Genomic DNA, 57,671 nt, shown 5'->3' with positions numbered 1-57,671 from the left:
CAAGGCCGCCCGCAAGAAGGACTCCGGCCAGCGCAACGACGTCGAGGCCGGCATGGCCAAGATGCTCGCCAGCGAGTACTGCAACGAGGTCGTCGAGGACTCCTTCCGGATCCACGGCGGCTACGGCTACTCCAAGGAGTACGAGATCGAGCGTCTCTACCGCGAGGCGGCGTTCATGCTGATCGGCGAGGGCACCTCGGACATCCAGAAGATGATCATCGGTCGGAGCATGCTCAAGGAGTACAAGCAGCGCTGACGACCTAGGATCGTTGACATGCCGGGCCGTCTCGTCCTCCACGTCGGAGCCATGAAGTCCGGCACGACCTTCATCCAGTCGCGCCTCTTCGCCAACAAGGCGATGCTGCGCAGCCGGGGAGTGCTCGTGCCGGGCCGTGAGTGGCTCAGCCAGGTCTACGCCGCCAAGCACCTCCTGGAGGGGCAGGGGCGGATGTGGGAGAAGCACGCCGCGCGGGTCTCCGAGCACGACGGCACCTCGGTCATCTCCATGGAGTACCTGGGCCCGGCCCGGCCGGCGGCCGCGGCCCGGGTCCGGGAGACCGTCGCCGGGGAGATCGAGGTGGTGATCACCGCGCGCGACCTCAACCGGTCGATCGCGGCGATGTGGCAGGAGACCCTGCAGAACGGGCGCACCTGGACCTGGCAGGAGTACCTCGACGGGATCGTCGCGTACCGCCCCGGGCACCGCGAGGCCGGGCAGCCCGGTCCGGAGACGGGGCGGACGTTCTGGCGCCAGCAGAACCTGGTGCGGATGGCCCAGACCTGGGGGCAGGCGGTCGGTCCGGAGAACGTCACGGTGCTCACGGTGCCGCACCCGGGCGCACCCCGGGACCTGCTCTGGGAGCGGTTCGCCTCGGTGCTGGGCACCGACCCCGAGGGGTTCGCGCCCGCGCCCACCCAGAACGAGTCCCTGGGGGCGGCCTCGGCGCTGGTGATGCGGCGTCTCAACGAGCTGCTCGAGGAGGCCGGCCTGCCGTTCCCGGCCGGCACCCCGTTCCGCAAGGGGCTGCTCTCCAAGACGATCCTGGCCGGACGCAAGAGCTCCGAGCCCTCGATCGGCCTGCCGGTCGCCCCGTGGGTGCGCGACCACGCCCGGGAGATGGTCGAGGGGTTGCAGCGCCTCGGCGTCCGGCTGGTCGGCGACTGGGCCGAGCTGGAGCCCGTGGAGGTCCCGGGGATCGACCCGGCCACGGTGCCCGAGGGCGAGGTGACCGAGGCGGCCGTCGCCGGCCTGTCCGGCCTGCTGGCCGACGTGATCCGTCGCGACGAGGAGGAGCGCGCCGCCGCGCGCGAGGCGGAGAAAACGGGCTGACGGCGGCTGCGCGGGCGTGACACAGTGGCAGGACCGCACGTCACCACGCCGTGCCCGACGGAACGGAGTCGCAGATGCCGAACGACGACCTCAAGGCGAAGATGCGCGAGGCGCTGGAGCGCAAGGGCTCGGCCGAGAAGGGCGTGCACCAGGACGGACCGGTGCACGAGAAGGCGCACGGGCCCGAGGTGTCCGGCGGTGCCGCGCCGAAGATGCACCGGCGCAAGGCCGGCGGCGGGGGCGCCTGAGCCTCGGCCGAAGGATGGGCGGCCGCCGAACAGGTGGGGCGGATGCGGCAGGATACGCCCCATGAGCCACAGCAAGACCAACCCCGGCAACTTCTTCGAGGACTTCACCCTCGGTCAGGTGATCGAGCACGCCACCCCGCGCACGATCACCGAGGGTGACCGCGCGCTCTACGGGGCGATCTACCCCAGCCGGTTCGCGCTGCCGTCCTCGGCCGAGTTCGCCGCCTCGGTCGGGCTGTCGGCGCACCCGGTGGAGGAGCTGATCGGCTTCCACGTGGCGTTCGGCAAGACCGTGCCGGACGTCTCGCTCAACGCGGTGGCCAACCTGGGCTACGCCGAGTGCCGGTTCCACCTGCCGGTGGTGCCGGGCGACACGCTGCGGACGCGCTCGGAGGTGATCGGGCTGAAGGAGAACTCCAACGGCCGCACCGGGGTGGTCTGGGTGCGCTCGACCGCCACCAACCAGCGCGGCGAGACCGCGCTCGACTGGGCGCGCTGGGTGATGGTGCACAAGCGAGACGCCGAGGCGCCGGCCCCGGAGACCGTCGTGCCCGAGCTGGCCGCCGTGGTCGAGCCCGGCGCCCTGGTGGTGCCCGCCGGCCTGGACTTCACGCAGTACGACGCCGCCGCGGCGGGCGAGCCGCACCGCCTGGGCGACTACGAGGTGGGCGAGAAGATCGACCACGTCGACGGGGTCACCCTGACCGACGCCGAGCACATGATGGCGACCCGGCTGTGGCAGAACACCGCCAAGGTGCACTTCAACACCCAGGCCCGCCCCGACGGCAAGCGGCTGGTCTACGGCGGGCACATCATCTCGCTGGCGCGGGCCCTGTCCTTCAACGGCCTCGCGAACGCCCAGCTGATCGCCGCGATCAACGCGGGCTCGCACGTGGCGCCGGCGTTCGCCGGGGACACGGTGCACGCGTGGTCCGAGGTGCTGGACAAGGCCGACGACCTGGCGCCGGGGGTGGGCGCGCTGCGCCTGCGGCTGGTCGCCACGCGCGGACGTGACGAGTCGATGACGCTGCGCCGCGAGGACAAGAAGTACGCCGAGGGCGTCCTGCTCGACCTGGACTACTGGGCGCTCGTCCCGCGCTGATCCGACCCGCCGAGCCCGGGCCCAGTCTCAGGCGCAGCCTCAGCGGCGGCCCAGCGCCTGCAGGGGCTGGAGGAGCCGGAGCGGCACGAACCGGCTGACCGCGGCGACCGCCTTGTACTGCACGCCGGGGATGGAGAGCACCTTGCCGCGGGCGTGGTCCTCCAGCGCCTGCCGGACCAGGGCGTCGGCGTCGAGCCACAGGAACTCGGGCGCGGAGTCGCGACCCACGTCCATCCGCTCGTGGAACTCGGTCCTGGTGAAGCCGGGGCACAGGGTCGTTACCACCACCCCCTGCGGGCGGTACTCCGCGGCGGCCCACTCACCGAACTGGTTGACCCATCCCTTGGCCGCCGAGTAGGTGCCGCGGGGCAGGAACGCCGCCACGCTGGAGACGTTGACCAGGCCGCCGTGCCCGCGCTCGGCCATCGCGCCCAGCGCGGCGTGGCTGAGCCGCATCACCGCGGTCACCAGCACGTCGAGCATCGCCTGCTCGGCCTCGACCGGGTTGTCGAGGAAGCGGCCCTTGAGGCCGAAGCCGGCGTTGTTGACCAGCAGGTCGACCGGGCGGCCGCGGTCCGCGACCCGGGCCTCCACGGTCGCGAGCTGCTCGCGGTCGGCCAGGTCGGCGGGCAGCACCTCGACGGCGACGCCGTACCGGTCGTGCAGCTCGGCGGCCTCGTGCTCGAGACGGACCCGGTCGCGGGCGACCAGGACGAGGTCGTGGCCGGAGGCGGCCAGCTGGTGGGCGAAGGAGCGGCCGATGCCGGCGGTGGCGCCGGTGACCAGCGCGGTCGAGGAGGTCATGTGCCCAGCATTGAGGTGTCGCGCCCCCACGGGCAAGCACAGTCGGTCATGATCGGTCCATGACCACGACACTTGCCGTCGCGAACCAGAAGGGCGGGGTGGCCAAGACCACCTCCGTCGCCTCGATCGGCGCCGCGCTCGTCGAGGAGGGCCAGTCGGTCCTCCTGGTCGACCTGGACCCGCAGGCCTGCCTGACCTTCTCCCTGGGGCTCGACCCCGAGGACCTGGACCTGTCGGTCCATCACGTGCTCACGAAGGGGATCGACGCGCGCGAGGTGATCGTGACGACCTCGGACGGACCCGACCTGCTGCCGGCCACCATCGAGCTGGCCCGCGCCGAGGCCGACCTGCTGACCCGGACGGGCCGCGAGCACGTCATCCGCTCGATGCTGGAGGACCTCGCCGAGCAGGGCACGGTCTACGACTGGGTGCTGCTGGACTGCCCGCCCTCGCTGGGGGTGCTGACCGTGGCCGCGCTGACCGCCGCCGACGGCGTGGTGGTGCCCCTGCAGTGCGAGACGCTCTCGCACCGCGGGGTGGGCCAGCTCCTGGACACCGTGCACGACGTGCGCCGGTTCACCAACCGGTCGCTCACGGTCTGGGGGGTGCTGCCCACCATGTACGACGGCCGCACCACGCACGCGCGGACGGTGCTGGAGACGATCTCGGAGACCTACGACCTGGACGTGATCGAGCCGCCGATCCCGAAGACGATCAAGTTCGCCGAGGCCCCGGCCGCGGGACGCTCGATCCTGTCGACCTCACGCACCAGCAAGGGCGCACGGGCCTACCGCGAGGTGGCGAAGAACCTGGTGACGCGCGCAGGCCGGTGACCCCCGCGGGGATCACCGGCCTGGAAGGCGTCGACGCGGCCTGAGTCAGGCGGTCGTCACTCGGCGCTGCTGGCCGCGGGAGCGGAGCCCGCGGCGTCGCCGCCCTGGGCGCCCTCGCCCGAGCCACCGCTGCGCCGGCGGCGTCGGCGGGTGCGGCTGGGACGGTTCTCGTCGCCCTCGCCCGGGCGGTCGGTGGTGGACCGCTCGGCCGACGCCGGAGCCTGGGCCGCCGACTCGGCGGAGTCGCCCTCGACCGGGCGCCCGTTGCGGGTCCGGCTGCGGCTGCGGTCGCGGCGCGGCGCGCGCTCGCGGTCCTTGTCGCGGCTCCGGCCGCCGTCGCGCCCGCCCTCGCGGGGCTTGCGCTCGACCGGCGCCGGGTCGACGATGCGACCCTTGGTGCCGGGCGCGATGCCCTGGTCGGTGAACAGGTGCTCCGAGGTGGAGTAGGTCTCCTGCGGGTTGTCGAACGGCAGGTCCAGTGCCTTGTTGATCATCTTCCACCGGTGCAGGTCCGCCCAGTCCACGAACGTGATCGCGGTGCCCGTGGCGCCGGCCCGGCCGGTGCGGCCGATCCGGTGCACGTAGGTCTTGTCGTCCTCGGGGCAGGTGTAGTTGATGACGTGGGAGACGCCGGCGACGTCGATGCCGCGGGCCGCGACGTCGGTGGCGACCAGGACCCGGATCTTGTTCTCGCGGAACTTGGCCAGCGCCTTCTCGCGGGCGACCTGGGCCATGTCGCCGTGCAGCGGGCTGGCGGCGAAGCCGCGCTCGGCCAGGTCGTCGGCAACCCGCTGGGCCTGTCGCTTGGTGCGGGTGAAGACGATGATCTTGTCGGCGTCCTCGGCCTGCAGGACCCGCCCGATGATCTCGGGCTTGTCCAGGTCGTGCGCCTGGTAGATGAACTGCGCGGTCGCCGGCACCATCGTGGTGTCGTAGGAGGACTCGGCGCGGATGTTCATCGGGTGGCGCATGTGGGTGCGGGCCAGGGAGACGATGGCCGACGGCATGGTCGCCGAGAAGAGCATGGTCTGCCGGGTCTCCGGCGTCATCGCCAGCAGGCGCTCGACGTCGGGCAGGAAGCCCAGGTCGAGCATCTCGTCGGCCTCGTCGAGGACCAGGGCGTGCACGTGCGAGAGGTCCAGCGCCCGGCGGTTGGCCAGGTCGATCAGGCGGCCCGGCGTACCGACGACGATGTCGACGCCGGACTCCAGCGCCTCCAGCTGGGTGTCGTAGCCGACCCCGCCGTAGACCGTCAGGACCCGCAGGCCGACGTCCTTGCTGGCCAGGTGCAGGTCGTTGGAGACCTGGAGCGCGAGCTCGCGGGTCGGCGCCACGATCAGCGCCTGCGGCTTGCCCTGGGGGAGCTCGGCGTAGGCGGGGTCGCTGGGCGCGACGCTGCGCTGCAGCACCGGGATGCCGAAGGCGAGGGTCTTGCCGGTGCCCGTGCGGGCCTGGCCGATCAGGTCGGTGCCCATCAGGGCGACCGAGAGGGTCATCTCCTGGATGGCGAAGGGGGTGGTGATGCCGGCGCGCTCGAGCGCGTCGCAGATCTCGGGCAGGACCCCGAGCTCACGGAAGGTGGTCACGTATTTCGCTTTCGTCGCAGTTCGTTGCACCAGCGGCGGACTCGACGTAGCGGTCTGCCGCGCACATGCTGGGCTGCGGCACTGGACCGCGCCCACGCGTACTCGGGCGTACGCAGTTGTGCTCGAGTGTATCGGTAGGGTGACGGCATGACTGAATCGTTGGCGGGACGCCCGGACCAGGGGTCCGTCGGCCCGGAGGTCGACGCCTTCGCCGACACCGAGTACCGCGAGGCCGTGGTCGACCTGCTCGGGGCGATCGCGTACGGCGAGCTCTCCGCCTTCGAGCGCCTGGCCGAGGACGCCAAGCTCGCCCCCTCGATGGCCGACAAGGTCGCCCTCTCGGCCATGGCGGCCGCCGAGTTCGCCCACCTGACGCCGTTGCGCGAGCGGCTGGTCGAGCTGGGTGCCGACCCGTTCGAGGCGATGGCCCCGTTCCGCCGGGCCATCGACGAGTTCCACGCCCACACCGCGCCGTCGGACTGGTACGAGGGACTGATCAAGGCCTACGTGGGCGACGGGCTGGCCGCCGACTTCTACCGCGAGATCGCTGTCTACCTGGACAGCTCGACCCGGGACCTGATCAACGACGCGCTGGCCGACACCGGTCACTCCGAGTTCGTGGTCGAGCGGGTGCGCACGGGCATCGCCGAGGACCCGCGCCTCGGCGGGCGGCTGGCCCTGTGGGGACGCAGGCTGATGGGGGAGGCGTTGATCCAGGGGCAGCGGGTCGCCGCCGAGCGGGACGCGATGACGGCCCTGCTCGCGGGCGGGATCGACCGTCCCGGCCTCGACCTGGCGGCCATCGGCCGGATGTTCAGCCGGCTGACCGAGCGGCACGCGGCTCGGATGGAGGAGCTCGGGCTCGACTCCTGAGGTCCGGCCGCTGGTCCCAACGGGCGGCGGGGTGCCCCGGAGACGAGCCCGGCCGCCCGGGCGCGAGGCGCCGGACGGCCGGTCAGTCGGTCGGGGTCGTTCCCGAACGGGTCGGTCCCAGGGTCAGCGGAAGCCGACGGTCCCGGTGACCCCGCCACCCAGCTCGACGTAGGCGATGTGGTCGCCGGGGACCAGCACGCGCCGGCCCTTGGCGTCGGTGAGGGCGAGCGAGGAGTTGTTGCCCAGCGCGTCGTTCACCAGCTTCTCCACCTCGTCCTGGCTCAGGTCCACGTCGATGACGATCTCGCGGGGGGCGTGCTGGATGCCGATCTTGACCTCCATCGAGGCCTCCTTCTGTCGTATGTCGGTGGGTGCGCGGCCGCGCAGCCTCACTGTTCCTTGGGGTAGCCGCCGATGCCGCGCCAGCCGAGCGCAGCCACGAGGGCGGCGGCGTCCTTCTGGCTGATGGCGTCACCGGACCCGCCGTTGGCCGTGTCCGAGAGCCAGAACCGTGCGCTGACCTGTCCCATTCCGACCAGGGCGACGGCGAGCAGCATGCACGCCCGCATCGGCAGCCCGGTGTCCTGCTGGATCACCACGGCGATGCTGGCCGCGGCGTCCTCGGTGACCCGCTCGACCCGTTCCCGGACCGCGGCGTCGTTGGTCAGGTCGGACTCGAAGACCAGCCGGAACGCCCCGGTCTCCTGGGCCACGTAGGAGTAGAAGGCGGCGATCGCGTCCGCGACCCGCTGCTTGTTGTCCTGCGTGGAGGCCAGGGCTGCGCGGATGCTCTCGGTGATGGCGTTGCAGGAGTCGTCCAGCAGCGCCATGTAGAGCTCGAGCTTGCCGGGGAAGTGCTGGTACAGCACCGGCTTGGAGACGCCGGCGCGCTCCGCGATGTCGTCCATCGCCGCGGCGTGGTACCCGTGGGCGACGAAGACCTCCAGGGCCGAGTCGAGGAGCTGCGCGCGGCGCTCGCGCCGCGGCATCCTCGCACCCCGAGGCCGTCCCTCCAGGTCGTGGTTCTCTGTGCTCACCAGGCTCCTCCGTCTCTTGCGGCGCAGCCTATCCCGCTCCGGAGCGTGCCGGGCGTCGGCGGGTCCCGAGTTGTCGCCGTCCGCTTTCTTAGGTACTACCGGCAGGTAGGGCTCCCACTGTAGTGCCGTCCGGATGTCGGGACCGGGATCGGACGGCCCGGCCGGGCGACGGACCATGGGAACAGAGCAGCAGGCCTCGGCGTTGTGCCCGGTGCCCCCAGATCCGTAGACCCCGCAGGAGATGTCGTGTCCTTCCCCGCGCTCGTGGAGCCCGCCGCCGAGCTGACCACCGAGGAGGTGCGGCGCTACAGCCGGCACCTGATCATCCCGGACGTCGGCATGACCGGCCAGAAGCGGCTCAAGAACGCGAAGGTGCTGGTCATCGGCGCCGGCGGCCTCGGCTCCCCGGCGCTGCTCTACCTGGCCGCCGCCGGCGTCGGCACCCTGGGCATCGCCGAGTTCGACGAGGTCGACGAGTCGAACCTCCAGCGCCAGGTCATCCACGGCCAGTCCGACGTGGGCAGGTCCAAGGCCGTCTCGGCCAAGGAGTCGATCCTCGAGGTCAACCCGCTGGTCAACGTCGTGCTGCACGAGGAGCGGCTCGACAACGACAACGTCTTCTCCGTCTTCGAGGGCTACGACCTGATCGTCGACGGCACCGACAACTTCGCGACCCGCTACATGGTCAACGACGCGGCGTACTTTCTGAAGATCCCCTACGTCTGGGGCTCCATCTACCGCTTCGACGGCCAGGCCTCGGTCTTCGCGCCGACGCTCGCCGACGACGCCCCCTGCTACCGCTGCCTCTACCCCGAGCCGCCGCCGCCGGGCATGGTCCCCTCCTGCGCCGAGGGCGGCGTGCTGGGCGTGCTCTGCGCCTCGATCGGCTCGATCCAGGTCAACGAGGCGATCAAGCTGCTCACCGGCATCGGCGACCCGCTGGTCGGCAAGCTGATGATCTACGACGCCCTGGAGATGGAGTACCGCAAGCTGAAGGTCCGCAAGGACCCGAACTGCGCGCTCTGCGGGGAGAACCCGACGGTCTCCGGCCTGATCGACTACGACGCCTTCTGCGGCGCGGTCTCCGAGGAGGCCGCCGACGCGGCCGCCGGCTCGACCATCTCGGTCAGCACCCTCGAGGGCATGCTCAAGGAGCGCGAGGAAGGCGCCCGGGACTTCGTGCTGATCGACGTCCGCGAGCCCAACGAGTTCGAGATCAACAAGATCCCGGGCTCGGTGCTGATCCCCAAGGGCGAGTTCCTCAACGGCAAGGCGCTCGAGCAGCTGCCCGAGCTGACCGGTGGGGACAAGCAGGTCGTGCTGCACTGCAAGTCGGGAGTGCGCTCGGCCGAGGTGCTGGCCGTGGTCAAGGGCGCCGGTTACGGCGACGCGGTCCACGTCGGTGGCGGCGTGGTCGCCTGGGTCAACCAGATCGACCCGAGCCAGCCGTCGTACTGAGCACCGAGCAACAGCAGCCGAGCAGAAGCTGATCGACATCGTGGCGCCGGGCGCAGGCCCGGCGCCACGATCCGTTCGTGGCGCGCGGCACAATGCGCCCATGCTCTACTCCGCCCTGCATCGTGTCGTGCCACCGGTCGCCCGGGCGCTGTGGCGGCCGGAGGTCTCCGGTCTGGAGCACGTGCCGGCCAGCGGGGGAGTGATCCTGGCCAGCAACCACCTCAGCTTCGTCGACAGCGTGGTCATCCCGTGCGTCGTGCCGCGCCGGGTGGTCTTCCTGGCCAAGTCGGACTACTTCGAGGGCACCGGGCTCAAGGGCGCGGTCAGCCGGGCCTGGTTCGAGGCGCTCGGCATGCTCCCGGTCGACCGCGACGACTCCCGCGCCGCGATCGACAGCCTGGACACCGCGCTGGCGGTCCTGCGCCGCGGGGAGGCCTTCGGCATCTACCCCGAGGGCACCCGCAGCCGCGACGGACGCCTCTACCGCGGCCGCACCGGGGTCGCCCACCTCGCGCTCACCGCGGGGGTGCCGGTGGTGCCGGTCGGGCTCCGCGGCACCGAGCAGATCCAGCCCGTCGGCTCCCGGGTGCCCCGGCTGGCCCGGATCTCGGTGCGGTTCGGGCCGCCGATGGACTTCCGCGGCGCCGACGAGGGGGTGCCCGTGGGCCGGGCCCGCCGGCAGGTCACGGACGCGGTGATGGCCGAGGTCGCTCGGCTCAGCGGCCAGCCGGAGGCGGGCGTCTACAACGACCGGGCGCCGGACGCCTGATCCTCCGCCGACCCCGTGGCGTCGGCGCGGCGGTGTCGGCGGACGATGGTTGAGTGGTTCCCATGAGCAGCGCGCCACCCCGTACGACGTACACCCTGGGGCGTCCCGAGGGTGCTCCCGCGGTGCCCGTGCTCGACGAGCACCAGCAGCGCGTGGTCGACCACCCCGGCGGCCCCCTGCTGGTGCTGGCGGGCCCCGGCACCGGGAAGACGACCACGATGGTCGAGGCGATCGCCGACCGGATCGAGGTGCGCGGGGCCGACCCCTCGTCGGTGCTGGCGCTCACCTTCTCCCGCAAGGCCGCCGAGCAGCTGCGCGACCGGGTGACCGCGCGGGTCGCCCGGACCACCTCGGCGGCGCTCTGCTCGACGTTCCACTCCTTCGCGCTCTCCCTGATCCGCACCTACAGCCCCCAGGAGCTGTACGACGCCCCGCTGCGCCTGCTCTCCGCGCCCGAGTCCGACGTGGTGCTCCGCGAGCTGCTGGCCGACAACCCCGAGTCGGTGGCGTGGCCGCGCTCTCTGCAGCACGCGCTCGGGACCCGCGGGTTCGCCCGCGAGGTGCACGGGGTGCTCTCCCGAGCCCGGGAGAAGGGGCTCGACGGGCCGGCCCTGCGCGCGCTCGGGGAGGAGCACCGGCTGCCCGAGCTCGTGGCCTCCGGGCTCTTCCTGGACCAGTACCTGACCATCCTGGACAACCTGGGGGCCACCGACCACGCCGACCTGATCCGGCGCGCGGTGATCGAGGTCGAGGCCCACCGCGACGAGCTGCGGGCCCGGTTCTCCCACGTCTTCGTCGACGAGTACCAGGACACCGATCCGGGCCAGGTCGCGCTGCTGCGCGCGCTGGCCGGCGACGGTCGCGACCTGGTGGCGGTGGGAGACCCGCACCAGTCGATCTACGGCTTCCGCGGCGCGGACGTGCGCGGCATCCTCGACTTCCCCGCGCAGTTCCCCACCCGGACGGGGGAGCGGGCGCCGGTGGTGGTGCTGCGCCGCACCCGCCGGTTCGGGCCGCGGCTGCTGCGGGCCTCCCGCCGGGTCGCCGAGCGGCTCCCCCTCGCGGGCAGCATCGACGCCCGCGCCCGGGAGGAGTTCCTGCACCCCGAGGCGGTGGCAGGGCCGCACGGCGACGGCAAGGTGGAGGTGCTCACCTTCGACAGCGAGCGTGCCGAGGCCGAGCACCTGGCCGACCTGCTGCGCCGCGCGCACCTGGAGGACGGAGTCCCGTGGGACGACATGGCGGTGCTCGTCCGCTCCGGCCGCGCCTCGATCCCGTCGCTGCGGCGCTCGCTCGGGGCCGCGGGCGTCCCCGTCGAGGTCGCCGCCGACGAGCTCCCCCTGGTGCGCGACCCGGCGATCCGCCCGGTGCTCGACGCGCTCCGGGCCGTGCTCAACCTGGACAACGACGACCCCCAGTCGTCCGGGTACCTGGACCCGGGGCGGGTGGAGTCCCTGCTGCTCTCGCCACTGGCCGGGCTGGACGCCGGCGACCTGCGCGTCCTGGTCCGGCTGCTGCGCGCCCGGGACAAGACCGGCGACGCGCAGCCTCGCACCTCCCGGGAGCTGCTCCGGCTGAGCCTGGTCCAGGACGGGTTCCTCGACGGGCTCGAGGGGCCCGAGGCACAGCGGGCCCGGGCGCTCTCGGGGCTCCTGCACGCGGGCGCCGCGCTGGTCGCGGCGCGGGCCAGCGCCGAGCAGGTGCTGTGGCACCTGTGGTCCGGAACCTCGTGGCCCGAGCGGCTGCGACGCGCGGTCGACGCCGGCGGGCCGGGAGCCCGCCGGGCCCATCGTGACCTCGACTCGGTCTGCGCGCTCTTCGAGCTGGCCGCGCGGGCCGAGGAGCAGCGCGACCACACCGGGATCGCCGACTTCCTCGCGGCCCTGGTCGCCCAGGAGATCCCGGCCGACACCCTGGCCGACCGGGGTGTGCGGGGGGCCGCCGTGCGGCTGCTGACCGCGCACCGGTCCAAGGGCCTGGAGTGGGAGCTGGTCGTCGTCGCCCACCTGCAGGAGGACGGCTGGCCGGACCTGCGCCGCCGCTCCACCCTGCTCGGCGCCGACCGGATCGGGTCCTCGTCACCCGGGGTGGGCGAGCTCGTCCCGCCGCTCACCTCCCGCGCGCTGCTGATGGAGGAGCGACGCCTCTTCTACGTCGCCTGCACCCGGGCGCGACGCCGGCTGGTGGTCACCGCGGTCCGCTCCTCCGACGAGGAGGGCGAGCAGCCCTCGCGCTTCCTGACCGAGCTCGGCCCGGAACCCCGGCACTCCGAGGGACGCCCGGCCCGCCCGCTCTCGCTGGGCGGGCTCGTCGCCGAGCTGCGCCGGGTCGCCGCCGATCCCGACCAGTCCCTCCCGCTGCGTGAAGCCGCGGCCCGCCGGCTCGCACGTCTCGCAGCGGAGTCCGCCGGCGACCGTCCCCTGGTGCCTGCCGCGGACCCCTCGACCTGGTGGGGCACCCGCGCGGCCTCGCGCTCGGTGCGTCCCGTGCGAGACCCCCAGGGGCCGGTGCCGATCTCGGCGAGCATGCTGGAGAGCATGCAGGTCTGCCCTGCGCGCTGGTTCTTCGAGCGCGAGGCCGGCGGATCCTCGGTCTCCCACCAGTCGGCCAACCTCGGCCAGATCGTGCACGCCCTGGCCGAGCGGGTGGCGCGCGACGAGCTGCCGCCCGACGTCGACAAGCTGATGGCCGAGGTCGACGCGGTCTGGGAGCGGCTCTCCTTCCGTACGCCGTGGTCGCGCAAGCGGGAGTGGGACCGCGTGCGGGCCGCCCTGGAGCGGTTCGTCGCCTGGCACGGGTCCAACGACCGCAAGCTGCTCGGCACCGAGGTGCCCTTCCGTGCCGACGTGGAGGTCGAGGGTGACCGGGTCACCCTGACCGGCTTCGCCGACCGGATCGAGCTCGACTCCGAGGGCGGGGTCGTCGTGGTCGACCTCAAGACCGGGCGCAACGCGCCGAGCGGCCGCTCGGTGGAGGGCAACCTGCAGCTCGCCCTCTACCAGTACGCCGTCGACGCCGGCGCGGTCTCGGAGCTGGCCGGCGACGAGGTGCGCTCGGCCGGCGCCGAGCTGGTGCAGCTGGGGCTGGTCGACGGCGGTCCCCGGGCCAAGGTGCAGCCGCAGCCGGCGCACCCGGACGACGGCCCCCACCGGGCGGCCCTGCGCCAGAGCCTGGCCGCGGCCGCCTCGCACGTGCGGGCCGAGTCCTTCCCGGCGACCCCGGGCGAGCACTGCCGGACCTGCCCCTTCGTGTCCATCTGTCCCACCCGCAGCGCAGGATCGGTGATCCTCCAGTGACCACGACCACCACGACCACGACCAGCACGACCGGGTCCGGCAGGTCGGCCGCCCCCCGGGAGCCGGTCCGGCTGGACAGTCCCGAGGACCTGCAGGCCCTGATGGGCGGGCACCCGCCCAGCAGCGAGCAGTGGGCCGCCATCACCGCCCCGCTGCGCCCCGCGGTGGTCGTGGCCGGTGCGGGCAGCGGGAAGACGACGTTGATGGCCCAGCGCGTCGTCTACCTGGTGGCCACCGGGCAGGTGCGTCCCGAGGAGGTGCTCGGGCTGACCTTCACCACCAAGGCGGCCGCCGAGCTGCGCCAGCGGGTGCGGAGCGCGCTGACCGCGGCGGGCCTGCTCGACGACAGCGTGCCCACGGGCCGGGACCCCGAGGACGACGAGGAGGTGCTGGAGCCGACCATCGCGACGTACAACGCCTACGCCTCCACCCTGCTCGACGACCACGGGCTGCGCATCGGGCACGAGCCCGACACCCGGATCGTCAACGACGCCGCCCGCTACCAGCTCGGCGCCCGCGTGGTCGAGCGGTTCACCGGCGCGGTCGAGCACCTGACCGACCACCCGCCGACCGCCATCCAGAACCTGCTCGCCCTGGACGGGGCGATGAGCGAGCACCTGGTCGACGCGGAGACCGTCCGCCGGTTCGACGCCGAGGCGCGGGTGGGCTTCGAGCGGGCACAGGCCGCCGAGGCGGCCGGCAAGAACCGCAAGACCTACCTGGAGGGCCCGGGCAAGGCGATCTACGCGATCGACCGGCGCCAGGAGCTGTTGGCGCTGGTCGAGGGCTACCGGCGGCTCAAGCGCGACCTGGGTCTGATGGACTTCGGCGACCAGATCGCCTGGGCGGCGCGGCTGGTGCAGGAGCAGCCCGAGGTGGGGGAGGTCGAGCGCGCCCGGTTCAAGGTGGTGCTCCTCGACGAGTACCAGGACACCTCCGTGGCGCAGGCCACGATGCTCTCCCGGCTCTTCTCCGGGCCCACGCCGGAGGCCGGCCTGGGACACCCGGTGATGGCGGTCGGCGACCCCAACCAGGCCATCTACGGCTGGCGGGGCGCCTCGGTCTCCAACATCCTCAACTTCGACGAGACCTTCCCCTCCGCCGACGGGCAGCCGATGCGGCTGCAGCTCACCATCAACCGGCGCTCGGACTCCGAGATCCTCGGCGTGGCCAATCGGCTGGCGGCGCCGCTCCTGGAGCAGTACGGCGACAAGGTCGCCAAGCTCCGCCCGGCCGAGAGCTCGGGGCCGGGGCGCGTGGAGACCCATGTCTTCGACCGTGCCGTCGACGAGCTCGCGTGGCTGGTCGAGGCGGTCCAGGAGGTGCACGAGGGGGGCACCCCGTGGTCGGAGGTCGGTGTCCTGAGCCGGGACAACAGCACCGCCGAGCAGGTCTACGACGCCCTGACCGGCGCCGGCGTCCCGGTCGAGATCGTCGGCCTCGCCGGACTGCTCCGGCTGCCCGAGGTGGCCGAGATCGTCGCCACCCTGACCCTGCTCCACGACGTGACGGCCAACCCGGCGCTCCTGACGCTGCTCACCGGCCCGCGGTGGGCGATCGGTCCACGGGACCTGCGGCTGCTGGCCGAGCGCGCCGGGGAGCTCTCGGGGGCCCGCGGGCGGCGCGAGGTGTCGACGATCGCCGACCAGCTGCTCGGCATCGCGGACGGGGTGGACCCCTCTGAGCTGCCGGCGCTGGGCGACGCGCTGCTCTCGCCGGGGGAGGCCGCCTACTCCCCGGAGGCCCTCGAGCGGTTCGGCCTGCTCTCCGCGGAGCTGCGGCGGCTGCGCGCCTACGTGGGCGACCCGTTGCTCGACGTGGTCCGCCGGATCATCGACGTGACGGGTGTCGACGTCGAGCTCGCCTCGGCCGTCTCGGAGTCCGCCACCGCCCGGCGCGACAACGTCGACCTCTTCGTCAAGGCGGTCGCGGACTTCCAGTCCGTCGACGGCGACGTGACCCTGCCGGCGCTATTGGCCTACCTCACCGCCGAGGACGAGCAGGGCAACGGCCTGGACATCGCCACCCCCACCGCGGCGGACTCGGTCAAGCTGCTGACCGTGCACCGCTCCAAGGGCCTCGAGTGGTCCTCGGTCTTCTGCGTGGGTGTCTGCGAGACCCGGTTCCCCTCCAACCGGTCGCGGACCTTGTGGACCTCCTCCCCGGCCGTGCTCCCCGCACCGCTGCGCGGGGACGCGCCCGACCAACCGCAGCTGGAGGGTTGGGACAAGGCCGCCCTGGACGACTTCCGGGCGCGGACCAAGGCGCACGACGCGGAGGAGGAGCTGCGCCTGGGGTACGTCGCGTTCACCCGTGCCGCCCACCACCTGGCCGTCACCTCGCACTGCTGGGGCCAGCGCGCCACCCCGTTCGGGCCCTCGGACTACCAGCGCTCCGTCCGCGAGCACCTGGAGGCAGCGTCCGTGCCGGTCGAGCGCTGGCTGGAGAAGCCCGAGCGTGGGACGCCCAACCCCAACGACCAGGTCGACTCGGTCCGCGCCTGGCCCTCCACCGGTCTGGGCCGCGAGACGGAACGACGTCTCGTCGCCGCCGAGCTCGTCCGCAGCGTCGACCCGACCGCTCCGGACGAGGGGCTGGACATGATCGAGGCGGCGCGGGTCGCCGACTGGGACGCCGACCTGGGCCAGCTGCTCGCCGAGGCCCGGGCGGAGCGGGCCACCGGCGTGGAGGTGCCGATGCCGCGCAGCCTCTCCGCGACCGCGGTGGCCAGGCTGCGCGACGACCCGCGGGGGTTCGCCCGCGAGCTCGCCCGCCCGATGCCCCGCCCGCCGGCTCCCCAGGCACGGTTCGGCACCGCCTTCCACGCCTGGGTCGAGGCCCGGTTCGGCCAGCAGCAGCTGCTCGACTTCGACGACCTGCCCGGTCGCGCAGACGCCGGCATCGACGACCGGGACGACCTGCGCGAGGTGATCGAGCGGTTCGAGGCGGGGCCGTTCGCGGAGCGGGCTCCCTACGTGGTGGAGGAGCCGTTCGCGCTGGTCCTGGCGGGCCAGGTGGTGCGCGGCCGGATCGACGCGGTCTACCGGGAGCCGGACGGCGGCTACCTCGTGGTCGACTGGAAGACGAACCGGGCCGAGACCGCGGACCCCCTCCAGCTGGCGATCTACCGGCTCGCGTGGGCCGAGGTGCGCGGGGTCCCGGTGGAGTCGGTGCGGGCGATCTTCCACTACGTACGCACGGGCAGGACGGTGGAGCCCGAGGGCCTTCCGGGTCGTGCGGAGCTGGAGCGCCTGGTCCTGCCGTCCTGACGGGTCGGTGGCCTCGGTACACCGGCTGCCCGGCGGTCGCGCACTATCCTCGGCGGATGGCACCTCGTGAGCTTCCGCACGTCGCCCTCTCCGCCCGCGCGCACAACCGGGAGGCGCTGCACCGGACCGACGAGGCCTGGCTGGAGCGCGAGTGGGGCTCATCCGAGACTCGGGTGCTGGTGCTCGCCGGCGCCCGGGTCCGCGCCGCGGAGGACGGACTGGCCTGGGTCGCCCCCGACGAGGCCCCCGACGGGGTGCGGGTCCTGCTCGGCCGCCGTGACGGAGTGACCCGGTTCGCCGTCCTCGGGGAGCCGCGTCGCGACGAGGACGGCTGGCTGGGGGCGCGAGAGCTGGTCGCCGGACTGGCGGCCGGGGACCGGGGACCGGGCGAGGTGCCGTGGCTCTTCCACGCCGTGGGGCTGGCGGAGTGGCACCGTTCGACCCGCTTCTGCCCTCGGTGCGGCGGGACCCTGGAGGTCCGCTCGGCGGGCCACGAGCTGCGGTGCACGGCGTGCGGACGAGCGCAGTTCCCGCGCACCGACCCGGCGGTGATCATGGCGGTCAGCCACGGAGAGCCCGGCAGCGACCAGGAGCGCCTGCTGCTGGGCCGTCAGGCGTCGTGGCCGCAGGGGCGCTGGTCGACGCTCGCGGGCTTCTGCGAGCCGGGGGAGACCCTGGAGGACGCCGTACGGCGCGAGGTCGCCGAGGAGGTCGGCGTCGAGGTGGGTGAGGTCTCCTACGTCGGGAGCCAGCCCTGGCCGTTGCCCGCCAGCCTGATGGTGGGGTTTCTGGCCCGCGCCCTGACCACCAAGATCGACGTGGACGGCGCCGAGATCGAGGACGCCCGCTGGTTCACCCGCGAGGAGCTGCGCGAGGGGATGGCGTCCGGGGAGGTGCGGGTCCCCGGCTCGGTCTCCATCTCGTCCTCGCTGCTGGAGCTCTGGTACGGCGAGCCGCTGCCGTCCGGCTGGTGACGGCCGGCCCGACGCGGGGCCAGCCCGCTCGGCGAGGGGTCAGCCGAGCTCGGCGAGCTTTGCCTTCACCTGGGCCAGCGACGGGTTGGTCTGCGCCGAGCCGTCGGCGTACACGAGCGTGGGCACGGTCTGGTTGCCGCCGTTGACCTGTTCCACGATCGCGGCGGCCTCGGGCACCTGCTCGATGTCGACCACCTCGTAGCCGATCCCCTCGCGGTCGAGCTGGCTGCGCAGGCGGTGGCAGTAGCCGCACCAGGGGGTGCTGTACATGGTCAACGTGGCGGTCGCTGCGCTCATGGCTGGTCTGCTCCTGTTCGTCGACGTCACGTGACGTCGTGGGTTCTTCCGTCTTCTCCACAGGCCCGGACGGGCCCTCCGAGGCTGTCCCCGGGGGCGTCTAGGCTCGTGCCAGTCCCAACCCTCCCACTCCAGGAGATGTTCCCGCGTGCCGACTCCCGAGGACCTGCTCGCCGCCCTCGATCCCGAGCAGCGACGGGTGGCAGAGGCGCTGCGTGGTCCCGTCCGGGTGCTGGCCGGTGCGGGCACGGGCAAGACGCGTGCGGTCACCCACCGGATCGCCTACGGCGTGGCCACCGGCATCTACGTGCCGACGGAGGTCCTCGCGGTCACCTTCACCACCCGGGCGGCCGGCGAGATGCGCGGCCGGCTGCGGCTGCTGGGGGCTGGAGGCGTCCAGGCGCGGACCTTCCACTCCGCGGCGCTGCGGCAGCTGCGGTTCTTCTGGCCGCGGGTGCACGGACGCGAGCTGCCGACCCTGGTGGAGTCCAAGCTGGGCCTGATGGCCACCGCCGCGCGGCGGCAGCGGCTCGCGCCGGACCAGGCGCTGCTGCGCGACCTCGCCTCGGAGGTCGAGTGGGCCAAGGTCAGCAACGTCTCGGCCGAGGACTACCCCCGCGTCGCCCCGCGTCGGGGCCGGGCGGTCGGTGACCTGCCCCCGGAGACCGTGGCCCACGTCTACGAGGCCTACGAGGAGGTCAAGCGCGGCCAGGGCCGGATGGACATGGAGGACGTCCTGCTGCTCAACGCCGGGATGCTCGCCGAGGACGAACGGGTCGCCGCCGAGGTCCGCCGCCAGTACAAGTGGTTCGTGGTCGACGAGTTCCAGGACGTCAGCCCCCTGCAGTACGCCCTGCTCGAGCTGTGGCTCGGTGGTCGCGAGGAGATCTGCGTGGTGGGCGACCCCGCGCAGACCATCTACTCCTTCGCGGGCGCCGACGCGCGCTACCTGCGCGACTTCGGCACCCGGTTCCCGCAGGCGACCTCGGTCGACCTGGTGCGCAACTACCGCTCAAGCCCCCAGGTCGTGGGCGCGGCCAACGCCCTGCTGGCCGGGACGGTCAGCAGCGGGGTCCAGCTGGTGCCCCAGCGACCGGCCGGCCCGGCGGTGCGGGTCACCAGCCACCCCGACGAGGTGGCCGAGGCCGCCGCCGCGGCCGAGGAGGTGGTGCGGGTGATGGCCGAGGGCACGCCGGCGCGGGAGATCGCCGTCCTCATGCGGATCAACGCCCAGTCCGAGGCGTTCGAGGACGCGCTGGCAGCGCGGGGCGTGCCCTACGTCGTCCGCGGCGCGGCCCGCTTCTTCGACCGCGCCGAGGTGCGCCAGGCGGTCACCCTCCTGCGTGGCACAGCCCGCGCGGGCGAGTCGGCGGGCGCGGGCGAGGACCTGGTCGAGGTGGTCAAGGCGACACTGGCCGGGATGGGCTGGTCGGCGCAGGCGCCCAGCTCCCGGGGACAGACCCGCGACCGCTGGGAGTCGCTGCAGGCGCTGGCCGACCAGGCGGCGGAGTTCGCCCGGCGGCCGGGTGCCGACCTGGGTGGCTTCGTCGACGACCTGGACCGACGCGCCTCCGAGCAGCACGCCCCGGTCGCCGAGGGGGTCACGCTGGCCACCCTGCACGCCGCCAAGGGGCTGGAGTGGGACGTGGTGCTGCTGATCGGCCTGGTCGAGGGGACGCTGCCGATCATCCACGCCCAGACGCCGGCCGAGGTGGAGGAGGAGCGCAGGCTGCTCTACGTCGGGATGACCCGCGCCCGGCGCGAGCTGCTGCTCAGCTGGGCGCAGGCCCGCAACCCCGGTGGCCGCGCCTCCCGCAAGCGCTCGCGGTTCCTGGACACCGTCGTCGGCCCCGAGGAGCAGACGGCCGCGAGCGGCACCCGCAGCTCACGCAAGCCCCGGCGGGGGATGCACTGCCGCGAGTGCGGACGGCCGCTGTCGACGCCGGCGGAGAAGAAGGTGGGCCGCTGCGCTGACTGTCCCGCCTCCTACGACGAGGAGCTCTACGAGGCGCTGCGCGAGTGGCGCCGCGAGCGCGCCAGCCGCGACGAGGTGCCGGCGTACGTCGTGTTCACCGACGCCACCTTGCAGCTGATCGCGGAGAAGCGTCCCCGCGACGACGCGAGCCTGCTCAAGATCGCCGGCGTGGGGGTCAAGAAGATCGAGGCGTACGGGGACGAGCTGCGCGCGCTGCTCGCCTGAGAGCCCCTGCCAGGGAGAACGAAGAAGAAAGACCCATAAAACCGATTGCCCCTGACAGGGGAGGGCGGATAGTTTACTTCTCGTACCAAAAGCCCCCGCGCGGCCCGAAGACGGCCGACGCTCACGCACCGAAGGAGGTGGAAAACAGATGATCAGCAACATTCTCGCGAAGACGGCCCCGAAGCCGTCCTTCGGCATGCCCATCGTCGATTCCGCCTCCGTGGCGCGCGCCTGCGCGGACGTGGCGTTCGGCGGCCGGCGGCGTGCCGGAGCCGATGTGGTGTCGGCGCACGCGGTTGCGACCGCTGGCACCGCCATTCCGGCAGCAATCTGGGGGACCAGTGCCTGGAGACCGCCTACCTGTTGAGTCATCGACAGCTGGCACCTCCAGGCCGCGGATCCCACCGGGATCCGCGGCTTTTCTGTTTTCCGCGGCCCGACCGTTCCGTCCATCAGCGATCAGGTCAGCAGTGAGAGGAGGTGACAGCACATGACCATCAGCGTTCTCGACCATCCCCTGGCCCCGCCGGCCTCGGCGCCGTGCCGGACGACGGACCCTGAGCTCTGGTTCGCCGAGTCGCCCAGCGAGGTGGAACACGCCAAGAGTCTGTGTCAGGAGTGCCCGGTCCGGGCCACCTGCCTCGAGGGAGCACTGGAGCGCCGCGAGCCCTGGGGCGTCTGGGGCGGCGAGCTCTTCCTGCAGGGCGTGGTGATCCCGCGCAAACGACCGAGGGGCCGACCGCGCAAGGACCAGAGGGACGAGGCGGCCGCCTGAGGGGCGGCGCCGGACACGGAGCAGACAGCAAGCACATGAGCAGCAAGCAACCCAGCACGAGCAAGACGACCAGTACCAGCAAGACGAACGGAAGTACCGAGATGAACCAGATGTATGAAGACCTGGCGAGGGCCCATATGGCCGTGCGCCTGGGAGAGGCGCACGAGATGCGGCGCGGGCACCGAGTTGCGGTGGCCCGCCGGATGAGCCGTCGGGCCGAGCGGGCTGCCGCACAGGCGCGCCTGGCGCTGGCTCGGGCCCTGTGAGCACCCGGGCTCGCACGTGAGCACCTCGATCAGCAAGAGGCCGAGCCGGACCCACGACCGAGGTCGTGCGTCCGGCTCGGTGGCGTTCTCGGGGCTCTGAGCTCAGCCGGCGCCGATCAGCTCGTCCCACCCGCAGCCGCAGTGCGGGTGCCTGAGCCAGGCCTCGTGCTCCTCGACCAGGTCCTCGTCGAGCCAGGTGGTCGCCGACCACGTGCGCGGGCATCGTCCCTCCGCCCAGGCCACCACGTCGACCGCGGTGCGCAGGGCGACGTCGCGCAGCAGCAGCTCCGAGACCTCCACCGCGCGGGGCAGTCGCGGGTCCGGCGGTGCGGGGACGCCGGGGTCCATCAGTGCCTGGTGCGCGTCGAGGCAGCGCACGCAGGCGGTCACCCCGGGCAGGACGAACGGGCCCAGCCGGACGCGGGCGTCGATCACCGCCACCAGGAGGACCGGGTCGCCCGGGTGGGTGAGGTCGTCGACCAGGTCCCGGGCCGGCTCCCCGACGCTGAGCAGCACCGTGACGTCCGCCGGAGCGCCGTCGCCGGGGGCCAGCAGGGTCAGGCCCTGGGCCAGCAGCAGCTGGGCGACCTCGCGGCACAGCCCCGTCGGGCTGCCCCACAGGCGTACCCGGGTCTCGGCCCGGGCCAGGCGGCGGTGCCGCACCTCGAGCCGGTCGACCAGCAGACGACGGCTCCGCAGCCGGGCGACCACGTCCTGCAGCTCGGGATCCTCCGGCTCCTCGGTGCCGGCGGTCAGCCCGGAGAGGAACGCGTCCACCGACGGGGTGTCGGGCAGGAGCAGCCGGCGGGCGGGATCCATGCCCACCTGGAGCCGGCCTTGAGCGCGGCGCAGCACCGGGACCCCGCGACGGAGCCGGAGCCGGGGCTCGGGTGGTTTCTCGCTCATGCCCCGAGCCTGGCAGCGCTGCGCCGCACGTGTCGGCGCCTCTCCACAGGCCCGGGACCGGGCAGGGGGAAAGCGAACGGCGCCGTCCCCGGAGGGACGACGCCGTTCGATCACCGCGTGGGGGCGTGTGTCACGCCTTGCCGAGGATGCGGTTGAGGTTGGTGCCACACTCGGGGCAGACGGCCTTGGCCATCCGGGTCCCCTTGTCGTTGACCTTGACCTCGCCCTCCGCCTCGCGCTTCTCCTTGCACTTGACGCAGTAGAACTCGCCGCTCCAGGTCTCCGCCATGACGGCCTCCTTATGTCTGTGGGATTTCTCGGTCGTCGCGACGGGGGAGTCAGGGAAGCCCGCCGGGGTCCAGGGACGAGAGCCCCGGACCGTGCTTGACCATACGCCACGCCTGGCAATGCGACGTGCAGGGCACACCGGGAGCCCTCAGCCGCGTCGCGCCCGCCGTAATCTGCCTCCATGCCTGAGCCTGACGACGCCACCCAGCCCGACGCCCCCGCCGCGCCCGCCTCCGCCAGCGAGACGCAGGCCCGACGAGGTCCCCACCTCCGCCTCGAGCGGCCCTCCGACGGGGTGGCCCTGCTGACCCTGGACAACCCCGACCGGCGCAACGCGATGTCGGACGAGATGACCGCGGCCTGGGTAGGGGCGATCGATGAGCTAGCGGCCGACCGCTCGGTGCGGGCGGTGGTCGTGACCGGCGAGGGCAGCGCCTTCTCCTCGGGGGGAGACCTCGGCTGGCTCGCCAGCGAGCCCGACGCGGGCGTGGACCGCCTGCGTGACCGGATGCTCCCCTTCTACCGCAGCTGGCTCACGATCCGCCGGCTCGAGGTACCGACGATCGCCGCGATCAACGGCCCCGCGATCGGCGCCGGCCTGTGCCTCGCCCTCGCCTGCGACCTGCGGTACGCCGCGGCCGGGGCGAAGATGGGCGTCCCGTTCACCTCCCTGGGCCTGCACCCCGGCATGGCCGGCACGCTGCTCCTGCCCGAGGTGGTCGGACTGGCCGCCGCGCGCGACCTCTTCCTCACCGGACGCCTGGTCCAGGGCGACGAGGCGCTGCGGCTCGGCCTGGTCTCCCGGATCACCGAGCGCGAGCAGCTGCTGGAGACGGCGCTGGCCAGTGCCGCGTCGATCGCGGCCGCCGCCCCGATCGCCACCCGGCTGACCAAGCTCGCCCTCGCGACCGGCGGGCACACCGACCAGGAGACCGCCCTGCAGTGGGAGGCCCTGGCTCAGCCCGTCACCATGGCCACGGCCGACCTGCAGGAGGGGATCCGCGCCGTGCAGGAGAAGCGCGCTCCGCACTTCCTCGGTCGCTGAGCCTCGGTCGCTGAGCCTCGGGCGGCTGCCACGAAGAAGAGGCCCCCCGCCCGCCACCGAACGCACGCCTTCCCCTTGCGAACGTCCGGTGGATGGGGCGAGGGGCCTCATCTGTGCCCAACCTAGGAGGCCAGGCCGGGCCGGTCAACCGGAATCGACAGACGGGTACCGGACAAACCGGCCGTGGTGCCCTCTCCCGTGTGGACGAACCTGTGGAAAACCCCTCGGAACGGTGGAGAACCCGCTTCCCGGCTGGGACGATCCTGTGCAGGACACGCCCGGGCGAGAGCCCGCGCACCCTGCTGACCAGCCAACTCGACGTACGACGACCTGTGGAGGACGAGACCTGTGAGCGCACCGGGGTACGACGCCGGGCCGGTGGCCGCGCTGCGGCGCATCGCCTTCCTGCTCGAGCGCGCCCGCGAGGACACCTACAAGGTGAAGGCGTACCGGTCTGCGGCCGCGACGCTGCTCCCGATGAGCGAGCAGGAGCTGGCCGGGCACGTCGAGGCCGGGACGCTGACCACACTGCCGGGCATCGGCTCCAGCACCGCCTCGGTGATCGCCGAGGCGTGGCGCGGTGAGGTGCCCGCCAGGCTGCGGGCGCTGGAGGAGCACGCGGGGCCCCTGGTCCCGGGTGGGCGGGCCCTGCGCGCCGCGCTCCGCGGGGACCTGCACTCCCACTCCGACTGGTCCGACGGCGGCTCCCCGATCGAGGAGATGGCCTTCACCGCGATCGAGCTGGGCCATGAGTACCTCGTGCTCACCGACCACTCGCCCCGGCTCAAGGTCGCCCGGGGCCTCTCGGCGGAGCGGCTGGCCCGCCAGCTCGAGGTCGTGGAGGCGGTCAACGAGCACCTGGCCGGGTCCGGCTTCACCCTGCTCAAGGGGATCGAGGTCGACATCCTCGACGACGGGTCGCTCGACCAGACCGAGGAGATGCTCGCCCGGCTCGACGTGCGGGTGGCCAGCGTCCACTCCAAGCTGAAGATGGACCCCGACCAGATGACCCGGCGGATGGTCGGGGCGATCACCGGGTCGACGATGAACGTGCTGGGCCACTGCACCGGTCGCCTGGTCACCGGCAACCGCGGCGTGCGCCCCTCCAGCAGCTTCGACGCCCGGGCCGTCTTCGAGGCCTGCGCCGAGCACGACGTCGCGGTGGAGATCAACAGCCGACCCGAGCGCCGGGACCCGCCGACCGCCCTGCTGGAGCTGGCCCGCGACGTCGGCTGCCTGTTCTCGATCGACAGCGACGCCCACGCTCCCGGCCAGCTCGACTTCCTCGACCACGGGTGCGAGCGCGCCGAGGCGGCGGGCATCGACGCCGAGCGGATCGTCAACACGTGGCCGCAGGAACGCCTGCTGGCCTGGGCAAACCAGTAGCGTGCCGCCATGACGGGGACGGAGCAGGTGGAGGTACGACGCAGCAGCCGGCGCCGTCGTACCGTCTCGGCGTACCGCGACGGGGACCGGATCGTGGTGCTGATCCCGGCCTCGATGAGCAAGCGGGACGAGGCGCGGTGGGTCCAGGACATGGTCCTGCGGCTCGAGCGCTCCGAGGCGCGCAAGCGGCCCTCGGACGAGCAGCTGATGGCGCGGGCCACGCAGCTCAACGACGAGTACTTCGGCGGGCTGGCCCAGCCCGCGTCGGTGCGCTGGGTCGGCAACCAGCGGACGCGCTGGGGCTCGTGCACGCCCGGGGACAAGTCGATCCGTCTCTCCACCCGGCTGCAGGGCATGCCGTCCTGGGTGGTCGACTACGTCCTCGTCCACGAGCTCGCGCACCTGCTCGAGCCGGGCCACGACGACAGCTTCTGGGCCTGGGTGAACCGGTACCCGCGCGCCGAGCGCGCCCGCGGCTACCTGCTGGGCTGGTCGGCGGCCGCCGAGGTGGACCCGCCGGGCAGCGAGGGCCACGTCGACTGAGCCGCCTGCCGGTGCTCGGTCCACCGGGACCGGGCGGCCGCGACCAGCTCGTGCATCTCCTGCTCCAGCCCCTCGGGCAGGGCGTCGACCGGCCACCAGCGCACGGCCAGGGACTCCTCGCTGGTCGCGTGCGCGGCACCTGCCGGCGCGAGGGCGGTGAACCGGACGTCGAGGTGGTGGACCTCGCCGCGGGGGTCGCAGAACCCGACGACGTGCTCGTCCAGGTGCACCGGCACCGGGTCCAGCTCCAGGTCCGGCAGGCCGGACTCCTCCAGCCCCTCGCGCCGGGCGGCCCCGGCCAGGGTCCGGTCGTCGGGCTCGCAGTGCCCGCCGAAGGCGAACCACCGTCCGGCCTTGCGGTGCAGGTTGAGCAGCACCCGGTCCAGGTCGGGGGAGAGGACCAGCACACCGGCGGTGAGGTGGTCGGGGTAGCTCTCGCGGGAGACGCCGTCGGGCCGCGCCGCGAGATGGGCCAGGAACCGGTCCCGCAGCTCACTCTGGCTTCCCGGAGGCGGCGCCCAGGCGCCCAGCGTGGCCGCCGCGTCGCTGTGGAGGGTCACTCCCGGGGAGTGCCGGAGTCGTCCCCGGACTCGTCCGCCGGGTCGGTGGGGGAGTCGTCGCCGGACTTGTCCGCCGAGTCGGCGGGGGAGTCGTCGCCCAGCAGATCGCGCAGGCCGGCCTCGAAGGCCTCCTCGGAGATCTCCTCGACCGGCACGGCGCCCTCGCGGAAGCCCAGCGGGTCGTCCAGGTCGGCGGCGGTCGGGAGCAGGTGCGGGTGCATCCACACCCCGTCGCGGGCCTCGGTGCCCTGCCGGGTGCGCAGCGAGCCCCACAGCGTCGAGGCGTCCCGGAGCCGGCGCGGCCGCAGCTCCAGGCCGACCAGGGAGGCGAAGGTCTGCTCGGCGGGGCCGCCGGCGGCACGCCGACGGCGTACGGCCTCCTGCAGCTGCGCTGCGGCGGGCATCCGGCCCTCGGTGGCCTGGCCGACGACCTCGTCGACCCAGCCCTCCACGAGCGCCAGGGTGATCTCCAGCCGCTCCAGGGCGGCCTTCTGCTTCGGCGAGTCGCCCAGGTCGAAGAGTCCGCCCTGGAGGGCCTCCTGGATCGCCATCGGGTTGCTCAGGTCCAGGCCGCGGATCTGCTCCTCGATCCCGGAGGTGTCGATCTCCAGGCCGCGGGCGTAGTCGGTGATCGCGCCGAGCAGGTGGTCTGCGAGCCACGGCACGTGGGCGAAGAGCCGGTGGTGGGCCGCCTCACGCAGGGCGAGGTAGACCAGCACGTCCTCGGCCTGGAGACCCAGGCCCTCGGCGAACGCGGTGACGTTGACCGGCAGCAGGGCGGCGCGCCCGGGGGCGGTCAGCGGGATGCCCACGTCCGTGGCCCCCCAGACCTCGCCGGCCAGTGCGCCCACGCCCTGACCCACCTGACCGGCGACCATCGCGCCGCTGGCCTTGCTCAGCATGCCCAGCAGCGGGCCGGCCAGGGCCCTGGCCTCCTCGGGCAGTGCCTTGCCGAGGGAGTCCACGGCAGTGCCGGCGATCGGCTCGACCAGCTTCTTCCACACCGGGGTGGTCTCCACGATCCACTCGGCGCGGCTCCACGCGCTGGCGGTGGTGACGCCGGAGGGGAAGTCGGTGGTCTCGTCCAGCCAGTGGTCGGCCAGCCGGATCGCGTCGGCGACGGCGTCCTTCTGCCGCTGGGTGGGCGAGGGGTCGGGCGTCTGGGCGACCACCTTGCGCGCGGTGTCCACGGCGTGGTCCCAGTTGATCGGCCCGTCGTAGGGCTGCATCATGCCCTGGAGCTGCCCCAGGAGCGCGGAGATGTCGGGCAGACCGCCGGGTCCGGGCCCGCCGCCCGGGGTTCCGCCCAGGCCGCCGAGCGCACCGCCGAAGGCGCCGAAGAGCTGTTCGAAGGGCGTGCCCTTGAAGGGGTTCTCGTCGCCGGCACCGGACTGGCCTGGGGTGTCGTTCATAGTTCCGAGGCTACTCGCTGCCTCCAGCGCACCCCGGGCTCGGCTTCCTGGACCTAGACTCTGCCCGGTGAGCGCTGCTGACCCGGTCCGGCTGGTCGACCTGCGGGAGTCCCCGCTCGACGTCGCGGAGGTGCTGGCCGCCCTCGACGACCCGTCCGCGGGCGGGCTCACCCTGTTCGTCGGGCGGGTGCGGGACCACGACGGTGGCCGCGGCGTGCAGGCGCTGGACTACTCCGCCCACCCCAGTGCCCTGGACCGGCTGCGCGAGGTGGCGCGCCGGGTGGCCGAGGAGCACGACGTGCTCGGGGTCGCCGCGGTGCACCGGGTCGGGTCCTTGGCGATCGGCGACCTGGCCGTCGTGGTCGCGACCACCGCCGCGCACCGCGACGAGGCGTTCCGTGCCTCCCGCGCCCTGATCGACACCCTCAAGGCCGAGGTCCCGGTGTGGAAGCACCAGCGCTTCGACGACGGCGACGACGAGTGGGTCGGCACCCCCTGACCCCGCTGGTGCTGAAACGGGCGGTCCGCCACGGGTGTCGCGGCGTGCCTGGGCCACGGGGCCGGGCGGCGTCCCTACGCTGAGGGCCGTGGAGATCCTGTGGTGGTTGGTGCCGTCCCTGGTGGTGACGTGCCTGGCCATGCTCTGGGTGGGCTGGCTGGGCCGGGAAGGACGCGGTGAGGTGGACCGCGAGGTCGCCGTCCAGCGGCTGGCCCGGGCCCTGTCCCAGGAGCGCCCGACGCCGCAGACCCCGCCCGTGCGGGAGCGGGACCGCAGCACCGGGATCGCCGTACGCCAGGCGCGCAAGGTCCAGCCGCCGACACCGGGTCCCACCCAGGGCCCCCGTCGCGCCTCGTAGTTGCGACCGTTTGAGAGGCTGTGGCCATGAGTCAACGGACCGTGGCGGGTGTTCTCGCCGTGCCGTTGCTCATCGGGCTCTGGGCGGCGGCACTCTTCACGCCCCTGCCCTACGTCACCTACGAGCCCGGGATCACCGTCGACCTGCTCTCCGAGACCGAGGACGGCGAGCTGTTGCAGGTCCAGGGACACAAGACGTACCGCGACGACGGCGAGATGCTGCTGACGACCGTCTACGTCTCCCGGCCCAAGGCCACCGTCAACCTCTTCGAGGTGGTCCGCGCCTGGATCGACGACGACGACGCCGTCGTGCCCTACGACGCGGTGTACGACTCCGGCACCACGCCCGAGGAGTCCGAGCAGCGCGGCGCCATGCTGATGGCCACCTCCCAGGAGACCGCGGTCGCGGTCGCCCTGCGCGAGGCGGGGTTCGAGGTCGAGGAGTCGGTCCAGGTGAGCGAGGTCTCCGAGGGCATGCCCGCCGAGGGCGTCCTCGAGGTCGGCGACGAGCTGCTCGAGGTCGGCGGGCGTGAGGTGACCAGCAGCCAGGACGTGGTGGACGCCGTCAGCGCCGCCCCGGCCGGTGAGCAGCTGGCGCTCCTCGTGCGACGCGACGGCCGGGAGGTTCCGCTCGAGGTCTCGCCGCGGGAGGTGGACGGCACCCCGCGCCTGGGCATCATGACCGGCTACGGCTTCGACCTCCCCTTCGAGGTCACCCTGGACGTCGACCCCGCCATCGGCGGGTCGAGCGCCGGGATGATGTTCGCGCTCTCGGTCTACGACACGCTCACCCCCGGCTCGCTGACCGGCGGCCAGGTGATCGCCGGTACCGGGACGGTCGACGACCAGGGCCAGGTCGGGCCCATCGGGGGGATCGCCCAGAAGATCGCCGCGGCCCGGGACGAGGGCGCGCGACTCTTCCTGGTACCGCCCGACAACTGCGGGGAGGCGCTCGGCGCCGACCCCGACGACATGCGCCTGGTCCGGGCCGAGACCGTGAGCTCGGCCCTGGACTCGCTGGAGCGCTGGGTCGAGGACCCGGACGCCGACCTGCCCCGTTGTGAGAGGAGCTCGGAGTGAGCGAGGACGTGACCCAGGAGCAGACCATCCCGGACCCGGCGCTCGCCTCCGCGGTGCTGGAGATCGAGTCGCACGTCGCCGAACAGGGCTGGGACCAGCCCGCCCGGCTGTACGCGCTCGTCGAGACCGCCCGGATCGTCACCAACGAGCCCGAGCTGGCCCGGGTGATGGGGCTGGACGAGTCCTCCGCCGAGGGGTCGCTGACCCCGGTGGAGCAGGAGCCGACCGGCCCCGAGCGGCCGCTCGAGCAGCTGCTGGAGGAGATCGCCTGGCCCGAGACCGTCGACGGGGCGGCCGTCGCGCTCGAGCGGCTGGTGCTGCCCCCCGAGGTCGACGAGCAGATCCCCGAGGACCCGGTCGAGGCCGGCCGGTTCGCCCGGGAGCACCCGCTGCGGCAGGAGGTACGCCTGGTCGCCGGCGTCACCCGCAGCGGTTCGACCTACTGCGCACTTCGCATGCGCGCCCATGACGACGCCCAGTCCGTCGTCGACGGCACCAGCCTGGTGCCCGGACTGATCGAGCTGCTCCGCAGCACGTTCGAGGATGAGGAGATTCAGTGAGTGGAATGTTCGGCCAGCCGGCCCGACCGCCGGCGACGCCGTCCGCTGCGCCCCGGAGGTCGCGGGCCCTGGTGATCACGGCAGCTGTGCTGCTCGTGCTCTTCCTGGGGCTCACGGCCTTCTCGGCGTTCTGGACCGAGCGACTGTGGTTCGACTCGTTCGGGTTCAAGGGTGTCTTCAGCACCCTGCTGTGGACCCGGGTCGGGCTCTTCGTCGCCTTCGGCTCGCTGATGGGGGGTGTGGTCGCCCTCAACATGTACCTGGCCTACCGGTTCCGTCCGGTCTTCCGGCCCAGCTCGCTGGAGCAGGACAGCCTCGACCGCTACCGCGACGCGGTCACCCCGATCAAGGGGTGGCTGCTGCTGGCCGTCTCGGTGGTGATCGGTCTCTTCGCCGGCGCCTCGGCGGCCGGTCAGTGGCGGCAGTTCGCGCTGTGGCGCAACGGGGTGCCGTTCGGAGAGACCGACCCGTTCTTCGACCGTGACGTCGGGTTCTACGTCTTCGACCTGCCGTGGTGGCACTACCTGACCGACTACGTGATGGCGATCGCCATCCTGGCGCTGCTTGCCTCCGCGCTGGTGCACTACCTCTACGGCGGGGTCAAGCTGCAGGCCAGCCGTGACCGGCTGAGCCCGGCCGCTCAGGCGCAGTTCTCCGCCCTGCTCGGCCTCTTCGTGCTGGCCAAGGCCGTCGACTACTGGCTGGACCGGTTCGACCTGCTGCACGACTCCGACAGCCTCTTCACCGGCATGGGCTTCACCGACGAGAACGCGGTGCTCCCGGCCAAGAACATCCTGCTGGGCATCGCGCTGATCTGTGCGGTGCTGTTCTTCCTCAACATCTGGCGGCGCACCTGGGTGCTGCCGTCCGTGGGCGTGGCGCTGCTGGCGCTCTCCGCGATCCTGCTGGGCCTGATCTGGCCCGGCGCGGTGCAGCGCTTCCAGGTCTCGCCGAGCGAGGCGGACAAGGAGGCGCCGTACATCGAGAAGAACATCGCCGCCACTCGGGCCGCGTACGACATCGACGACGTCGAGGTCAACCGCTACACCAGCGAGCCCGACCTGGAGGCTGAGCTGGCCGCGCTCGACGCGGAGACCTCCTCGGTGCCGCTGGTCGACCCGCAGCTGGTCCGCCCGACCTTCGAGCAGCAGCAGCAGGTCCGGGCCTACTACTCGGTGGCCGACGTGCTCGACGTGGACCGCTACAGCCTCGGCGGCGAGGAGCGCGCGGTGGTGCTCGGCGTCCGCGAGCTCGACCAGGACGGCCTGGCCGACTCCGCCCGCAACTGGAACAACCTGCACACCGTCTACACGCACGGCACCGGGATGATCGCGGCGTACGCCAACCAGCGGCCGGGTGACAACCGGAACCAGGCCTCGGGCATCCAGTGGGCCGAGGGTCAGGAGGACAACCAGAGCGCGCTGACCGAGCTGGCCGAGGGCGGCTACGAGCAGCGGGTCTACTTCGGCGAGCAGAGCCCGGACTACTCGATCGTCGGCAACGCCGAGGGCCGCGACGTCGAGCTCGACCTGCCCCGCGGCGAGGACGACGACAGCCAGACCACGACCTACGACGGCGCCGGCGGCGTGCCGGTCGGCGGCCTGTTCAACAAGGTGCTGTTCGCGGTCAAGTACGGCGAGCCGAACATCCTGCTCTCCTCGCGCGTCAACGAGGACAGCAAGATCCTCTACGACCGCAACCCGCGCCGGATGGTGGAGAAGGTCGCCCCCTGGCTGACCGTCGACGCCGACCCGTACCCGGCGGTGGTGGACGGCCGGATCCAGTGGATCCTCGACGGCTACACGGTCACCGACCGCTACCCGCTGTCGCAGAAGGAGTCGTTCGAGGAGATGACCGACGACTCGCTGCAGCAGGCGCCCGGCTTCCAGACCCTGCCGACGGACGAGATCAACTACGCCCGGAACGCGGTGAAGGCGACCGTCGACGCCTACGACGGCACGGTCCGGCTCTACGAGTGGGACACCGAGGACCCGATCCTCAAGGCCTGGCGGGGCGTCTTCCCCGACGTGGTCGAGGACCGCGAGGAGATCCCGGACTCGCTGATGTCGCACCTGCGCTACCCGGAGGACCTGTTCAAGGCACAGCGCTACCAGTTCGCCCGCTACCACGTCACCGACCCCGAGGACTGGTACGCGCAGAACAACCGCTGGGAGGTGCCGGAGGACCCGAACTCCGACGGCAACCTGCAGCCGCCGTACCGGTTCTTCCTCAACCCGCAGCGCGCTGCGGGCGAGGACGCCGAGGTCGACGTGGAGGCAGCCGACACCGCCGACCAGGTCTGGTCGCTCTCCTCGGTCTACGTGCCGCGGGGCAAGAGCAACCTGGCCGCGTTCGTCTCGGTCAACTCCGACGCGACGAGCGAGGACTACGGCAAGATCCAGGCTCTCGAGCTGGCCGACGAGCGGACCAACGGTCCGACCCAGGTGGCCAACGAGATCGCCTCGGACGAGGAGGTCCGCGACGAGCTGTTCTCCTTCGACCAGGGTGGGATCAACCCGCGGTACGGCAACCTGCTGACCATGCCGGTGGGCAACGGGCTGATGTACGTCCAGCCGCTGTACGCCGCGCGTGACACCTCGGAGTCGGCGTACCCGATCCTGAGCTTCGTGCTGGTCTCCTACGGCGGCCGGGTCGGCATCGACACCACGCTGCGCGGGGCGATCGCCGACGTGCTGGGTGTCGAGGACGCCGAGACGGCCACGCCGGACCCCGATCCCGAGGAGGGGGAGACCCCGCCGGAGGAGACGGGCTCGGTCAGCCAGCAGGTGCGTCGCCTGCTCGACCAGGCCGCGACCAAGTTCGAGGAGGCCAACGCCGCGCAGCGCGAGGGCGACACCGTCGCCTGGGCCGAGGCTCTGGACGAGGCGCAGAAGCTGGTCGAGGAGGCTTCCGACCTCTACGAATCGGGGAACTGACCCCCGGATTTGGCTCCACCCCGCGGATCACGTAATGTTCTGTTCAGCGGCGCGGGGTGGAGCAGCTCGGTAGCTCGCTGGGCTCATAACCCAGAGGTCGCAGGTTCAAATCCTGCCCCCGCTACAAAGGAATCGAAAGATTCGCACTTGGCCCCCACATCATGTGGGGGCCAAGTGCATTTCTGGACGCATCTGGTGGCCAGCGGCGCTTCCTCGAGCCCGATTATCGGTGTCATAGTGCGAGGAACGCCCCCGGTGAACCCGGTCGCACCAGGTGCACCCCACGTCCGTTCCACGCCTGCGGCCCGCTTGCTCGCGTGCCCGACCAGGGGCAACCGGGGGCAACCAGGGGGGCCGCAGGCGGCCGGCCGAGAAGGATTGAGCCGCCAGGTGGCGTGCATTGCGGGGTCCGGATCGCGACGGACGGTCCCCGGACATGACCCACACGACGCCCGGCGCTACGCCGGCCCCCTACCGTCCCGACACCACCCTGACCCTCAGCGAGATCGCCGACCTCACCGGCCGAGACCTCAAGACCATCAAGAACTGGAACTCCGACTGGCAGCACACCGGCGAGGGCCGCTGGGCCACGAGATCCCCCGCGATGCGTTGTACGTGCCTTGCTCCGCATCTCTGTGAAGTAGGGCCCCGGTCAACGCGTGTGAGGCCGCTGCTGAGAGGCCTCGTCTCAAACCCGGCAACGGGCCGGTGACCCAGTCGGGCAAGCACCCTATCCTCGGCAACCGCCGGGCCTGAGAATCCTGCACCAATGGTGACCGACAGAAGGACGCGCTGACATGGGGAATCCGAAGTCCGAGGCCTGGGACCTGATCGGCTCTGACTACTGGGCCGCCAGCTACAACGGCGGGCCGACGGGGGCTGACATCACTGCCATGCTCGAGGGCGTGGAAGGCTCCACGCAGGTCGCCGTGGTGGGCGCCTCCACCGTCCACCTGATCCGCGCCGCGGTGGACCGCGGGACGCGGGTGACCGTGCTGGACTTCGCCCCGGGGCAGCGGGCGGCCATTCAGGAGGCCGCCCGGGATTGGTCGGGGGGCGAGCGGTGCTCCGTCGAGCACTATGACGCGACCGAGCCCGCACCCCCCGCGCTCCGGGGTCGCTTCGACCTCGTCCTCGCCGATCGGCTGGTGAACCGGTTCACCGACGACGAGGCGCTGGCCGGTGTGCCCAGCCTGCTAAGCCTCGTGGCGCCGGGCGGCCGGCTGCGCACGACGATACGTCTGGGACTCTACGACCGGGACCGCGCCCTGATCGCCGCGGCGGAGCCCGAGGGCAGGGTTGCCGAGTTCTTCGACGCGGACGCGATGGAGATCGACTACGGCAGGGCAGGCGACCTGCTAGACCGGGCACTGCCCCGACACGGCGACATCCCCCGTGCCACTATCCTCGACTTCTACCGGCTGCGCGGTCCGGAGAAGCGCATGACCGTTCAGGACGTCGAGCGCTATGTCGCCGCAAGCAGGGCGTCCGTCAAGGCGCGTATCGTGGCCGCGGACCCGCTGCCGCTGACCTCGGTCGACACCCTCTTCGACATCGAGGTGGAGTGAGGGCCTGAAGCTGTGCACGTCGCCCGGGTCCTCCCTGCGCCGTCCTAGATCGCGCGTCCCGGATTCAGCAGGCCGAGCGGGTCGAGAGCGTGCTTGATCGCACGCTGCACGTCCATCGCCACGTCGCCGACCTGGCTCGCGAGCCACCGCTGCTTGAGCACGCCCACGCCGTGCTCGCCCGACAGGGTGCCTCCCATGGACAGGGCGGCGGAGAACACCTCGTCCGCGGCGCTCCACACGCGCGGTGGGACCGCTCCGTCGGGGCCTGGGTCGAACACGAAGGTGGGGTGCGCGTTGCCGTCGCCGGCGTGCGCGACGGTCATGATGCGCACGCCGTGCCGGACGCCGATCTCCTCGATCCGGTCAATCAGGTCCGGCAGCCGGGACCTGGGGACGCCTACGTCCTCGACCAGGCAGGAGCCGAGACGCTCGGTCGCCGGGAACGCCAGGCGTCGCACCTCCGCCAGCTCGTGCGCCTCGGTGGCGGAGTCGGACACGGTGACCGTCTCGGCGCCCGCCGCCTCGAAGTGCGTCCGGATTCGGGCGGCGTCCGCCGCGCTGGTCGGGCCGTCGGCCTGGGCGAGCAGGACGGCACCGGTGCCGTCTAGGCCCAGTCCCTTCCAGGAGTTGATCGCCTCCACGATCGACCTGTCCATGAGCTCCAGCAGCGACGGCTGCAGCCCGGCTGCCATCACGCCGGCCGCGGCGGCCCCTGCGTGCCGCCCCGTGGGGAACGTCCCGACTATGGTCGCGAGCGCGACCGGACGTGGGCGAAGCCTCACCACTACCTCCGTAACGACCCCCAGGGTCCCTTCGGAGCCGGTCATGAGTGCCGTCAGGTCGTAGCCGGCGACGTTCTTCACCGTCCTGCCCCCGGTCTCCAGCACGCGGCCGTCGGCCAGCACCACTTTCAACCCCAATACAGAGTCGCGGGTGACGCCGTACTTGGCGCAGCGCAGGCCGCCGGCGTTGGTCGCGACGTTGCCGCCGATCGTGCACGTGTCGACGCTGCCAGGGTCTGGCGCGTACATCAGGCCGTGCGCGGCGGCCGCGCGGTCCAAGTCGCCCGTGACGACGCCCGCCTCGACCACCGCGAGTTGGTCGGGGACCGAGATCTCGAGGATGGCGTCCATCCTGGTCGTGCAGAGCACCAGCCCGCCCTCGATGGCACTCGCCCCGCCGGCCAGTCCGGTCCCCGCACCGCGCGGGACGACCGGGACGCCGTGCTCGTGCGCCCAGCGCAGCGAGGCCACGACGTCCTCTGTGGTCGACGCCCTCACCACGGCGAGCGGGACGCCGGGGGAGACCAGGTGCGCCCGGTCGTGCCGGAACGCCGACATCGCAGCAGGATCGCGGAGAAGCGAGCCCCCCTGTCCCAGGGTCGCGGCCAGCGTGTCGAGCGCGGCAGGGAGGTTGCCGCGGTCACCCACGGGCGGCCACCAGTTGGAACCGCCGGGCACTCTCGTGCGGGGCGAGCGCCGGCCGGCCGAGGTCGGGATCGGCCCCGGGACGCAGCAGGAGTCGCACGAACGTCGGGGAGTCGTGCGAGGTGGAGACGACGCTGGCCAGGTGTTCTGCGTCGAGGACGTCCAGCGCCGCCGCGTACCCGCACGCCCGCGCCACCCCGACCAGGTCGACGGCCTCAGCGCCGGTCGGCTGTCCGCCCGTGGAGTCGTGCACTCCGTTGTCGAGCACGACGTGGAGGAAGTCGGGCGGTGCGGTCCTGCCGATCGTCGTCAGGGCTTCGAGCCGAATGAGCGCTGCTCCGTCACCGTCCAGGACGACCACTCGGCGACCGGGGGGTGCCGCCAGGGCCACGCCGAGTGCCGCGCTGGAGGCGCACCCCATGGACCCGACTACGTAAAGGTTCTCGGGGCGGTCCCAGTCGCGTTCGAGCTCACGCGAGGTACGACCCGTGGTCGACACCACGAGGTCGGTGGGGTCGAGGTTCCGGAGGAGCACACCGATCGCCTCGTCGCGTCGCATCCGGGCGGGCCCCGGATCGGGTACGGAGCGGACCACGTCGGTCCTCACGCCGTTACGCGGCACTAGCAGTGCGTAGGGGAGCGACGTGCGCTCTAGGTGGTCCAGCGCAGCCGCCACCTGACGGTCGACCGGGACGGAGTCGTCCAACCTCGCGTGGCCGATCTCCATCGCCCTCAGCAGCGGCTCGGTGATGGATCCCATGAGCCGGTGCTGCGGCTCGTCGGGCTGGCCCGGCTCGCCCCGCCACCCCACCAGCATTAGGAACGGTACCCGGAGCGTGTGGGACAGAGAGGTGAGCGGGTTCACGGCGTTGCCGAGGCCGGAGTTCTGGAGGAAGACGCACGGCCGCCCGCCCGCCAGCCGCATGCCGCTGGCGACCGCCACCGCCTCGCCCTCATTCGCGACGGGCAGGTATAGCTCCGGGTGGTGCTCGGAGACGTACGACAGGACGGGCTCAAGGAGCGAGCAGGGGACACCGACGAACGGTCCCACCCCGCGGGCTACCAGGGCGCCGACCAGTTCGCCGGCCGGTGTTCCCGGCATCACCGGACGTTCGAGTCGGGCACGGAGAACTTGGCCTCGGCGGCCAGTGTCTCAGCTGTGCCCTGCAGTTCGAAGACCGAGTGGACGGGAGTGATGACGGACTCGATCTCGGTGGAGCTCCCGTTGGCCAGGATCGATCGGAACGCGTTCTCGACGGCGGCGATGCTAGCCCTGAGCCCGTGGTTGGCGTAGATGACCATGCTGGCCCCCGCCTCCTGGAGCGCGGCAGCCGTCACGGAGTGGTAGGTCGTCGGTACGACCACGACCGGGGTTGAGGGGTCCTGCCAGCACTCCAGGAACTCCAGCACGCGCTGCGGCGACCGGTCCTTGGAATGGATGAGGACGGCGTCAGCACCGGCCTCCGCGTACGCCCGGCACCGATCGAGGGCCTCTGGCAGTTCGCCGCCCGCGACAAGCGTCTCGGTGCGCGCGATGACCATGAATTCGGGGCCACGCTGCGCGTGCTTGGCCGCCTCGACCTTGCTGCAGAACTCCTCGGTGCTCACCAGGTCCTGCCGACCGGGGATGAAGCTGTTGCGCTTGGGGAAGGTTTTGTCCTCCATCGAGACGGCCGCGATGCCCGAGGCCTCGTACATGCGGACCATGCGCATGACGTTGGGGACGCCTCCGTACCCGGCGTCGCAGTCCGCGACCAACGGCACGGCCACGGACTCCGCCATCACGGCCGCGACGGAGTGGAGTTCGGTCATGGTAAGGATGTCGGTGTCCGGCACCCCCTGCGAGGCAGACACCTCCAGTCCGCTCGCCCAGACGCCGTCGAACCCTGCCCGTTCGGCAAGCCTGGCGCCCAGCGGGTTGTGGGCCCCGGCGACCCGGATGATGCGGGATCCGTCGAACAGCAGCGACCGTAGGGCGCGCGAGGTGGAGGCCGCTGCGTGCGGGGGAGGAAACGAGGTGCTGGAAGCCATAACGGTCCTTCTCAAGCGCGGTGAGGAGCGTGGTCCGTGCGCGCTCATCGTGGCACAGAGCGATTCGCCGGTAGTGAAAAATGTGTCCGCGGCCACACACCGAGACGCCGCCGCGCAGGGGGAGCTGAGACGAACTGCGGACACCCCTCGACGCGGACTTGCGGAGTCGGTAACGTCCGCGCGGCCGGGACGCCAGCTTGGTGCACCGGCGGGGGAGGGAGACCGGTGAACGGTGTCTATTGGGAGAGGGCTTGCCAGTTCTTCGAGCGGTCCGGGCTGGTGGACGCTCGGGCGAGCTACTTCGTGCACGACAAGAATGCAGGACGTGTCGACATCGGCGTCGGCACGCGGCGAACCGTCGCCGTCGACGCTCGGAACAGCGTCTCGGTGTCGGACGTCCACACTGGAAGGCAGGTGGTCCGGCGGCGCGGGTCAGCCATGCGGCAGGTGGAGCAGCTCCTGGTGCGCGATGCGCCCTGCTTCTTCCTCGTCAGTCCTGACCTGGCGCGCTCCTTCGCCGACGAGTCCCTTCCCCTCGCCCTGTTCGTGCAGCCCGCCCTCGAGCTCCACTTCTCGCCGGAGCACCCGGAGGGAGTGCTGGGGCACGCCGCCGACGCGGTGGCCGAGCGGCGGGGCAAAGCCATGCTGGAGGCGCTCGCGGAGGTGTCGCCCCGACCGGCGTCCCCCGTTCCCGACGCCCCGGAGGCCTTCTCCCGACTCGTCAGCGGGTGGCGGTCGGCGGAGTCGGACGAGCAATTCCTTCGGCGACTCACTGCCGCGGTGGGCGCGTTGCAGGAACACGCCGACGGCAAGATGGCGCTGACCCGGGCCTACGAGCGGGTGCTGCCGCCCGGTCTCGACCCGTTCCAGCTCTACCAGCTGCACGCTCGGGCAAACGGCGAGTACGCCTGCAGTCACTTCTCCCGCATCGAGGACGCGGTGGTGTGTCTCGGCGCCAGCCCGGAGAACGTGTTCGAGACGCGCGACGGTCAGCTCACCGTGGACGTGGTCGCCGCCACGTGCCGGTCCACCCCGGACGCGCAGGGGCTCACCCAAGAGCTGTCCGCGAACCCCAAACAGTTGAAGGAGCACTGGTCCTCGCTGGCCAGCCGACAGCGGCGGTTCCGGGACCACTGCACCGACGGATCCCTCCGGGTCGTCCAGGACACGCGCGTGAAGCGACTCCGTAACGTGAGCCACTTGCACTCCGTCTTCACCGGTGAGCTCCGTCCCGGGGTATCGCCCTTGGACTTGATGGATGGCCTCTTCCCTCTGCTCGGTGCCCGACCGCCGGAGCTGTTGCCACTCGCGGATGCCGAACCAGCCCCCCACCGCTACTTCGCCGGCCTCGTCGGACGGCTGAACGACCAGTCGGCGGCCGCCTTCCTGAACATCCGCAACCTCCTGCTGCTCGACGAGACGATGCACGCGAAGGTGGGCGTCGGCGTGATCAAGGAGTCAGACCCCCACAGCGAGCTGGTCGAAACGCAGGACAAGCTGTCCGGCGTCCTCGAGGCGGTGTGGTCCTGGGTCGAGAGCGGGCCGGAGCCCGAGGGAGTCGCGTGAGCGGGCGTCCTGCCGCGCCGCCCGCGCTTCCCGACCACCTCCACGTTGGCTGCGGCGCCGCCGACCGGTTGGTGGACCTGGTGGAAGGCCACTCCGCGACCAGCGGCTCGAGGCGTCCCCTGGTGGTGATGGGCTCGGCGTCGAGTCGCACGGGATGGGCGAAGGAGGTGGTCGCCCGGCTGCGCCGTCGTCACGGGTGGGAGCTGGACGTGGTGGTTCGACGCTCCCACCGGTTGACGGTGGCGGAGGCAGAGCGTCTCGTGGGCGCGGCACGTCCCCACAGCCCGGACCTCGTCGTCGGGATCGGCGGCGGGAGCGTGCTCGACGCGGCCAAGGTCGTCGCAGGGCTGTGCCGCTCCTCGGTCACGCTGGCCCGCGCCGTCGCGCAGCCAAGCGCGATGGAGCATGTCGTGCCCTTGGTCGCGGTTCCGACCACGGCGGGCAGCGGGTCTGAGGCGACGCCGACCGCCACGCTCTGGGACGGGCCCGGCGGAGCAAAACTCGCGCTCGACGACCTCCGGCTGGCCCCGCGACTGGCGGTGGTCGATCCCCTCCTCGGCCTCACCCTCCCCCTCCGGTCGCTGGCGAGCGCTGCCCTCGACGCTTTGGCACACGGGGTTGAGTCGGTGTGGTCCACTCGGTCGACCGCCGAGTCACGCGCCCACGCGCTCCACGGTGTCGAGCTAGTCTCCTCCGGCCTGCTGGGGTGCCTGGCGGACCCGGGCGACCTCTCCGCGCGCTCCGCGCTCAGCCTGGGAGCGGCCCACAGCGGAGTGGCGATCGGGGTTACGCGCACCACGCTCGCCCACGCACTGTCGTACCCGCTCACCGCGAGGCACGGACTCTCGCACGGCCATGCCTGTGCGCTGGCGCTGGCCCCGGTGGCCGCGTTCAACGCCGCGGTGGCGGCGTCCGACTGCGTCGATCCCCGAGGAGAGGAGTTCGTCCGCTCGAGGGTGCGAGAGGTCCTGACAGCACTCGGGGTGGAGTCGTCGGCCGGCCTCCGCCGGCTGGTCGAGGAGGTCCTGGGCGTGGTCGGCCTGCCCACGCTCGACGACGTACGCCCGGCCGTCGACCTGCCTGCGGTGGTCCGGGAGGCCCAGGCATCCGGCCGGTCACGGAACAACCCACGACGGGTGGACGCCGCCGCCCTTCTTCCGCTCCTGCAGCAGTGCGCCCAAACCTAGGAGGACCTGTGCCGACCGACGAAATCGAGATCGACCCTGTGAAGTTGATGCGCTGGCTGAACGCGCGGAAGATGACCGTGCCGGCGTTCAACGCCGAGGTAGGTGCCGATGCGGCATCGATGGACCAGGCGACGGACGGTGGTGCCTTGGTCTGGGACGACCGGCTGGTCGCCCGGGCGTCCGAGGTGCTCGACGTCGAGGTGCACCAGCTGCGCACCGACGCCGGCACGGTGGCTGCCGTCTACCGCTCGGCCGCCTCGTCGCAGGCGCAGCGCCGGACGGTGCGCCGGGACGGCATCGACTTCTACGTGTACTACTCGCTCGCGGGGCCCCGCGGACAGGTGGCACCGGTGATCCTCGACATCCTGTGCCCGCCCCAGCGGCTGCCCGAGCTCAACCAGGGTCACCTGGAGCCGGCCATCACGGTCAACCTCGGCCCCGGTGACATCAACGGCCGGTGGGCCGAGGAGCTGACGGCGCAGACGTGGAGCGTGCTCTCGGCGAACCGGGGGCCAGACGCCTGGATCACGGGTGACTCCTACTACGAGCCGTCGTTCTGCCCTCACACCTACTCGCGCGTCACCGACGAGCCGGCACGAATCCTCTCCTACACCGGCGCCAGCCCCCTTGCGAACCTCGTGGACCAGACCAATACGTGGTCCGACGAGGCGTTCGGGTGCCTGCTCGACGACGTGGGCCAGGAGTTCGGCGCCGGGACAGTCCTAGCGCGGGCGATGCGTCGACGCGGCCACGACCCGGGGTCCCTGGCCGCCGCCGCGCACGTAGACCGGGACGCGGTCGACGCCCTGCTGCGGGAGGCGCCGGGCGAGCCGGACCTCACCGCGCTGGCCCGCCTTGGCCGAGTCCTCTCCCTGGACTACAGGCTGTTGCTGCCGCCGCTCGAGGACAGGGACCCGATGGGCAAGTCCTCGCGCACGATCGCGGAGAGCCGGGCCTCGGTGCGACGGTTCGCGAGCTACACCGTGGCGGACATGGCCGGGTCCTCGTCCGCACCCGACCTACTCGGCAGCTTCTTGCTGGTCGACGGCGACACCGCGGAGGAGCTCGACCTCCGGGACCCGCAGGCGACCTTCTACCTCGTGACTGCGGGGTCGGCCACGGCGTCCTGGGTCGACGAAGCGGGCCGGGTGGTGCAGCAGGCGCTCGGTCGCTGGGACAGCCTCTGGATCGGACCGGGCGTGCGCCACGGGTTCACCGGAAACGCGGGCATGCTCCGCATGGGCGACGCGAGCTCGTTCTCCTACCAAGACACCCTCGAGCTCTCCAACACCTACCGACCTGCTCGGACCCTAGGCCGGGCGCGTCAGGACCGCCGTGGCTGGGGGTACGACCGGTGAGCGCCGCTCAGATGCTGGTCGGCGGGACGTGGCGCAGCGGGTCGGCCGAGCTCGAGGTCCGCGACCCGTACTCCGGGGCCGTCGTCGGCTGTGCTGCCGACGGAGACCCGCGCGACATGGTGGAGGCGGTGCAACTGGCCGCGGCGAACCGCTGGACCCTGCGCCCCCACCAGCGCCGGGCGATCCTCGAGGGCGCGGCCGACGGGCTGCTGGCGGACTCTGAGGGGTTCGCGACATCGATCCGGCTGGAGTCGGGGATGGCGCACACCGCGGCCCTGCGCGAGGTGGACCAGGCGGCCGCCCTCCTGCGCACCACCGCGGCGGAGATGTCCGGACTGCGGGGCGGGTCCATGGTCACGGACGTCGTGCCCGGGGCGCCGCCCCGGCACGCGATGACGCTGCTCGAGCCGGTAGGCGTCGTCCTCGCCGTCACGCCCTTCAACCGGCCGCTCAACCAGGTAGTGGTGAAGCTGGCCCCGGCCATCGCGACCAACAACAGCGTGGTCCTGAAGCCTTCGGAGAAGGCGCCGCTGACCGCCATCAAGTTCGTGGAGCTGCTGCTTGAGGTCGGTCTGCCCGCCGCAATGGTCTCCGTGGTCACCGGCAGCCCCGCGCCCCTGGTCGAGGCGGCGCTCGGGACCGGGCTCGTCGACATGGTGACCTTCACGGGGAGCTCGGCGGTGGGTCGGAGCATTGCCGCTCGCGCTCCCATGTGTCGGCTCGCCATGGAGCTGGGGGATGTCGGGGCCTTGGTCGTGCTGGAGGACGCCGATCTTCCGGCCGCCGCGGCCGCAGCCGCCAAGGGCTCCTTCGACAGCGCCGGACAGTCGTGCCGCGGCGTCAAGCGGATCCTCGTGGCGCGCCCGGTCGCGGCTCAGTTCACCGAGCTGCTCGTCGAGCGTGCCGGCCTCATCCGCGTGGGAGACCCCGCGGACCCCGCGACCGACATGGGCACCTTGATCAGCGACGCCGCCGCGCGCACCGTAGAGGACCGTGTCCGCGAGGCGATGGACGCCGGGGCGCGGCTGCTGCTCGGCGGGCGTCGCTCGGGCGCCCAGTACTGGCCCACCGTCCTGGACCGGGTGCCTGCCGAATCGTCCCTGGTGGCCGAGGAGACGTTCGGTCCCGTCGCGCCGGTGCTCGAGGTCGCGGGGGCAGAGGACGCGGTCGCAATGGTCAACGCGGGTCCGTTCGGTCTCCAGACCGGCGTGTTCTCGCGGGACCACCAGACCCTCATGCGGATGGCGGAGGACCTGCGGGTGGGGACGGTGGTCCTCAACGACGGGCCGCAGTTCAGCTCGCCGGCAATCCCGTTCGGCGGGGTGAAGCACAGCGGCCTGGGTCGAGAGGGAGCCCGATGGGCGATGGAGGCCATGTGCGTGACAAAGACGGTCGTGCTGTGAAGGCGCGGCGCGTGGTCTACACGGACCCGGCGTGGGCGCTGGACCCGGCCCTCGGTGGGCCCGACCCTGCCCGCGCGGACCTCGAACGCGAGGTCCTCGGCACGGGCGTGCAGATCGACCTGGGGATGTGGCACGGCGACGCCTTCGTGACCGAGGGCCCGGAGTTCCTCGACTGGGTCGATGGCGCCGACGCGCTGGTGGTCTACCGGGCCCAGGTGACCGAGGAGCTGTGTGACGCGCTATCCGGCAGCTGCCGGGTCATCGCTCGCCAGGGCGTCGGCATCGACAACCTCAACGTGCCGCTGCTACGCGAACGCGATATGACGTCGTTCCACCTGCCCGACTACTGCGTGGACGAGGTGAGCACCCACTCGCTCGCCCTGCTGCTCGCCTTGGAGCGACAGGTGTGCGACCAGGACCGCCTGATCAAGGCCGGCGGCTGGGGCATCTTCAGCAGTGCCGTCCCGCGCCGGCTCGCAGACTGCACCGTGGGGATCGTCGGCTTCGGTCGCATCGGTCGTGCCACGGCCCGTCGCCTCCAGGCCTTCTACGGGAGAATCGTCGCCTACGACCCGTACGTCCCGGCCGACCTCATGAGCGGATACCACGTGGGCGCAGTCGACACCCTTTACGACCTCTTCCGGTCCAGCGATGCCGTCGTGCTGCACGCCGAGCTCACCGACGAGACCCGGTCGCTGGTCGACGACGAGGCCCTCGCGGCCGCCCGGCCGGGCACGGTGCTGGTCAACGCCGCTCGCGGTCCGCTCGTCGACTCAGCCGCGGTCGAGCGGGCCCTGGTGGCAGGGCGCCTAGCCGGCTACGCCTCGGATGTGTTCACCCCGGAGGACCCGAACGTAGACGAGGTCAACCGACGACTCGTGGCACGGCCCGACGTGGTCGTCTCCTCCCACCGTGCCTTCCTGTCCGGCGCCTCCGAGCGCAGCCAGCGCACGCGGGTCGCCCAGGAGATCGCCCGTGTGTTCGCCGGTGGGCTGCCTCGACACGGGCGGCTGTCGTGAGCGCCGCAACCGTCCACGCCGCCCCACTGCGCGCGGAGTGCACGGGTGACCCGACTGACGTCGGGTTCGAGCCGGCACGGTTGGGCCGCGTCAGGCAGGTCATGGAGCACCAAGTCGCCCAGGGCCAGACGCCCGGCGGGGTGCTGGCGGTCCGCCGCCGCGGCAAACTGGTCTGCCTTGAGTCGTTCGGCCGTCTGGACCCGGCCGGCCCCGAGCCCATGACCCGCGACGCGATCTTCCGGATCGGCTCGATGACCAAGCCGTTCTCCGCCATGGCCGCCCTCACCCTCGTGGAGGAGGGAAGGCTACTGCTGTCGGACGAGGTCTCGACCTTCCTGCCCGCGCTGGCGGACCTCAGGGTCACCACCGATCCGCGGCACGCGGACCGTCCCGACGTGCCGACCGTCCCGCTGCACCGACCCATGACGGTGCGCGACCTGATGCTAAACACCAGCGGCATCGTGGGCGGCTACCTCGGGTCCCCGGGCATCCTGCGCGTCTATGACGCACACGGGATCCGGGGGTTCGACCACCGAGCCGTGGCCTTCACCGAGACCACCCAGGACCTCGTCGAACGGCTCGGTGGGGTGCCGCTCGCCCACCAACCGGGTTCGGTGTGGGAGTACGGGCTCTCCTACGAGGTGCTGGGCCGAGTGCTGGAGGTGGTCAGCGGCCAGAACCTGGACGAGCTGGTCGACGATCGGGTGCTGCGGCCCCTGGGGATGTCCAGCACCGGGTTCTGGGTGCCGGAGGAACGTGCACACCTCGTCGCGCAGCCGGACCGCTCCCTCGCGCCTGATCTCGAGCTGCTCACGTTGACGTCCAGGCCGAGCTACCTCTCCGGTGGCAGCGGCTGCTACTCCACGATCTCCGACTACCTGCGCTTCCTCACGTGCCTCACGGGTCGCGGCACCGCCGAGGACGGGACCAAGGTTCTGAGCCCACGGTTCTTGGACATGATGCTGTCGGACCACCTGGGTGACCTGGCCGAGAGCGGTCCCGACTTCATCCCCGGGGTCGGCTACAGCTGGGGACTAGGCGTCGCCGTTCGCCGTCCGCGAGGAACCGGGAACACGCCGGGCAGTCCGGGCGACTACTGGTGGCTGGGGCGCGGGTCGACGCTATTCTTCGTCGATCCCGCCGAGGAGCTCGACGCCGTGCTGATGATGCAGAGCTCGTGGCAGGCCAGGTGGTGGCAGGGACGCAGGTACCACGAGCTCTTCCGGGATCTCGTGTACCAGGCCATCGTCCAGTAGTCCCGGAAGTCCGGACGAGCGGACTCACGCGCTGGGAGCAGTTCGGGCCTTCGTCCGGCGGCACGTGAGGTAGGCGGCGTACGCCATGGTGGGTAACTTCCTCCGCCCGGCGTCGAATTCTCCTCAACGGCCCGATATGGCGGCCTGGCCCCGCCGCGTCCGCATTAGTGTCGCTGGCGTCGCCGGGTCCTCGGACGAGCACGGGGGAGCGTCATGACAGCGTCGCTGTTCTTGCCGTCGTCGGCAGCAGATGATGGCTTGAACGACGTAGAGCCGCGAAGACTGAGGAAGAGAAGGCGTTCTGGTGTCTGCTCTCGCTTGTTTACGGCTCCAAGCAAGTCTTCATGAGGCTGTCATGTATCGGCGTTCACCGAATGCGCGACCTCAAATGCCGGCGACCGAGGCTCGTCGAGTTCTGAAGGCGCCTCTCCAGTACCCGATGGAGTTGGTGCGATGAGGCAGCGGAAGGGTGCCGTCCACACCCACTTCGAGGACGCGCACGCCGACGTCATGAACCTCGGCCCGTTCCTCGGCCAGCCCGAGGACTCCTACAACGCCTCCATGGGGAAGTCCTCGTGGCACCTGGCGGCCGACCTGGTGGAGCAGTACTCGCCACTCATCTACGGCCGCGTGATGGAGCGGGTCCGGGCCCGGGAGGCACGCCAGCGCGCCGCCAACGACAAGCAGCAGCGGGCGCTGCCCGACACGCCGCTCGCCGCACCCGTCACCTACCTCCTCGACGAACTCCCCATCTTCCTGCGACAGCACCGCAAGCTCACCGTCGCGTGGTCCGTCCTGGCCGTCGTCGAGGTCATCTGGCACCCCGGGCCCACGCCGATGGACGCGCCCACGCGGGAGAACCGGCTACGACTGGCGCGGGCGTACCCAACCGGCGACACCGCCGCGTGGTTGCTCGTCCTCGGCGAGCTCGAACGCCCGGACTTCGTCATCGCCGACGCCGCGAGCAGCATCCAGAACGCCGTGACCGCGATGTACGACGGCACGGTTCCCATCGTGCCGTCGCTGTACCACGCGCACCGCAACATCCGCGAAGGCATCGTCGAGCTCGCCGGCACCACGCACGTCGTGGAAGGTCGGGCGGTTCCGCTGCCCCAGCTCGCCAAGCACCTGGACGTGCTCACCCGCAGCGACCTGCTCAACCTCGGCCGTGCAGACTGGTCGCGGTGGTGGGACAGCGTCATCGCCGAGGTCGCGGACCTCGGCGCCCCGGTCGAGAAGCTCCTCATCCAACGAGATGTCTACGAGGACCGCATCTGGACCGGCATCCAGGTCCTGACCGACCACCCGCACCTGCCGGCCTCCAACGCCGCCATCGAGAACCGCCTCCGAGCGACGCTGTCGCCGTTCCTGGAGAACCGCAAGCAGCTGTTCCGCAACATCGCCCGCACCAACTGCCTCCTCGACCTCGCGGTCGCCCGGGCCCAGGGCGCGTTCCGCAACCTCGACGACATCACCCACCTGCTGCGCGAGGACAACGAGGCGCACGGCGGCTGGGCACCGACGCCCCGGGCCGTCGCCGACCCGCAGCCGCCGTACATCGGACCCCCGGGAGAGGCCGCCACGAGGCGTCCGCAGGTGTACTCGTCCCTGCGCAACCGCGCGCTGGTGCCGGCGCTGCTGGCTCAGCGCACCGGCAGTCCCGCTGAGCCCACACCCGAGCGATGAGCCTCGCCGACGCCGCGGCCAGCCACTTCGAGACGCTGACCCAACGCACCTTCTACGTGGTCGACACCGAGTACACGAACGCTCCGGACGGCAACCACATCATCTCCATCGGCATCGTCCCGGTCGTCCGCGGCAAGCGCGCACCGGCTGCCGACGAGCTGTACATCGAGATGAACCCCGGCGTCCCCATCACCGCGGAGACGTCCGCCATCCACGGTTTCACCGACGCCGCCGTCGCCAAGAAGCGCCAGTTCGCCTTCCACGCCGCCCGCATCCTGGCCAAGCTCAACGACCCCACCGGCGTGTTCGTCTGCCACACCGGTGTGGATGTCCATGTCCTGCGGGCCGAGCTCGAGCGCCTCGACGACCGCAAGGCCGCTGGCGCCCCCAACATCGCGGTCGGCCTTGCCGACCTCCCAGACCTGCCCATCCTGGACACCTCCGCGCTGCCACGGCAGCTGCGCGTACCCGAGGTCGGCAACCGGACCACCATCGGCCTGACCCGGCTCGCTGACATCTACGGCCTCACCAACGCCAACCCGCACCACGGGCGCTCCGACGCCCGCGTGACCGCAGCGGTCCTGGTGAAGCTGCTCCGCGCGGCCGCCACCGCGCTGCGCCACGACACCCTCGAGGACCTGCTCGACGAGCACGGCCGCGGTACCCTGCGCGACCCCAAGGTCGCCATCGTCACCCACCGCCGCGGCCCGTCCGAGCCACGCGTCCCCGCCGAGCACCTCGCCCGGCACACCCGGCCGTTGCTGGACCCCGCAGCCCCCGCCGAGGTGGACGCCTGGATGGCCATGGCCGCCGAGTGCGTCCAGCTCCGCTGCCGCTACCTCGCCAGCGCCGCCGAGGTCGCCGGCCGCGAGAACGGCCGTCTGCTCTTCGACCAGGTCGTCGCCCTCCTGCCCACCGCCACCGAGCCCGGGCAGGCCGGCACCGCCCTCGGCGCCCTCACCCGGCTCATCCGCAGCCGCGGGGACAAGCCGGCTCTGGCGCACACCCGCGCGGTGCGGTGGATGACGAAGAACCAGCCCGCCATCACCGCCTCGACCCCGTGCGGCGACGGCGGAAGCCTCGCGTGCCCCGACTGCCGCGACCACGCCGGCTGCCCGCGCGACACCATCTACCAGCCGGTCGCCGAGGTCGCCACGCGCGGCGGCGCCGGCGAGCTCTCCGAGGGCCGCATCGGGAGCGTCCTGCTCGGCCGGACCCAGGAGCGGGGCGACCGCGCCATCAAGAAGTGGAGCCACGTCCAGGTCAAGGCGTACATGACCTGGCTGGTCATCGAGTGGGAGCGCGCCAACGGCGTTCGGCAGGTCCTCATCGACCGGCATCTCGGGTGGGCGATGGACTACGAACTCCACCTCATCGAGCCCCGGCTGACGCTGCTGCTCTGCCACCAGTACGCCGCCCGGAACCAGGCCGAGGAAGCCATCGCGCTCGCCACCCGCGTGCTGGCCGCCCGGACATCCGACACGGCCTACGACGAGCTCGCCGAGTGGCGGAAGTGGGCCGTCGCCGCGCTCGAGCAGCAGGCGCGGAGAGCCCGGCCGCGCATCATCCGGGCACCCCGCCTGGCGAGGCCCGACGGACGAACCAACCCGAACCCCTACGCCACCGACTGACCGTCCAACCGGCGTTCGGGGAAGCACGCCAGCCCTCTCATCGAAGGCTCGACACCACGTAGCGGTCGTCGCTGATGCTCCGTCCCCAGTAGGCCGGGTCGGAGAGACGAGTCAACGACGCGGACCGACCCGTGTTCTCCACGAGCCGAACCACCTGCTCGGCCGAGAGGCCGCCCCATTGGACCAGCGACCCTCCACCAGCACGAGCCGGCCCGATGGCGAGAGCAGGCGAAGCCACCGTGACAGAGCGACGGCGGGGTCTGGCATCGCCCACAGGACATGCCGACAGAGGACCACGTCGTAGCTCCCCTCCGGGAGGGTCGGGGCGAACGCGTCTCCCTGCATGAACCGCACTCCGCGCACACCGGCACCCTTGCGCCCGGCCGCCTCCACCATTCGCGGCGAGAAGTCCAGACCATCGACCTGGTAGCCGTCCTCGGCAAGCAGGACGGAGAGTGTGCCGGTTCCGCAGCCCAGGTCTGCGACGCGAGCGGGGGGTTCGGGCAGGCGGCCCAGCAGGAGCTCGCGCCATGCCTCTCGCACGGCCGGGTCCCTCAGGCCGTGGTCTGCCGGCTCGTCAAACGCAGCAGCTTCAGCGTCCCAGATGGCGATGTCATCAGCGATTCCCATACCCGAGACGGTACGAGATGCGGGTCAGTCCGCCAGGAAGCCGCCAGCCGGTCGGCCGCTCGAACAAACCACCGAAGGCCAGGAGCTGTCATCTCCTGGCCTTCGCGTTGTGGTTCTCTTCATGCCGCTTGCTCGCCGGCTCCAATGCCTCGGAAGCAAACCCGGGGCATCACGCGCCCTTGTTCAACACTTTCCGCCGAACAGGCCAATTAGGGACCGTGGTTTCCGTCCGTCTTCTCCGCCGGCCCATGGGCCACGAACCTTGTTCTGGGCCTGCTGATGGGCCCTCTTGTAGACGCCTGCTCTCTGGAAGGCGTTGTCGGGGTAGATGTAGACCTCTGCGTCATCGCGGAAGACCTGCTTTCGGCCGACGTCGAGCTTTCGGCCGACGTCGAGTTTGCCCTGCTTATGGACCACGGTGCCCTCTTAGGCGGTCACGGAGGCGGGATCCTCAACGGCATCGCCTGGTCGGTCGTCAACCGCACGGCCTGATCCGCCCCTTTGCCGAGGTGCGTGACTGGAGGGCGATGGCTGCCGCGACAGGTCCGCAGTCCACGAACGGAGGACAGGGACCGGCCCCCAGCGTGAACCGCTAGCGTTGGCCGAGGAGGACGCGAGAGGGAGGGCAGATGACTGACGCGGAGAAATGGCTGTCACCGTTGCGCGAGCGGGGTCTCGTCCCGGACGACATGGTCGCGGCGTCGCTGGTCGGCTCGCTGGCTCGCGGATGGGCGAACCCGCAGAGCGACGTGGACATCGCGGTGTTCGTGACCCGGGAGTGGGAGTCCGACGCGTGCATGGCACTCCCCCTGCCGCTGAACCCGCCCCGGGTGATGTCCGAGGGATTCAACTCGGGCGATCGCAGGTGGGAGGTCGTCTACTGGACGCTCGGACAGGTCGACCAGATGCTGGCCAAGGTCTCCTGGGAGCAGTTCGAGCGCAACGTCGTCGCACAGGGCCTGCTTCACCCTCGCGAGGAGATCCTCATCTCCCGTCTGGAGCACGGCGTCCCGTTGGCAGGGGTGGACTGGTTGGCCACCGCCCACGAGCGGGTGCGGACCTCGGCGTTTCGGTCGTTCATGATGACGAGGTCCCTCGCGGCCTCCGACGACGCTGTGGAGGACGCCCTCGGCCAACTGGAGGGGGGCGACTTCGAGAGCGCCGTCCTGTCGGCAAGGCGGGCGCTCGGGCACTCGGTCGACGCGCTCCTGGAGTCGCACGGGGAGTACCTAAGCCTGATCCCGAAGTGGCGGCCCCAACGGTTCCGGGCGGCCTCGCCCGCACTCCTCGACTTCGACCGGTACTGGGAGCTGGAGTCGATGCGGACCTACGACCAGGACGCCCCCGCCAGCTGGGTGACGGAGGTGCTCGGCGTCTGCCAGGACATAGCCCTGCGAGTGGACCTGCAGCCGTGACCGCGGTGGACCCGGGGGCGCGCCCACGCAGGCGCCTCGGCATCTGGCTCCGGCGCCGCCGGGGAGCGCTGCAAATCGGCCTCGGTGACGTCGCGCTGGAGCTCTCCGACGCCGCCCTTGTGCTCTTCGAGGGCGCGGACGGGACGCGCACTGTCGTTGACCTCGCCGCACTGCTGGTCGCCGAGTACGGGATCCCCGACGACGAGGCTCTGGCGGACGCCACGGAGTTCCTGACGTCGATGGTGGCTGACGGGCTCATGGTCGTCGGAGCCGACGGTGCTTCGGCTCCGGCTTGATCCCTCGTCACCGCCAGCGGTGCAGGTCGGCGGATGCGCGACCTGGGAGACCATCGCGAGCCTTGCGGTGCTGGCGCGTTTCAGGGTCAGGGGCGGCGGCACGTACGCACGCTGGGCCCACGAGACGCAGCAGAGAGTCTCGCCGGACCTGGTGCGGGAGCTGTGGCTGAGAGTCGCCGCCGTCTCCCCGCCGCCGCCGTCCGACTCCTCGACCCCTGACTTCGGCGAGGCGTTCGGTGGCGGCGACCTGCCGTCGCTGCTCGACGAGTACTGGTGCGCCGCCGTCGAGCCCTACTGGACGGAGATGGCCGAGACCGTACGGGCGGAGGTGCGGCGCCGCAACGAGACACTCGTCGCACGCGGTTGGGTCGCGATGCTGAGCGGTATCGACGCTCACCTGCGCTGGCGGCCACCCCTGCTGGCCTCCCCGCACCAGGAGGACATCCGGCACGTCGCCAGGGGCCGGCGCCTGCGCCTCGTCCCCCTTGTGTTCGGCGGTGCCTGGTCGCTGTTCACGGCGCTCCCGGTGGGGGCGGTGGCGGTCTCCTACGCGCTGCCCGCTGGTCAGGCGCTGCAGGGCCTTCCGGGGACGCAGGCGTGCGTCGACACAGAGGTCGACCCGCTCGCCATCCTGCTGGGCAGGCGGCGAGCGCTGATCCTGCGCTGCTTGGACCGTCCGGCCACCACCACCACCCTGTCCGCCGCCCTCGGAATCGCGCCCAGCACGACCTCGGAGCACCTACGGGAACTGCTGGAGGCCGGCGTGGTTCGTCGAACCCGAAGGGGGAACGAGGTCTTCTACGAACTGGACCGCAGCGGGTTCACGCTCATGGCCGAGTTCAGCTGATTCGGCCCCGGCCGAATGTCTGGATAAGCGGAGGGCGCCGTCGTTAGCCTCACTACGGTCAGTCCAAACCGAGGACAAGGGGGTGAATCGAATGAAGAAGTACTCCAAGCCTTCCACCGTCGAGGTGAGTAAGCAGGTCGTCATGGCCAACAAGGCGTGACACTCGGGCGCGTGCCACGCCCCCGCGGGGGGCGTGGCACGACGTCCTCATCACCTAGAACCGCGCCAGCGGGAGGCCATCGGGCCAGGAGGGAGCAGGAGCATGTGCGGCATCGGAGTGATCGCGTCGCTGGCGTCGGCCACCGCCGACCACGACACGGCAGCGCTGGTCGACGAGATGCTGCTGCAGTTGCACCACCGCGGGCCGGACGAGACCTCCACGCGCATTGAGCCGCAGGTCGGCTTCGCCTTCGCCCGCCTCTCGCTGGTGGGCATCGCCAACGGCAGCCAGCCCCTCGCCACCGGCGAGGACGACCTCGTCCTCGTGGCGAACGGCGAGGTGTACAACCACCGGTCTCTGGAGTCGCGACTCGGTATCACCAGCGAACTGCGGACCCTGTCCGACTGCGAGGTGCTGCTCCACCAGTACCGCCGGCATGGACTGGACTTCCTCGACGACGTCCGCGGCATGTTCGCCGTGATCCTCTGGGACCGGCGCAACCAAAAGTTGGTCCTGGCCCGTGACCGGTTCGGCATCAAGCCGCTCTACTTCCACCGCAGCGCCGAGCGCATCGTCGCGGCCTCGGAGATCAAGGCCCTGATGGTCGACCCGGGCACGCCCCGCGAGGTGGACTGGACCACCGCCCTGGGCCACCCCCAGCTGATCGGGGCGCCCCAGTTCGACCAGGACGAGACGTGCACATGGTTCAAGGGCATCGAGTCGGTCCCGGCGGGCACGATCTTGGAGATCGACCTGCGGGACGGGTCGACCCGGTCCCACCGGTACTGGTCGCTCCCGGAGCCGAACGAGGACTGGAGCGAGCAGCGTTTCGTCGACGAGTACCGCGACGCGCTAGTCGCGTCCGTCCGGGAGTGCGCCACCGCGGACGCCGAACTGGGGCTCTTCCTCTCCGGTGGCATCGACTCGACCGCGGTGCTCGCCCTCGCGGATTCCCAGGACATCCACACGTTCAGCGCCGTGACGGCCGGGACGCTCCTCAACGGTGACGTGGAGGAGGCGGCTTGGGTGGCCGGCAAGTACGGCAACCCGCACCACCAGGTGGAGTTCCCGCACGACCTCACCCCGTCGACCGAGCAGTGGCGACGGGTCCTGTGGCTCTCGGAGACGCCGCTGTGCGGACCCGAGGTGTATTACCGGTACGAGCTGCACCGCTTCGCCCGGCAGGCCCGTCCCGAGCTCCGGGGGATGCTTCTGGGCTCCGCCAGCGACGAGTTCAACGGTGGCTACTCGGTCAACACCGCGGGCGAGGGCGGTTGGGAGAGGTTCCGCCGGAATCTCGAGTATCTGGCCGACAGGACGGACCTGCCCCGCGCAGCCGCTTCGAGCTGGCGGACCGATTACTCCCTACCGTTGGTCCGGCCGCACCTCGTCCGGGAGGCGGCGGGGTCCACGGCAGATGCTTACGCGCGCTACCTGAGGTCCGAGCACCTCAAGGTCCAGCAGTACAACGTGTGGCATGACGACCGGACCGCCGCCGGGAGCAGCACCGAGGCACGGGTGCCCTTCCTAGACCACCGGCTCGTCGAGATCTCGACCAGCGTCCCGGACAGGTTGCGTCCCGCGCTCCTGTGGGACAAGGCGATCCTCCGGCGCGCGATGGAGGGACTGGTGCCCGAGCGGTCGCGGGTGCGGGGCAAGGTCCCCTTCTTCTATGGAGCGGGCGTCGGCCACACGCACCGCATGATGATGCGGATGCTGCGGGCCGAGGACGGTCTCCTCGTCGAGCGGGCACTCGCCGCCCCGGGGTCAGCCGACCACCTTGAGGGCGACAACGTCCGGGCCCTGCTGTCGGTCGACGGCCGGGATGCGGAGCTGGCCGAGAAGGCCGAGATCGTCCTGCGACTGGTCAACCTCGGACTCCTGAGCGAGCTGGCGCGGGAGGTGCCCAAGGTGAGCCGGATGCCCGCCGGCCCCGTGAGGCAACGCGTGGCGGAGGACGTGTCCGGCCAGGACCTCGCCGCCCGGCTCGGGGTCGTCGAAGCGGCAGACAGTCTGCCGCCCGGACGGTACCGCATGACGGAGGGGGTCACCCTGCTCCGTGACGAGTTGAATCCCACCGGATTTCTCATGCGGGGCGGCGAACTGCTCTACGAGTTCGACGCCACCTCGCCGACCTTCTCGGCGTTGCGCGGCCTGGCGAGTGGCGACGCCTTGGACGAGACCTTGCAGGGGCAGCCGGCCGAGGTCGCCGACGACGTCCGCGACGACGTGCTGGAGCTCCACCGGGCGGGCCTGCTCGAGGCGACCGTCGAGGCCGTGACCGACCGTCAGACCTAGAGGGGGGAGTCGACGTGTACCAGGAGAGCGCAATGAGGTCCCTCGTGCCCGGGGAACGTGGCAGCGCGGACGTGTTCCGCTCCGCCGCGTTCCGAGCGTGGGAGGACAGGGCGAGCGTGCGCCGCAAACCGGCTCGCAGGCTGGAGTTGCCGCACGAGGGCTGCTTCTTCAGCCCTGAGCTCTACCCGGTCTGCGACCATCCCCTCGTCGTCGCCCGCGGTCCCAGCGCCCGGCGCTTCCTCCTCATCCGGCGGCTCTACGACTACCTCCACTTCACCACCGAGTTGGAGACCCTCGCTGTCATCCCGGTCGCGACGATGATCAGCCGCGGTCACTCCGGCCTGCCACTGTCGCGGCAGATGAGGGGCGACGCCTACAAGATCGTCACGGACGAGGCGTACCACGCCCAGTTCTCGTACGACCTCGGGGTGGACGTGTCCCATGTGACCGGCGTGGAGCGACCCGCCTCGCTCCCGGCTCCCGCCTTCCTCGGCCGGCTCGACGACGTCAGGGCACAGGTGCCCTGGAATCTGCGGGGCATCGAGGCGCTCCTCTTCTCGATCGTCAGTGAGACGCTGATCTCCGGCGTTCTCGGAGAGCTGCCGGGGGACACCCGGCTGCCCAAGGCGGTCCGTGACCTCATCCGCGACCACGCCGAGGACGAGGGGCGCCACCACGCGTACTTCCGAACCGTGCTCAGGGCCCTGTGGGACGTGCTGACCCCCCGGGAGCGCACCGAAGTCGCAGGTCTGGTGCCTGCCGTGATCTACGCCTTCCTAGAACCCGACTACCGCGAGGTGATGGACTCGCTGGAGGCGGTTGGACTGCCGGCCCACGAGGTGGAGCAGGTCGTGCGGGAGTCGTTCCACCCAGAGGCGGTCGCACAGGACGTCGCCGCAGGGGCAGCGCCGGTGCTGCAGTACCTCAGGGACCTCGGAGCGTTCGAGGAGGAGTCCACCGTTGAGGCCTTCGCCGCGGCGGGCCTTTGGGCGGGCGGCGTCGCGCCGGGGCGACCCCCGAGGGGCGGTACGGCGGTGTCGTCGGACGCCACGCTCGCGCAGACGGGGTCGCAGTGACGCGGGGGAGGCACGCGGCCGGCGACTCCGCGTTCTGGCTTTTCTGGGGCGCGATGGCCACCAGCTCGTTCGGGACCGCTGTCACGACCGTCGCCTTCCCGCTCGTGGCGCTGCAGGCGCTGGACGCGACGCCCTTCGAGGTCAGTCTGCTCGTGGGGGCCGTCGACCTCGGCTGGCTGCTGCTGGGCCTGCCAGCCGGCGTCATCGTGCAGCGCACAGAGACCCGCATCCTCCAGGTCGGGATGGACCTGGTGCGCGCAGTCGCCCTGCTGAGCGTCCCACTGGCGTGGTGGGCGGGCGTCCTGACGTTCACGCAGCTGTTGGTCGTCGCGACCGTGACGGGTCTGGCGACGGTGCTGTTCGACGTGGCGAACGCGACGTATCTGCCGAAGGTCGTCAGCCGCGAGACCCTCGTCGCGAGCAACAGCTGGATCTCGGGCACCCACGCGGTCTCCTCCACCGCAGGGCCGTCGCTCGGCGGCGTAATCGTGCAGGTGCTCGGTGGTGTCGTGGCTGTCGCGATCGACGCGTTCACGTACCTGGTCTCGGCGTTCCTGCTGCGGAGGCTGCCGAAGGCCCCGTCCAGTTCCGCGGCCCGGCCCCAGCCCGCCCGCGAGGTGATCAGCACCGGACTCGGCTGGATCCGCAGGCACCCGGTGATGTTCCCCTGCGTCCAGTGGGCGGTGGTGACGAACCTGGTCTCCGGTGCCGTGGCCGCCCTGACTCCGGTCTACCTCGTCCGGGTGCTCGACGTCTCACCCTTGGTCGTCGGCATCGTGCTGGCCGCCGAGGGGGTCGGCGCCCTCGTCGGCGCGGCGGTGACGCCGTGGCTCTCCACGAGGCTCGGGACCGCCCGCGTTCTGGTCTGGATGTCCGTCGTGGCCGCGGCCTCGCTGTTGTTGCTTCCCCTCGCGGGGACAGCGGTACTCGTCCCGCTGTTCGCGTTCGGCAGCCTAGTCTCGGGCGGGGCGGTCGTGGTGGGCAGCATCGTGACCCGGACGCACCGTCAGACCGACACGCCCGACGAGCTGCTGCCGATGGTGATGGCCGCCGTACGGTTCTTCACGTGGGGCGTGATCCCGGTGGGTGCCGTCGCCGCCGGAGCCCTGGCGAGCAGTCCGGTCGGGGTGCAGGGCGCGTTGTGGTGCACCTGCGCGGTCTTCCTGGCCGGCCCGCTGGTGCTGTTGCTGAGTCCGGTTCGGGGACGCCGACAGTTGAGCGAGGATCGGGGCGATGAACTGGTTTCCGTCGGGTGACCGCGCGGATCGATTGCCCTGAGACGACCCGCGGAACGCCGCGGAGGCGTGCGAGAGTGAGCCGCGTCGAGAACCGTTGGAAAGACGAACGTACTTGGAGTGCCATGAACCTGCCCTTGCCCACACACGAGCAGCCCGGGTCGCTCGTCGCCATCTGCGGCATGGACGGAAGCGGCAAGACCACCCTGGAGGAAGCGTTGGTGGCGGCGATCGAGCCCGTCCGGACGTGCCGGGCGCTCGCCGCCCCCTCGGAGTGGTGGCGACAGGACGCACACGTCCGCCGGAGCCTCTGGAACCTCGGTGACGGCCAGGACCTCCCGAACCTCGCCCTCCTGCACTTCAACCTCGCCGACTGCTATGCCCACCAGTCCCACGCCATCCTTCCCGCCCTCGCCTCGGGAGCCGTGGTGGTAGCCAACCGCTACCTCTACGACATGCTGGCGCTGTTCGAGGCGCGCGGCCTCGAGTTGCCCGGCTGGTTGGGCGGGGCCGTCGCCGGGATCATGCGACCGGACCTCTGCTTCGTGCTCGAGGGGTCGGCGGAGGTCATCGTCGAGCGGGTCGTCCGCCGCGACGGACCCATGCCCGGCCGGTTCGACCAAGACGTGGCGTTCGTGGAGCGGTACAACGCCTCCCTCAGGCGCATGGCGGAGGAGAACGGCCTCACGCTCCTGCCCGTTGAGGCCGACCTGGCGGAGAACGTGGACCGGTGCCTGGGCCTCCTACGCGAGGCCAACACCAAGGGCGTGGCCGCGGATCGCTAGCGCGACGACGACCGGGGCGTGGTGCGCGACCGCGCCCCCACCGCCTACTCTCAGGCGCGCAAAGCCTGGGCCAGGTCGGCGATGATGTCCTCCCGGGGCTCGATCCCG

Annotated in this window: 52 protein-coding genes and 1 tRNA gene (2 of these 53 only partly in view); 39 read left to right on the top strand and 14 right to left on the bottom strand. The window is 71.8% G+C overall.

Annotated features, from left to right (window positions below):
* The 4 genes from H8838_RS13655 to H8838_RS13640 all read left to right on the top strand — a co-directional run.
* Positions 1-256, top strand: partial view of an acyl-CoA dehydrogenase family protein gene (locus tag H8838_RS13655; RefSeq protein WP_181312354.1) — the 3' portion only. 938 nt of this gene lie to the left of the window's left edge; only the last 256 of its 1,194 coding nucleotides appear in the window; the start codon falls outside the window, past its left edge; it ends in the stop codon at positions 254-256.
* Positions 257-274: 18 nt separating this feature from the next.
* Positions 275-1,330, top strand: coding sequence for a hypothetical protein (locus H8838_RS13650; RefSeq protein WP_185995736.1), 1,056 nt, complete (start codon positions 275-277; stop codon positions 1,328-1,330).
* A 74-nt stretch (positions 1,331-1,404) separates the two neighbouring features.
* On the top strand, positions 1,405-1,578 hold the full coding sequence (locus H8838_RS13645) for a DUF5302 domain-containing protein (protein ID WP_181312356.1): 174 nt from the start codon (positions 1,405-1,407) through the stop codon (positions 1,576-1,578).
* A gap of 61 nt (positions 1,579-1,639) precedes the next feature.
* Positions 1,640-2,680: a MaoC family dehydratase gene (locus H8838_RS13640; protein ID WP_185995737.1), complete on the top strand. Its 1,041-nt coding sequence runs from the start codon at positions 1,640-1,642 to the stop codon at positions 2,678-2,680.
* A gap of 39 nt (positions 2,681-2,719) precedes the next feature.
* Here H8838_RS13640 and H8838_RS13635 read toward each other — a convergent pair whose 3' ends face one another.
* The gene (locus H8838_RS13635) at positions 2,720-3,484 is read right to left on the bottom strand and encodes an SDR family NAD(P)-dependent oxidoreductase (protein ID WP_185995738.1); all 765 of its coding nucleotides are present in this window, start codon (positions 3,482-3,484) and stop codon (positions 2,720-2,722) included.
* A gap of 59 nt (positions 3,485-3,543) precedes the next feature.
* Here H8838_RS13635 and H8838_RS13630 point away from each other — a divergent pair, with 59 nt between their 5' ends.
* A complete protein-coding gene (locus H8838_RS13630) occupies positions 3,544-4,317 on the top strand; it encodes a ParA family protein (RefSeq protein WP_181312359.1) in 774 nt (257 codons plus the stop codon).
* 56 nt (positions 4,318-4,373) lie between these two features.
* On the opposite strand, the gene H8838_RS13625 is transcribed toward H8838_RS13630, so the two are convergent.
* Positions 4,374-5,903 carry a DEAD/DEAH box helicase gene (locus H8838_RS13625; protein WP_185995739.1) on the bottom strand — a complete coding sequence of 510 codons (1,530 nt, stop codon included), beginning with the start codon at positions 5,901-5,903 and terminating at the stop codon, positions 4,374-4,376.
* Positions 5,904-6,050: 147 nt separating this feature from the next.
* On the opposite strand from H8838_RS13625, the gene H8838_RS13620 reads away from it, so the two are divergent.
* Positions 6,051-6,776, top strand: a complete 726-nt coding sequence (locus H8838_RS13620) for a ferritin-like fold-containing protein (RefSeq protein ID WP_181312361.1) — start codon at positions 6,051-6,053, stop codon at positions 6,774-6,776.
* A 123-nt stretch (positions 6,777-6,899) separates the two neighbouring features.
* Here H8838_RS13620 and H8838_RS13615 read toward each other — a convergent pair whose 3' ends face one another.
* Both H8838_RS13615 and H8838_RS13610 read right to left on the bottom strand, forming a co-directional pair.
* The gene (locus H8838_RS13615; RefSeq protein WP_181312362.1) at positions 6,900-7,118 is read right to left on the bottom strand and encodes a DUF3107 domain-containing protein; all 219 of its coding nucleotides are present in this window, start codon (positions 7,116-7,118) and stop codon (positions 6,900-6,902) included.
* A gap of 47 nt (positions 7,119-7,165) precedes the next feature.
* The gene (locus H8838_RS13610) at positions 7,166-7,813 is read right to left on the bottom strand and encodes a TetR/AcrR family transcriptional regulator (protein ID WP_224766132.1); all 648 of its coding nucleotides are present in this window, start codon (positions 7,811-7,813) and stop codon (positions 7,166-7,168) included.
* A gap of 246 nt (positions 7,814-8,059) precedes the next feature.
* Here H8838_RS13610 and moeZ point away from each other — a divergent pair, with 246 nt between their 5' ends.
* The 5 genes from moeZ to nudC all read left to right on the top strand — a co-directional run bounded on the left by moeZ (position 8,060) and on the right by nudC (position 17,579).
* Positions 8,060-9,271, top strand: coding sequence for an adenylyltransferase/sulfurtransferase MoeZ (gene moeZ, locus H8838_RS13605; RefSeq protein ID WP_181312363.1), 1,212 nt, complete (start codon positions 8,060-8,062; stop codon positions 9,269-9,271).
* Positions 9,272-9,371: 100 nt separating this feature from the next.
* Entirely contained in the window at positions 9,372-10,040 is a 669-nt protein-coding gene (locus tag H8838_RS13600; RefSeq protein ID WP_181312364.1) for a lysophospholipid acyltransferase family protein, read from the top strand.
* 62 nt (positions 10,041-10,102) lie between these two features.
* Positions 10,103-13,336: an ATP-dependent helicase gene (locus H8838_RS13595; RefSeq protein ID WP_185995740.1), complete on the top strand. Its 3,234-nt coding sequence runs from the start codon at positions 10,103-10,105 to the stop codon at positions 13,334-13,336.
* Positions 13,333-16,605 (top strand): ATP-dependent helicase, encoded by a 3,273-nt coding sequence (locus tag H8838_RS13590; protein WP_224766131.1) that lies wholly within the window; start codon positions 13,333-13,335, stop codon positions 16,603-16,605. The genes H8838_RS13595 and H8838_RS13590 overlap by 4 nt, the downstream gene beginning before the upstream one ends.
* Positions 16,606-16,661: 56 nt before the next feature.
* Positions 16,662-17,579: an NAD(+) diphosphatase gene (gene nudC / locus H8838_RS13585; protein ID WP_185995741.1), complete on the top strand. Its 918-nt coding sequence runs from the start codon at positions 16,662-16,664 to the stop codon at positions 17,577-17,579.
* 39 nt (positions 17,580-17,618) lie between these two features.
* Here the strand turns inward: nudC and H8838_RS13580 are convergent, their stop codons facing one another.
* Positions 17,619-17,876: a mycoredoxin gene (locus H8838_RS13580; protein ID WP_219924385.1), complete on the bottom strand. Its 258-nt coding sequence runs from the start codon at positions 17,874-17,876 to the stop codon at positions 17,619-17,621.
* Positions 17,877-18,024: 148 nt separating this feature from the next.
* Here H8838_RS13580 and H8838_RS13575 point away from each other — a divergent pair, with 148 nt between their 5' ends.
* The 3 genes from H8838_RS13575 (at position 18,025) to H8838_RS13565 (ending at position 21,117) form a co-directional block, all read left to right on the top strand.
* Positions 18,025-20,076 (top strand): ATP-dependent DNA helicase UvrD2, encoded by a 2,052-nt coding sequence (locus H8838_RS13575; protein WP_185995742.1) that lies wholly within the window; start codon positions 18,025-18,027, stop codon positions 20,074-20,076.
* Positions 20,077-20,566: 490 nt separating this feature from the next.
* Positions 20,567-20,851 (top strand): WhiB family transcriptional regulator, encoded by a 285-nt coding sequence (locus H8838_RS13570; RefSeq protein ID WP_181312369.1) that lies wholly within the window; start codon positions 20,567-20,569, stop codon positions 20,849-20,851.
* 35 nt (positions 20,852-20,886) lie between these two features.
* Positions 20,887-21,117 carry a hypothetical protein gene (locus H8838_RS13565; RefSeq protein ID WP_181312370.1) on the top strand — a complete coding sequence of 77 codons (231 nt, stop codon included), beginning with the start codon at positions 20,887-20,889 and terminating at the stop codon, positions 21,115-21,117.
* 102 nt (positions 21,118-21,219) lie between these two features.
* Here the strand turns inward: H8838_RS13565 and H8838_RS13560 are convergent, their stop codons facing one another.
* Entirely contained in the window at positions 21,220-22,023 is an 804-nt protein-coding gene (locus H8838_RS13560; protein WP_185995743.1) for a hypothetical protein, read from the bottom strand.
* 130 nt (positions 22,024-22,153) lie between these two features.
* Entirely contained in the window at positions 22,154-22,312 is a 159-nt protein-coding gene (locus H8838_RS13555; RefSeq protein WP_181312372.1) for a DUF5679 domain-containing protein, read from the bottom strand.
* 180 nt (positions 22,313-22,492) lie between these two features.
* Between H8838_RS13555 and H8838_RS13550 the strand changes: the two genes are divergently transcribed.
* The 3 genes from H8838_RS13550 (at position 22,493) to H8838_RS13540 (ending at position 25,285) form a co-directional block, all read left to right on the top strand.
* On the top strand, positions 22,493-23,356 hold the full coding sequence (locus H8838_RS13550) for an enoyl-CoA hydratase/isomerase family protein (protein WP_185995744.1): 864 nt from the start codon (positions 22,493-22,495) through the stop codon (positions 23,354-23,356).
* Between the two features lie 348 nt (positions 23,357-23,704).
* Positions 23,705-24,742 carry a PHP domain-containing protein gene (locus tag H8838_RS13545; RefSeq protein WP_181312374.1) on the top strand — a complete coding sequence of 346 codons (1,038 nt, stop codon included), beginning with the start codon at positions 23,705-23,707 and terminating at the stop codon, positions 24,740-24,742.
* Positions 24,743-24,751: 9 nt separating this feature from the next.
* The gene (locus tag H8838_RS13540) at positions 24,752-25,285 is read left to right on the top strand and encodes a M48 metallopeptidase family protein (RefSeq protein WP_181312375.1); all 534 of its coding nucleotides are present in this window, start codon (positions 24,752-24,754) and stop codon (positions 25,283-25,285) included.
* Here H8838_RS13540 and H8838_RS13535 read toward each other — a convergent pair.
* The gene (locus tag H8838_RS13535) at positions 25,219-25,845 is read right to left on the bottom strand and encodes an NUDIX hydrolase (RefSeq protein WP_185995745.1); all 627 of its coding nucleotides are present in this window, start codon (positions 25,843-25,845) and stop codon (positions 25,219-25,221) included. The genes H8838_RS13540 and H8838_RS13535 overlap by 67 nt on opposite strands.
* A complete protein-coding gene (locus H8838_RS13530; protein WP_181312377.1) occupies positions 25,842-27,257 on the bottom strand; it encodes a zinc-dependent metalloprotease in 1,416 nt (471 codons plus the stop codon). Before H8838_RS13530 ends, H8838_RS13535 begins: the two co-directional genes overlap by 4 nt.
* 67 nt (positions 27,258-27,324) lie before the next feature.
* Here H8838_RS13530 and H8838_RS13525 point away from each other — a divergent pair, with 67 nt between their 5' ends.
* The 7 genes from H8838_RS13525 (at position 27,325) to H8838_RS13495 (ending at position 34,257) form a co-directional block, all read left to right on the top strand.
* Entirely contained in the window at positions 27,325-27,756 is a 432-nt protein-coding gene (locus H8838_RS13525; protein ID WP_181312378.1) for a molybdenum cofactor biosynthesis protein MoaE, read from the top strand.
* A gap of 88 nt (positions 27,757-27,844) precedes the next feature.
* Entirely contained in the window at positions 27,845-28,114 is a 270-nt protein-coding gene (locus H8838_RS13520; protein ID WP_224766130.1) for a hypothetical protein, read from the top strand.
* Positions 28,115-28,140: 26 nt separating this feature from the next.
* Entirely contained in the window at positions 28,141-29,193 is a 1,053-nt protein-coding gene (locus H8838_RS13515; RefSeq protein ID WP_185995746.1) for a YlbL family protein, read from the top strand.
* Positions 29,190-29,753, top strand: coding sequence for a PPA1309 family protein (locus tag H8838_RS13510; RefSeq protein ID WP_181312380.1), 564 nt, complete (start codon positions 29,190-29,192; stop codon positions 29,751-29,753). The genes H8838_RS13515 and H8838_RS13510 overlap by 4 nt, the downstream gene beginning before the upstream one ends.
* Before the next feature lie 71 nt (positions 29,754-29,824).
* Positions 29,825-32,689, top strand: coding sequence for a UPF0182 family membrane protein (locus H8838_RS13505; protein WP_224766129.1), 2,865 nt, complete (start codon positions 29,825-29,827; stop codon positions 32,687-32,689).
* A 50-nt stretch (positions 32,690-32,739) separates the two neighbouring features.
* A tRNA-Met gene (locus H8838_RS13500) sits at positions 32,740-32,813 on the top strand.
* A gap of 673 nt (positions 32,814-33,486) precedes the next feature.
* The gene (locus H8838_RS13495) at positions 33,487-34,257 is read left to right on the top strand and encodes a class I SAM-dependent methyltransferase (protein WP_185995747.1); all 771 of its coding nucleotides are present in this window, start codon (positions 33,487-33,489) and stop codon (positions 34,255-34,257) included.
* A 44-nt stretch (positions 34,258-34,301) separates the two neighbouring features.
* Here H8838_RS13495 and H8838_RS13490 read toward each other — a convergent pair whose 3' ends face one another.
* The 3 genes from H8838_RS13490 to H8838_RS13480 all read right to left on the bottom strand — a co-directional run bounded on the left by H8838_RS13490 (position 34,302) and on the right by H8838_RS13480 (position 37,763).
* Positions 34,302-35,597: an FAD-binding oxidoreductase gene (locus H8838_RS13490; protein WP_185995748.1), complete on the bottom strand. Its 1,296-nt coding sequence runs from the start codon at positions 35,595-35,597 to the stop codon at positions 34,302-34,304.
* A gap of 82 nt (positions 35,598-35,679) precedes the next feature.
* Positions 35,680-36,786 (bottom strand): phosphonopyruvate decarboxylase, encoded by a 1,107-nt coding sequence (gene aepY, locus H8838_RS13485; protein WP_185995749.1) that lies wholly within the window; start codon positions 36,784-36,786, stop codon positions 35,680-35,682.
* Positions 36,786-37,763 (bottom strand): isocitrate lyase/phosphoenolpyruvate mutase family protein, encoded by a 978-nt coding sequence (locus H8838_RS13480; protein ID WP_224766128.1) that lies wholly within the window; start codon positions 37,761-37,763, stop codon positions 36,786-36,788. The genes aepY and H8838_RS13480 overlap by 1 nt, the downstream gene beginning before the upstream one ends.
* 177 nt (positions 37,764-37,940) lie before the next feature.
* Between H8838_RS13480 and H8838_RS13475 the strand changes: the two genes are divergently transcribed.
* The 8 genes from H8838_RS13475 (at position 37,941) to H8838_RS13440 (ending at position 48,821) form a co-directional block, all read left to right on the top strand.
* Entirely contained in the window at positions 37,941-39,281 is a 1,341-nt protein-coding gene (locus H8838_RS13475) for a chorismate-binding protein (protein ID WP_185995751.1), read from the top strand.
* Positions 39,278-40,468 carry an iron-containing alcohol dehydrogenase gene (locus tag H8838_RS13470; protein ID WP_185995752.1) on the top strand — a complete coding sequence of 397 codons (1,191 nt, stop codon included), beginning with the start codon at positions 39,278-39,280 and terminating at the stop codon, positions 40,466-40,468. Before H8838_RS13475 ends, H8838_RS13470 begins: the two co-directional genes overlap by 4 nt.
* 8 nt (positions 40,469-40,476) lie before the next feature.
* Positions 40,477-41,826: a cupin domain-containing protein gene (locus H8838_RS13465; protein WP_185995753.1), complete on the top strand. Its 1,350-nt coding sequence runs from the start codon at positions 40,477-40,479 to the stop codon at positions 41,824-41,826.
* A complete protein-coding gene (locus tag H8838_RS13460) occupies positions 41,823-43,229 on the top strand; it encodes an aldehyde dehydrogenase family protein (RefSeq protein ID WP_224766127.1) in 1,407 nt (468 codons plus the stop codon). The genes H8838_RS13465 and H8838_RS13460 overlap by 4 nt, the downstream gene beginning before the upstream one ends.
* An 11-nt stretch (positions 43,230-43,240) precedes the next feature.
* Positions 43,241-44,248: a C-terminal binding protein gene (locus H8838_RS13455; RefSeq protein ID WP_224766126.1), complete on the top strand. Its 1,008-nt coding sequence runs from the start codon at positions 43,241-43,243 to the stop codon at positions 44,246-44,248.
* Between the two features lie 101 nt (positions 44,249-44,349).
* The gene (locus H8838_RS13450; protein ID WP_185995755.1) at positions 44,350-45,504 is read left to right on the top strand and encodes a serine hydrolase domain-containing protein; all 1,155 of its coding nucleotides are present in this window, start codon (positions 44,350-44,352) and stop codon (positions 45,502-45,504) included.
* Between the two features lie 453 nt (positions 45,505-45,957).
* A complete protein-coding gene (locus H8838_RS13445; protein WP_185995756.1) occupies positions 45,958-47,190 on the top strand; it encodes a hypothetical protein in 1,233 nt (410 codons plus the stop codon).
* Entirely contained in the window at positions 47,187-48,821 is a 1,635-nt protein-coding gene (locus tag H8838_RS13440; RefSeq protein WP_185995757.1) for a 3'-5' exonuclease, read from the top strand. Before H8838_RS13445 ends, H8838_RS13440 begins: the two co-directional genes overlap by 4 nt.
* 111 nt (positions 48,822-48,932) lie before the next feature.
* On the opposite strand, the gene H8838_RS20345 is transcribed toward H8838_RS13440, so the two are convergent.
* Complete coding sequence (locus H8838_RS20345) at positions 48,933-49,451, bottom strand: class I SAM-dependent methyltransferase (RefSeq protein WP_224766125.1); 519 nt, start codon at positions 49,449-49,451, stop codon at positions 48,933-48,935.
* 629 nt (positions 49,452-50,080) lie between these two features.
* Here H8838_RS20345 and H8838_RS13430 point away from each other — a divergent pair.
* The 7 genes from H8838_RS13430 (at position 50,081) to H8838_RS13400 (ending at position 57,563) form a co-directional block, all read left to right on the top strand.
* The gene (locus tag H8838_RS13430; protein WP_185995758.1) at positions 50,081-50,866 is read left to right on the top strand and encodes a nucleotidyltransferase domain-containing protein; all 786 of its coding nucleotides are present in this window, start codon (positions 50,081-50,083) and stop codon (positions 50,864-50,866) included.
* A complete protein-coding gene (locus H8838_RS13425; RefSeq protein ID WP_185995759.1) occupies positions 50,863-51,162 on the top strand; it encodes a PqqD family protein in 300 nt (99 codons plus the stop codon). The genes H8838_RS13430 and H8838_RS13425 overlap by 4 nt, the downstream gene beginning before the upstream one ends.
* Entirely contained in the window at positions 51,143-52,009 is an 867-nt protein-coding gene (locus H8838_RS13420; RefSeq protein ID WP_185995760.1) for an ArsR/SmtB family transcription factor, read from the top strand. Before H8838_RS13425 ends, H8838_RS13420 begins: the two co-directional genes overlap by 20 nt.
* 262 nt (positions 52,010-52,271) lie before the next feature.
* Complete coding sequence (gene asnB / locus H8838_RS13415) at positions 52,272-54,467, top strand: asparagine synthase (glutamine-hydrolyzing) (RefSeq protein WP_185995761.1); 2,196 nt, start codon at positions 52,272-52,274, stop codon at positions 54,465-54,467.
* 14 nt (positions 54,468-54,481) lie between these two features.
* Positions 54,482-55,543, top strand: coding sequence for a diiron oxygenase (locus H8838_RS13410; RefSeq protein ID WP_185995762.1), 1,062 nt, complete (start codon positions 54,482-54,484; stop codon positions 55,541-55,543).
* A complete protein-coding gene (locus tag H8838_RS13405) occupies positions 55,540-56,799 on the top strand; it encodes an MFS transporter (RefSeq protein ID WP_224766124.1) in 1,260 nt (419 codons plus the stop codon). Before H8838_RS13410 ends, H8838_RS13405 begins: the two co-directional genes overlap by 4 nt.
* 56 nt (positions 56,800-56,855) lie before the next feature.
* Positions 56,856-57,563 (top strand): dTMP kinase, encoded by a 708-nt coding sequence (locus tag H8838_RS13400; RefSeq protein WP_185995764.1) that lies wholly within the window; start codon positions 56,856-56,858, stop codon positions 57,561-57,563.
* A gap of 50 nt (positions 57,564-57,613) precedes the next feature.
* On the opposite strand, the gene H8838_RS13395 is transcribed toward H8838_RS13400, so the two are convergent.
* Positions 57,614-57,671: the final stretch of a trans-sulfuration enzyme family protein gene (locus H8838_RS13395; RefSeq protein WP_185995765.1), read on the bottom strand. 1,052 nt of this gene lie beyond the right edge of the window; only the last 58 of its 1,110 coding nucleotides appear in the window; its start codon lies off the right edge, out of view; the stop codon is at positions 57,614-57,616.

It is taken from the genome of Nocardioides campestrisoli, from assembly GCF_013624435.2.
In the GTDB taxonomy this organism is placed as follows: Bacteria; Actinomycetota; Actinomycetes; order Propionibacteriales; family Nocardioidaceae; genus Nocardioides; species Nocardioides campestrisoli.
Note: the sequence above shows the minus strand (reverse complement) of the source record. Positions and strands in the feature narration are given on the sequence as shown.

Bases quoted from the DNA above. Each gene is read 5' to 3' on its own strand.
- H8838_RS13650 (WP_185995736.1), top strand. From the start codon at position 275: ATGCCGGGCCGTCTCGTCCTCCACGTCGGAGCCATGAAGTCCGGCACG.
- H8838_RS13645 (WP_181312356.1), top strand. From the start codon at position 1,405: ATGCCGAACGACGACCTCAAGGCGAAGATGCGCGAGGCGCTGGAGCGC.
- H8838_RS13640 (WP_185995737.1), top strand. From the start codon at position 1,640: ATGAGCCACAGCAAGACCAACCCCGGCAACTTCTTCGAGGACTTCACC.
- H8838_RS13635 (WP_185995738.1), bottom strand. From the start codon at position 3,484: ATGACCTCCTCGACCGCGCTGGTCACCGGCGCCACCGCCGGCATCGGC.
- H8838_RS13630 (WP_181312359.1), top strand. From the start codon at position 3,544: ATGACCACGACACTTGCCGTCGCGAACCAGAAGGGCGGGGTGGCCAAG.
- H8838_RS13620 (WP_181312361.1), top strand. From the start codon at position 6,051: ATGACTGAATCGTTGGCGGGACGCCCGGACCAGGGGTCCGTCGGCCCG.
- H8838_RS13615 (WP_181312362.1), bottom strand. From the start codon at position 7,118: ATGGAGGTCAAGATCGGCATCCAGCACGCCCCCCGCGAGATCGTCATC.
- H8838_RS13600 (WP_181312364.1), top strand. From the start codon at position 9,372: ATGCTCTACTCCGCCCTGCATCGTGTCGTGCCACCGGTCGCCCGGGCG.
- H8838_RS13595 (WP_185995740.1), top strand. From the start codon at position 10,103: ATGAGCAGCGCGCCACCCCGTACGACGTACACCCTGGGGCGTCCCGAG.
- nudC (WP_185995741.1), top strand. From the start codon at position 16,662: ATGGCACCTCGTGAGCTTCCGCACGTCGCCCTCTCCGCCCGCGCGCAC.
- H8838_RS13580 (WP_219924385.1), bottom strand. From the start codon at position 17,876: ATGAGCGCAGCGACCGCCACGTTGACCATGTACAGCACCCCCTGGTGC.
- H8838_RS13570 (WP_181312369.1), top strand. From the start codon at position 20,567: ATGACCATCAGCGTTCTCGACCATCCCCTGGCCCCGCCGGCCTCGGCG.
- H8838_RS13565 (WP_181312370.1), top strand. From the start codon at position 20,887: ATGAGCAGCAAGCAACCCAGCACGAGCAAGACGACCAGTACCAGCAAG.
- H8838_RS13560 (WP_185995743.1), bottom strand. From the start codon at position 22,023: ATGAGCGAGAAACCACCCGAGCCCCGGCTCCGGCTCCGTCGCGGGGTC.
- H8838_RS13555 (WP_181312372.1), bottom strand. From the start codon at position 22,312: ATGGCGGAGACCTGGAGCGGCGAGTTCTACTGCGTCAAGTGCAAGGAG.
- H8838_RS13550 (WP_185995744.1), top strand. From the start codon at position 22,493: ATGCCTGAGCCTGACGACGCCACCCAGCCCGACGCCCCCGCCGCGCCC.
- H8838_RS13540 (WP_181312375.1), top strand. From the start codon at position 24,752: ATGACGGGGACGGAGCAGGTGGAGGTACGACGCAGCAGCCGGCGCCGT.
- H8838_RS13530 (WP_181312377.1), bottom strand. From the start codon at position 27,257: ATGAACGACACCCCAGGCCAGTCCGGTGCCGGCGACGAGAACCCCTTC.
- H8838_RS13515 (WP_185995746.1), top strand. From the start codon at position 28,141: ATGAGTCAACGGACCGTGGCGGGTGTTCTCGCCGTGCCGTTGCTCATC.
- H8838_RS13495 (WP_185995747.1), top strand. From the start codon at position 33,487: ATGGGGAATCCGAAGTCCGAGGCCTGGGACCTGATCGGCTCTGACTAC.
- H8838_RS13490 (WP_185995748.1), bottom strand. From the start codon at position 35,597: ATGTCGGCGTTCCGGCACGACCGGGCGCACCTGGTCTCCCCCGGCGTC.
- aepY (WP_185995749.1), bottom strand. From the start codon at position 36,786: ATGCCGGGAACACCGGCCGGCGAACTGGTCGGCGCCCTGGTAGCCCGC.
- H8838_RS13480 (WP_224766128.1), bottom strand. From the start codon at position 37,763: ATGAGCGCGCACGGACCACGCTCCTCACCGCGCTTGAGAAGGACCGTT.
- H8838_RS13450 (WP_185995755.1), top strand. From the start codon at position 44,350: ATGGAGCACCAAGTCGCCCAGGGCCAGACGCCCGGCGGGGTGCTGGCG.
- H8838_RS13445 (WP_185995756.1), top strand. From the start codon at position 45,958: ATGAGGCAGCGGAAGGGTGCCGTCCACACCCACTTCGAGGACGCGCAC.
- H8838_RS13440 (WP_185995757.1), top strand. From the start codon at position 47,187: ATGAGCCTCGCCGACGCCGCGGCCAGCCACTTCGAGACGCTGACCCAA.
- H8838_RS20345 (WP_224766125.1), bottom strand. From the start codon at position 49,451: ATGGGAATCGCTGATGACATCGCCATCTGGGACGCTGAAGCTGCTGCG.
- H8838_RS13430 (WP_185995758.1), top strand. From the start codon at position 50,081: ATGACTGACGCGGAGAAATGGCTGTCACCGTTGCGCGAGCGGGGTCTC.
- asnB (WP_185995761.1), top strand. From the start codon at position 52,272: ATGTGCGGCATCGGAGTGATCGCGTCGCTGGCGTCGGCCACCGCCGAC.